Below are 57,671 nucleotides of genomic sequence, written 5' to 3'. Positions count from 1 at the left end.
ATTCATTCAGGGCTTCCTGCATGACAACGTTCACCACAGACCGGTTGCCTACTGCTACTTCCTGCGTATTAAGCCCAATAGAGCTCAGCACCAGCGTAGCGTTGCCAGTAGGTACAACGATGCTGTAATTCCCATTTGCATCGGTGCTAACTCCATTTGTTGTCCCCTTTACAACAATGTTTACGCCCGGTAAGGTCTGCCCATCTTGGGCAGATGTAACTCTACCGGTTATACGCTGCCCCTGAGCCAATAGATAGCCGGGCAACATAATCAGGAGAGCTGACCAGAGAATACTATAAAATTTTCTCATGTATAGGTTATACTCCAAGTAAAAGCATTTAAGGTTGAGACAATCTTAACGGGAAAACAAGATACTGATTAGCTGTTGCAAACTACTATTTTTTCAAACGAAAAATATATCCACATCGTATAAATCCACTGATTGGCGAATCCTGCCTTTGGGGTTCTTTTTTCAATGGTTCTTCAACGTAATGCAATTGAAATAAGCCCTTGTTCTGACTTTTCAGCAAATTATTACCCATCACCTATACGCCATTTGTTCGCCATCCGATGCACGGTGTATCACAAATTCAATCAAGCCAGTTAATCGTCAGGCATTTACACTAAAAAAAGGCTCCCCGCTAAAAGCAGGGAGCCTTGGACGCTAGCATTTATTCTCTATTAACTTACTTTGGATTCTTCACTGGAGCACTTCCCGAAGCGGCAGGATTATAAGCTAATTCGTTGTCGGGGACATCCCAATAATCAAGGAAATTGTAGGTGATCGTGGCATTGGTGTTAACCTTACCCGCTTTATCAACAACAACAGCCCCTGTCCGACCTTTGGTAATTACTTCCCAACGACGGGCATCGTAGAACGATAGGCCACGGAAAACCAGACCCACCCGACGCTCTTTGCGCAGTTCTTCTTTCGCTCCAGCCAGATCCAACCCGCTTAAGGTAGCCAAACCGGCGCCCTGGAATGTACGAACGGCATCAATTGAGGTCAAACCGCCAGCAATATCGCCGGTATAGATTTTCGCTTCGGCCTTCATCAATTCGTTTTCTTCATACGTGCTGGCCAGGGTTAGCTCGTAAGCGCCCACGTTCAGGTTGCTTAACACAACCACACCAGACTGACCTTTACCACCACTCACTAACTGCCAACGGGTGTTAAACGAGTTACCTCGGTCGGAGTTGAACAGCGCAGGAGCCGCCAGTTGGGTAAAGTTATTCGTCAACCGTTTGTCGCCTGTCGGGAAATCCTGAATCAGGCGCTCGCTAATTTTATAGGTAACAGTACCTGGCGTACCCGTCGATTTGGCAGCCATGCTACCATTGACAGCCGAGATGAAATCGGCGTTGTCGGTCGAGCGGCCGGTGAAGATATTGTCCGTCGATTTTACGCCATCGTTGGTCAATGTCAGTATCTGTCCCCACTGCGCTGCCGTCATCGTAGCGGCTGTAGTATTAACCAAAATGTTGCGGGCTTTGAGCGTATTGATGCTCCGTTTCCACATATCGGTTGTTGGCGGAAGACCTTTGCCCACCTGATTGAACGTTGGGATCAATGAGGTAAGTGTCGGTATATAATTTGCATCGGAACCAATCGTGGTTAACAGCGCAGCTGCCTTATCGAGGTTCTTCGTTGCTTCGTCAATGATTTTCTCTTTCGCTACGTAGTTTGCATTGGTAGCACCCGTTTTGTCATTGATAATACCTGCATAATACATCGAGCCAATCCGCGAATAGGCGAAGCCTTTCCACCAGTAAGCCCAGGCCAAAATCGTATTCTTTTTAGCGCCAGAAGCATCATTGGTGAACGTCGTTGAATTCGTAATATCAATTACGTTATTCATCGAATTGTTCAGGTTGTACATGTACCCCCACTCGTAAAACAGTGGGTTGGCACCCGCATTGGCATTCGTGTTGATTGTACGGATCAGCGCAATCTGTGTATTAATCGAGCTTGGGTTCAGAACTTTCGAGCCATCATCCAGCGTAACGGCGTCTGGCATACCAATCTGGTTACCATACACGTTAGCGGCTTCTTCGCCCACTACGTCGGCCATTAATTCGTGGAACCCAACGGCACCGGTCCAGAAATAACCGGGGATACCGTCACTGTATTTGATACCATCCCGGAATCCATTAATGTAAACACTACCCTGAGCCAGTGCAATTACGCCAGTTTCTGTAGACGCGCTGGATGGCGTGGGTTGGTTCGGATTTTTGACATCCAGTTGTTCCTTACAGGCTCCCAGTAAACTAACCAGAGCGAAGGACAGAACTGTTGTTCTTATTATATATCGTTTCATGAAGTTGTTCTTGCTGGTAAAAAATTAGAAACCAAAGTTGAGGGATACCTGATAGGAACGGTTGTTCGGAGTTGTATTGTGATCTGTACCCCGATCCCATGCAGAGTTTTCGCCACCGCCACTAGCTAAATTCGAGCCCGTTGTCTGGCCTGAATTGATCTCAGGATCGAATCCCGTATACTTAGTGAATGTCAACAGGTTACGACCACTAAACACAACTTGCAGGCGGTTCATTGGCAACTTGATCAGTTTCGTTAGCTCGATACCCAGGGCTACGTTACGCAGGCGAACAAAGGAAGCGTCTTCGTAGAAGTAATCTTTTGTGCCGTTGTTGGCACCAGCCTGATAAACACCCCGATAGAAAGCGGTCCATGCACCCGTTGCGCCATTGATGGTGATCGGATTCACGTAGTCCTTGTGAATACCATCGCGATACATCCACTCTTTGGTTTGGTTATACAAGTGGCTTCCTGATGTCCAGTCGAACTGGAAGTTCAGGGTTACGATGTCGCGGAACGAAACATCGTTGATGAACGACGAAACAAACGTTGGGTTTGGATCGCCAAAGCTGTATTGAGCTGAGCTGAAGAGCGGCTGTTTAGTCGTTTTGTTCACCACGAATCCGTTGCTGGCTACTTCGTAGTTACCCTTGGCACTTTCCGCAATAGCAGCCGTTCCGTCGGGCAGAACCTGATCGAGGCTGTGAATGGCTACATAACCAAACAACTGACCGATTTTCTGTCCTGCTTTCAAAACGTAGTTAGTGCTACCCGCACTTGACGTTACAACAATCTGCTGATTTCCTTTTACAGCATCGATCTGGGATGATTGATGGCCGAAGTTAGTCGTCAAGTTCCAGGTGAAGCTTTTACCACGATATACGGTAGCGTTCAATGAGAACTGTGTACCATTCGACGACAGCGAGAAGGCATTGTCTTTAACCGTACCAATACCACTCGTTGGCGCTGAGTTTACGTTGAAGATAGCGTTATCCGTCGAGCGCTTCCAGTAGCTGAACGAGAAGTTCAGTTTCTTGAGCCAATCGCCGTTACCACCTTTCACCGAGAAGTCGGTACCCAGTTCAATTTCTTTCGATACCTCTACCCCCAAATCCGGGTTACTTTGCGTAACCGTGTTATAGAATACGTTGTTGGCACCAAATGTACGGGTACCCAGCGTTACATAACGGTCGAATGGCTTAGGCTGAATACCGGCTTCGCCATAAGCAGCGCGCAGTTTGAATTCAGGTACATAGGTACCCAGTGCGCTATTCTGCCAGAACGAAAGCGACGAAGGACGAACATAACCATCAGCATGCGGGAACGTAAATGGCGTTGAACCACGACCGAAAGCTGACGAATAATCGGAGCGAAAACCACCCGTAACCCCCAACAGTTCACCATATTCGATGTGCTGGTTGATCAGGTATCCGTAAGTTACGAACGGTGTCGTATTATCAGCGATAATCCGGTAGGTACTTCCCTGGGCAGCAGTGTATGGTGTGTAGGTAGGCACGCCAAGCGCATAGGCATCAAACTCGGTATAATTGTTTTTCCGATAATCGAACGAAATCTGCGTTGATGTCCGGATTGGTACATTCAGTTTGAAGTCTTCCTGGAAATCGGTCTTGATAAACGCACTAGCCAGGAAATTCTGGAACGTCGTTTTGTATTCGTAGTTAGATACTTCCCCTTTGGCATCGCTGGCATTCAGCGAGGTAGCATAACCCGCTCCGTTGGCAATGATATTCCGGTTCAACGTCTGGTTGCCATACGAATATCGGTCTGTTTCCTGCGTGTAGTTCAAGCCATAACGGGCGTTCAAATCCAGGTACTTGATGGGCTTATAGTCCAATTCAAGGCTCTGAATAACGTCTATTTTGTTATCCTTATGGTTCCGATACTGTAGGCGATAATTAGGATTGTAGCCGTTTACACCCGAAGCGCTACCATAATAGGCGGCATAATTTCCATCTGGATCTACATAATCGTAGTTGTTGAATGGACGAGTATTGTTAATGTCGTACCATACAGCCCGGTCATAGGTATTGATCGTGTTTTGGGTATAGACTAACTGGCTAATGCTACGTAGCGTCAAGTTCTTAGCCAGCGTCATCCCGATATTGCTTACCAGGTTACTCCGATCATACGCACCATTGTTTTTCAGGATCGTAGTTTGGTAGCTGTTCGAAGCAGTAATGCTATAATCGGCTTTTGAGCTTCCGCCTGAGATGTTGAGCGAGTTATTGATCGTTTCGGAAGCTTGGAAAAACATTTTGTAGTAATCGTAGAACTTCAGATTCTGATCGTATGCTTTGCTAGCTGTGCTGTTCACGTCCAATGCATTATACTGAACGTTTTCACTCCAGGTACTGGTCGCCTGATCGAAAGTAAGCGGCTTACCCGATACGCCAATAACATTGTTGCTGGCATCGGTTACGAACGCGTGTTTGTCGGCCTGTGCTACACCACCCGCATTGATGTACGAGTTGGTCGCGTACGAGTTACTGAAACTAATGCGAGCGGGGCCATCTTTACCTTTTTTACTGAACAACTGAATTACCCCATTGGCACCCTGAGCACCATACAGTGTACCAGCAGCCGCACCCTGAATAACCTCAACGCGGTCAATCGTATTCAAATCAAGGCTGTTCAAATCGGTAGAACCCACTTGAACGCCATCCATCAGAATAATAGGAGCCGTACCACGGTTAATAGTGTTAATACCACGAAGCAGAATGTTTGCTTTCGAACCCGGTGTACCGTTGGCACTCACGATCTGTGCCCCAGCGATCTTACCCACCAAAGCCTGGTCGATAGAAGCCGTTGGCGCTGGCGGGAGGTCTTTTGATGAAACCGACTCTACCGCAATACCCAACTTAGCTTTTGAGGTAGCTACCCCAACCCCCGTTACAACAACTTCGGAAAGTTGACGAGAGTCTGATACTAAGCTCACATTCACTTCCGACTCGCCACCGACTTTAATTTCCTGGGTTGTAACCCCTACGAAGCTAAATACCAGAATAGTCCCTTTGGCACTCGGGACTGAAATAGAATAAACCCCACCTGCATCGGTGTTTGCACCTTTGGTTGTCCCTTTAACAACAACCGAAACACCCGGCAAGGGCGAACCATCTTCCGCTGACGTCACCTTGCCAACGATTCTGCGTTCCTGCGCCCACGCCGTGGACCAGATTGAGCTTACCAACAGGAAACTCACCAATAGAATTCTACTCATTTACGTTTTTAGTTAGGTCAAGTAAAATGTAACTACACGCAAAAGTAGTATCAAAAATATTCAATACAAATATTTTTTCATTCACACCATTTAACCAACATAAATTCGCCTTTAAGCCTATATTTAGAATATTATTCCGAATACAATTTTTTCGTCTTTTAATTATAGTTGCAGAATATACTTAATTTTTAAAAAACGCATATAATTACCTACGAGCAATAACGATGAGTAATACTTACTACAGTATATAGCTGATTCTAAGCCACATTTCATTATTTACCTTTAGGTAATTAAAGCTTTTCGTTTATCTATAAATTCTCTGGGCTTATTTGGTGAGTTGCTTGCCGTTTGTGGCGAACTATAGTAGGTCCATTTAGTTAAATTTAATCTCGTATTAATCCGTCGACTAGTCAATAAGCACTATTCAGGAGCAGGTTAGGCTAACTAATTCAGAGCAGAGTGAAGTGGAGATATTTCGGAACTAAGAGTAGAACTATAATGGCTATAATCGTGTACAAACATCCCTGATGCCAGCGGAGTAGCCCCGTTAGGAGTAACCTGTCAATAGTTCTCGTACCATACAATCAGCCTTAAGCGCCGTAGGTGCGACCTAAATAAAAAATAGGTCGCACCTACGGCGCTTAAGGATTGGAATAAGTCTATTTTTCTATTAACAGGTCGCACCTACGGTGCTTGGCAGATAGGTTAAAAGATGCGTATATACTCTAGATTTATATACGATTATAAGGAAGAGATACTTAATGATGCTCTGCCGCTGACCGATTAAGGGATTTTTCAATATCAGCAGCCATTGATCGGGTGTATTGATAGCCTATACGAAACAATTCGCGGGCTTTTTTAACATCGGCAGGGCTATAGTTTGCTAGCTCAGCAGGTTCCAGAAGCACATCACAACGCGAAAATTTGGCTCTTGTTTTTGTCTGAACGGCCAGAATGATACTTCGTTCAATTACCCCGCGCATGGAGCGTATGGGTTTGGTCATGCCAAACGGATTGCAATGTGAGCCGATCAGGAAGTCTACTTTATCTTCAATTACCTCAACGGGCAAATTATTCAGAACACCCCCGTCTACAAACTGACGCTTATTAATAAGGAGAGGCTCAAAAATTCCTGGCAGGCAACACGACGCCAAAATGGGCCGAATAAGCTCCCCTTTTTCGAACACCACCTGCTCACCGGCATTCAGATCAACGGCCACAACATGCAATGGAATCTTTAACCCCTCAAAAGAATCGTGTGGGATATATTTTTTATAGAGTTCACTAGCCGTATCGATCCGTAGAAGCCCCATGCGATTCCAGGCTGGGCGCAGGTGGCGCATAAACGATGATGATTCAATAATTTTCAGACTTTCGTCGGGCGTGTAGCCTTGCGAAATTAGTGCGCCAACAATAGCCCCAGCGCTGGTTCCAACAATCTGGTCGAACCCGATACCCATTTCCTGCAACGCTTTTATAACACCTAGGTGCGCAATTCCACGTGCTCCCCCACCCGATAATACCAAACCAATTTTCATACGTCTAAGCTTATTGACTTTGTAGCGTGGACATCCTGTCCGCATAGCCACTTAACTTTCTTTGCTCTACAACTTAGCCTTTGGCTACGCGGGTGGAAACCTGCGCTACAGCAACTCCTTTAATTTTCCGCTCTCTTTGATTCGAGCCCCTCGTTCTGTTAACTCAACCGTGGCCGCTTCAATTGTAGGGTCGTGCTCAAAAACCAGAATCCAGTTTTCCTGGGCCGCCTGCTGAAGCAATTGCGTTTTTTCATCCATCGTCAGCAGCGGGCGGACATCATAACTCATAACATACGGCAATGGAATATGGGCCGACGAGGGAATCAAATCGGCCATGTAGGCCACTGTCCGGCCATTGATCCGAAACAGTGGTAAAGCCATTTTCTCCGTATGCCCATCTACATAATGTAGATCGACATCCGTAAACGGGAATGGGTTTTCTTCTAGAAAAGTCAATTGTCCGCTTTCTTGCAAAGGCATAATATTTTCGCGAAGAAACGACGCTTTTTCGCGCGGATTCGGGTTGGTTGCCCATTTCCAGTGTGCGGGGTGTGTCCAGTAAACTGCGTTCTGAAAAACGGGCGTTAACTGTTCCCCATCCCGCCGGACGGCTCCTCCCACGTGATCGAAGTGCAGGTGGGTGAGAAGCACATCGGTAATGTCGGCTTCTGAATAACCTGCTTTATGAATAGAGTCGAGCAAACTGGCATCGCCATGAAGATCATAGTGCCCAAAGAATTTAGCATCCTGTTTATTGCCAATACCTGTATCGACTAACAAGAGCCGGTCACCTTGCTCATATAATAGGCATCGCATGGCCCAGGTACAGCGATTTTGTTCATCGGCCGGGTTGAGTCTTTGCCAGAGCGGTTTCGGAACAACGCCAAACATCGCGCCACCATCAAGTTTAAAAAGGCCAGTATCGAGGGTTTGGAGAGACATAATAAGTTTTTTGGCAAGTTAGGATTTTATGCCTATCGCCGAAAAATCTTGGTATCAAGGGCTGCCCTATCCGGATACCGATAGTACTATATTATCCGGCAGAATGGATAAGAAAGCCAACGATCAATGCAATAAAATGTACATTCATGGCTAGATCAATTAAGCTCTCATTAGTAATTGATTAGTTAAGCTGCTTACTATAAGCCAGTAAAAGCTTTTCAAAAACAGGCGAAGGCAATTTGCCTCTAAAGACCAATTAGTAAACGGTTATTATTTATGGCAAAAAAATAGTCGGGCCATACCGATACACCTCTATATGCTCTACTCTTATTGTGATCCTAAAACCAAGGGTGTTCTAAATTTAACTTGCCATGAATCAAATTTCGAACGTCAGTTCGCGCAGGCGAATTATAGCCGACTGTTGACAATGGCCTGGAACACAGGCCCCGATCAGTCAATTATCATTGACAACAGTACCTATCTGTTTCCGAATCAATCGATCGTACCTCTCGTTTTTAATCAGTCTTTCTCGTTTGAGCGACCCGAAACGATTGTGGCCTGGCAATTTGACCGGGAATTTTACTGTATCATCGATCATGACCAGGAAGTTTCCTGCGCTGGCTTGTTGTTTTATGGCATAAAAACGCCCCTTTTTCTAGATATAGATACGTTGGAGCAACGTAAGTTCGAAGCATTGTTGACGGTCTTTTACGATGAATTCTCGACACACGATACTATTCAGGGAGAGATGTTACGCATGCTACTTAAGCGTCTAATTATCAAACTAACTCGCTTAGCCAAAGATCAACACATCGATAAAGCCTTAACCCAAAAAGATCTCGACCTTGTCCGACGATTCAATTTATTGGTCGAAATCAATTATCGAAAACTCCATACTGTAAGCGAATATGCCAACCTGCTAAACAAATCGCCTAAAACCCTTTCTAATCTGTTTGCACTTTACAATCACCGGAGTCCACTCCAGATTATCCACGCCCGCATTATACTGGAAGCCAGGCGATTACTTTTATATACTGATCAGTCAACTAAAGAAGTGGCGTTTGCTTTAGGCTTTGAGGAGGTGTCGCACTTCAGCCGTTTTTTCAAGAAGCAAACAGGCTATCCACCATCGGAATTTAAAGAAGCACTTACGGCTTTCGGGAAGGATTGATAACAGAATGGGCAGTACGGCTATGGTAAGGCGACAAAAAAGACCTCAGTTTTGTGTCAGTTAACTAGCTGCTATAAAACGGATAATCCAGCTTCGTTCAGCTATCAATCGTACAGCTATCATGAACCGTATTCTTTCTATCAGCCTGATTTCGTTGTTATTTGCGTTTACAACGAGCATCGATATTCCACAAAAGCCGGAAGATATCAGCCCTCTCTTAATTGGGGAAACCATTCCAGATACTCATCCAAAATCGCTTGATGGTAAACCGATTTCATTACTCAATAAAGTTGCGGAAAAACCAACCATTCTGGTGTTTTACCGGGGCGGTTGGTGCCCTTATTGCAGCCGTCAATTAGCCGAGCTCCGTATGCTCGAACCTGATCTGGAAAGAATGGGCTACCAACTCATTGCCATCAGCACCGATAGTCCCGAAAACCTAAAGAACACTCTCGACAAAAATCAACTCAAGTACACGCTTCTCTCCGATGCTGACGTAACCGTGGCCAAAGCTTTTGGTCTGGCCTTTAAAGCCCATGCCGCCTACGATGCAACACTGGAGAAAGGCAGTAATGGCAAAAACACCGAAAAGCTACTGCCTGTACCGGCCGTTTTTCTGCTCAACCAACAGGGCGTTATTAAATTTGAATACATTAATCCTAATTTTAAGGAGCGCCTGTCGGGTAAGTTGTTAAAAGCAGCCGCTGAAAATACGCTCTGACTTTTTTATGTAAACACCTGTAATTGAGTACTGAACTAAGAACATCCCCCAAACAAAACCGGAATCAGCAATCTAATACACCTAGTTCTTCGTTATTTCACCAGTACAACGCTTCCCCCTTTTAACACTCAGTAATCTCACTACATGAAACAAATCGTTCACAAGCATCCTTTGGCTATCCGGTGGTTTCACTGGATCAACTTTCCGGTTCTGTTCGTTATGATCTGGAGCGGATTGCTGATTTATTGGGCCTATGATCCTTATAAAATTCAGATTGGCGATTATACGCTGGTCTCGTTTTTTCCTGACGGTTTCTACAAATTCCTCAATGTTCCTCGCCGACTAGCCGAAGGAATGGCCTGGCACTGGGTGTTTATGTGGTTATTCATGCTCAATGGTCTGTGCTATGTTAGCTACACGTTCATCTCGGGCGAGTGGCGTCATCTGGTCCCTAACCGTCACTCGTTTCGGGAAGCGATTCAGGTAACGCTTTACGATTTGGGCCTTCGTAAGACACAACCGCCTTTTATCAAATACAATGGCGCCCAGAAGATTGCTTACTTTTCGATTATGCTCATGGGAGTTGGTTCGGTATTAACGGGATTTGCCATCTACAAACCCACCCAATTTTCATGGTTAACGAGCTTACTGGGAGGCTATAAAGCTGCCCGACTTGAACACTTCATTCTTACACTAGGCTACGTATTGTTTTTCTTTATCCATATCGGTCAAGTCATTCGAGCTGGCTGGCAAAACTTCCAGTCGATGGTAACGGGATTTGAGGTAATCAAGCCACGGGGTGCTGAACCTCCCCACAAGCCGGAGCCACAAGATAGCCAACCTATTGACCCACAGCCGATCGAACCAGTACCAAGCCCTACTCCTGCCCTATCATGAGTCAGCCTAAAGAACCTCAACTTCCAGAAAGTGAAATTCCCGAATCGGTCGCACGTCGGCAATTGATCAAATCGTTTGGCTGGTTTGCGCTGGCCAGTGCCGTGCCGTTTGGTGTTTATGAATGGATCACCAAAAGTCCCGGTGCTCAGGGCATTAAACGACCCCTCCGAAAGGTGCTGGAGGCCAACGAACAAGTTGCCAGAACCTATTTTAGCAATACGCATTTAGTGCCTACATTTTCGGTAAGTGAAGCGGCAAAAAAAGCGCGCGTCAATGGCTATGATGGTCTGAAAAGCCCCATTCCTGATGACTGGCAATTGCAGATCGACCATCCATCAGGGTCAGGCCAACCGCTTATGCTACCTATTGATGCCATTAAAGCGCTGCCCAAACATGAAATGGTGTATGAGTTCAAGTGCATTGAGGGTTGGAGTCAGGTGCAACACTGGGGAGGAGCCCGCTTGTCTGATTTTTTGGCTACGTATAAGCTCGGCACCAAAAGTGGTAATGGCCCAAATCCCGACAATCCAGCCGATTTTTATAAATACATTGGTCTGGAAACCCCCGATAAAGGCTATTACGTGGGCATCGATATAGAAAGTGCCATGCACCCTCAGACGCTATTAGCGTATGAATTAAACGGACAACCTATTACAGCTCCCCACGGCGCTCCACTTCGTTTGATTATTCCAGTCAAGTACGGCGTTAAAAACCTGAAACGCATTGGTCGGATGTTCTTCTCCGACGAACGCCCACGCGATTTCTGGGCTGAGCGCGGCTATGATTATTATGTAGGTTTATAAATGGATGGAACCACACTGGCGGACCAGCTGACTTTTATAACGATTAAGATGCAGTATGATTTTTATCGTTTTACTGAAATTCATCCCATTTAAATCTGCGGCCTATCATGAACTACATACTCATTCTCCTAACTACGTTCGTCATAACGGCATCACGACCTGCCGACACACCAACAAAACCGGTAGCCCAGCCTGTTGTGGTGCTGGAATTATTCACCTCGCAGGGTTGTTCGAGCTGCCCACCTGCCGACAAAGCGTTGCAGGATATAACCCAGCAGGCGGCCCGTTCTGGCCAAACAGTCTACGGGTTGTCGTTTCATGTCGACTACTGGAATCGCCTGGGTTGGCAAGACCCATTTAGTGCCAAACAATTTACCGATCGCCAACGCCAGTACGACAAATCGCTGAATTCTCAAATCTATACCCCTCAATTAGTAATCAATGGGCGACAGCAGGTAGTTGGTGGGCAACGCGGGCAAATTGAACAGGCAATCCAAACGATTCAGAAACAATCGGCTTCCGACTTTGTGGGCGTAGATGGCAGTGTTCGTCGCGATGCAAAGCAGGTAAACGTCTCTTACAGTCTATCTTCCTCAGGACCGTATCGGGTAAACGTGGCCTTAGTCCAGAAAGAAGCCCATACAGCGGTAAAGAACGGCGAAAACGGTGGCCGCACCTTAGTTAATATGAACGTTGTTCGAGAATTTAAAAGCATTGACGAAGCCAAAACATCGGGTAACACGACGCTCACGTTGCCTGCCGGCTTACCTGCCGATCAAACTGCTGTGCTGGTGTATGTACAGCGAATTGACAACGGTCAGATCGTTGGTGCGAAACAGTTATGAGTTTGACGTGGTTTAGTTATTGTAGAACCACTCCATACTCATGTTATGAAAAAGCTAATTGGCCTATTATCATTGCTGCTTCTTGGAAGAGTAGCAACTGCCCAGACCCAGCCCGCACCACCTACGCCACCAGCTGTTATTTCGGTGATTGAAAGTGTTAGCGGAAAACATTTCCAGCCTGATACGGCATTAGCAGCTCTATCGGAGGAAGACGAGACGCTATTAACTAAGGAACCGATTGCCAATTGGGGAATACTACAGGACTCAAGCCCTACAATGGCTTATTCTAATCTGGTTATTGGCACCCGTTCTTACCAGTTGGTCATCACCAGGCCGCCCAAATCATCGTTCCCGACGGCTATGTTACTACGCTTCTCGACCCCAAAATCGAAGCCCGAACTTATTGCACGAGGCACGCTTAAGCCTAAAGCGGAAGAAAAACCAAAATGAACGACTCCATCACTTGTTAAGAGCGCGGACATCCGCGCTCTTTTTTTATGGCTACGTTTTTCTGCTTCAAACTAAGCCATTTTACTCAGGCCCAAGGGACCAAAATGCTTTTCTGTAAGAATTAAGCTTGATCAGTACTAAACGGTGATTCAGAAAATACTTGTATTATTTTAATACTGATGCTCACCTATAAGCACAAATACCTACAATATAGTATAAAGTAGATAATTTGTAAGTAATTCAAGGCAATCCATAAAAAGTGTATAATTCAATATAAGCAAAATAATATTCCGAAAACATTCATTTGAATAGAATTAATGACTAGCAGATTAAAATTTGATGAAAACACATACTGTCTTTTCATTATTCTGTAGCTTTAGAAAAAAGTAGCATTTTTCTTAACTTAACAACTAACAACTTATGATGAAATCTCTATTAGTGGGTATGCTGTTAGCATGCTCACTCTGGACAACTGCTTGGGCCCAGGAACGGAGGATAATCGGCAAAGTAACGTCGGCAGAAGATGGATCTCCTTTACCAGGCGTATCGGTTATCGTAAAGGGTACTAGTAAAGGAGCATCAACCGATGCAGGTGGTATTTATGACCTCTCCGTTCCCGCCAAAGGCACTACACTGATATTTAGCTTTGTAGGCACCGTAACTCAGGAAATTAAACTCGGTAATGAATCCGAAGTAAACGTCAGCTTAGTCTCCGATTCACGCCTACTTACCGAAGTTGTTGTAACCGGTAGCGGGGTAGCTACCAGCAAGGCGAAGTTAGGGATTGCGGTAGAATCAGTTTCATCGAAAGATCTGCCCCAAACGCCAACAGCCTCTATTGATCAGGCCTTAATTGGTAAAATTCCGGGCGCACAAATTTCATCAACCAGCGGTAACCCCGGCGACCCCGTCAACATTCTGCTTCGTGGTATCAACAGTGTACAGGGCGGTACAAAGCCCCTCATCATGGTTGACGGCGTACAGGTGGCTTCGACCGACATTAACTCGCTCGATTTGAGCAATATTGATCGGGTAGAGGTTGTTCAGGGAGCGGCTTCGGCTTCTATTTATGGTGCGCAGGGAGCAAACGGCGTAATTCAGGTATTTACCAAAAAGGGTAAAAAAGGCCGTACGGCAGTTAATTTTTCATCCAGCTATTCGGCCAACGAATTCCTAAATACCGGTAATGTACACAAAGCCGAATTGCACCCCTATCTGACCGATGCCAGTGGAAACATTGTCGATGTAAATGGGAAGGTATTAGACTATACTGAATACGGCGCCATTACTGGTATTTCGTATAAATATGGGGGCGCTACTCGTTATGCCATTCAGGATATCCGCAACGATGCCAATACCCCCTATAATGGAAATCTGAAATACTACGATCACTTCAAACAAGTATTTAATACGGGAGCCACAACAAACAATACCATCAATATTTCGGGCGCTTCCGAAAAAAGTGACTTCAATATAGCGGCTGCGAATAACCATACGACTTCGCCTATCCTTACGAAGCAAAACGGCTATATCGACAGAAGCAACCTCTCGGCTAACGTAGGTACTGAGCTATTCAAAGGCTTTACAATTCGGTCGACTACCCAGCTGGTTTATACCAAAAATACGATGAAGCCAGGTCTGGGAGCTATTTATTCACCATTTAATGGTGGTAATGGTAATGTTGGTTCGGTTTATACCTTTTTAAATACATCGCCTTTCTTCGATCTGACTCGCAAACTAGCCGATGGTACGTATCCGGTTTATCCAACTGCCGACTTCCTGAGCGTCAACGCGGGGAACCCCTTTTATCAGGCGACCTATACCGATGCGATCAACAACAAAATCGATGTTGTTCAGAACTTCAACGCAAACTACAAAGTCAACAAATTTGTCGAACTGGATGCGAAATATGGTATCAACTACCGGAACGAAACGGCTCGTTGGACTTATTTCAACCAGTCTCAGAATACCAGCTCGGAATATTATCAGTCTTGGGCGTCTAATTATGCGCCAGATAATAAAGGAGAAATCGACAATTATCAGTACAACAACACGTTCCAGAACTTTCTGGGAACGGCCTACATCCGAACGGACTTCCAGGACGATTTCCATTTGAAAGTGCCTATTCAAACCAGCACCCAGATTTCGTTTGACTATCGAAAAAACAAGTCTACGCAATATGATACGTATGGTTTGGGTTTAAGTACAGCGCCACCGTACAATATTGCAGCAACGTCATCGCAGGCAGTAGCGAATGACATCGTAACTCCCTTTATCACGTATGGTTATCTGATCAACCAGAAAGTAGATTTTGGTGATTACGGCGGTGTTACGGCCGGTTTCCGTAGTGACTGGTCTTCAGCGTTTGGTGGCGGTTCTACACCGTTCACATTCCCGCACTTTGATGGCCATATTGCTCCATTATCGTTCTTCAAAAACAGCCCTATATCGAATACGCTATCGTACTTCAAACTGAGAGCTGCTTATGGTGAAGCGGGTATTCAGCCAACGGCATTTGACCGTTACCCTGTGTTGAGTCAGCAAAACCTGGGACCAGGTCTGGTTTATACAGTTCCAACCACCACCAAGAATGCCAACTTACAGGTAGAGGTGTCGAAAGAACTGGAAATTGGTACTGATTTCACCATTGGTGGCAACTCGAACCGCGCGTGGCTGAACTCGATTTCAGGTGCTTTCACTTACTGGAAGCGTACGAGCGAAAACGTAATTTACACGGTTAGCGTACCACCTTCCCTTGGTTCAACGGGTCAGTTGACAAACGCGATCAATATGTCGTCCAACGGGGTTCAGTTCTCGTTAACCATTCCTGTATATAAATCGCCAGGTCTGAAATGGGACTTCACGACGAACTTTGGTCATCAGATTTCTAAAATTGATGCCATTTCCGGTGGTGCCGACATTATCTTAACCTCAAATGCAGGTAGCACAGCATTGGTATTAACTCCAGGTCAGCCAATTGGCCAGGTATATGGCTATAAGGCGTTAACTAGCCTCGACTATACCCGCCATGACGGAACAAAGTACATCAGCGAAGCCGATCGGAATAACTACACCATTGTTGATGGTCGTGTCGTGAAAAAGTCGGATTACCAGATTCAGTTTACGGATGAAACCTATCCGCTGATGAACCCGAATCCAAAGTTTAACATGTCGTTTATCAATGGTGTAAGTTTCAAAAACTTCCTGACGTTAAACTTCCAGTTCGACTGGGTATATGGCAGCCATTTGTATAACCAAACCAAAGAATGGATGTATCGGGATGGCATCAGTGGGGACTTTTCGAAACAGGTTACCATCGATGGCAAAACGGGTGCTTTCCCTGCTTATTGGTCAAGTGCCTATTACAACCTGTGGGGCAGCACACGGGGCGCTGGTAACAACGCCACCAAAGATTTCTTCGTAGAAGATGCCTCGTTCGTACGGCTTCGTAACATCTCGCTTGCCTTCGATCTGGCCAAAGTTGTCAAATTACCGTATCTCAATAAAGCTCAGATCGTATTTACTGGCCGGAACCTGGTGACCTTCACCAAATACAGTGGTTACGATCCAGAAGTAAGCTCGGGTAGCTCGAACTCTTCGTTCGACCGTGGGGTGGACCACAGTACACTCCCTAATACCAAATCATATCAGGTTGGTCTGAATATTGGGTTCTAATTTTAAACGTCTTTGTCTATGAAACTCATTAATAAAAATAAATTCTTTGCCACCGTTTGTTTTACGACCCTTATGCTTGCAGGAGTGTCGTGTAAAGACCAATTGGATGTAGGTAACCCAAACGCGCCTACAGTAGCGGCCAATGTCAACACAGAAACCGGGCTTATATCATTTGCCCAGGGTGGCGTATACATCAATGGTTTCTATAACGGTGATGGCTGGCTGGGAAATAGCTACTTTTCATTGCCCCTCGGTTATAGTGAACTAATGGCCGACAATGTAGGAGCCGACGCGTCTAATAACCAGGTTACAACAATCGGCGTACCCGATTATATCATCCTCGATGATGGTACTAAAGTAACCAATCCGGCTCCGCAAATAGGCATCATTCGGTCATACAATAGCCGTGCGGCAACGGGTGCAGGTAACAATGCCATTTACTATCAGTGGCTAAATATGTATGCGCTGAACAATGTCTGTAATCAGATATTAGATCTGTCGGGTACCATTAAGTTTTCGGGTGATGCCACTAGCCGGGCGAACACCATGAAAGCCTGGGCTTACTGGTGGAAAGGCTTTGCCTATGCTTCTATCGGGTCTATGTATTATGCTGGTCTTATTGACGATAAGTCAGTTACGACAGATGGCAATTATGTGCTCCACGATGCCATTATTAGCAAGTCGAACGACTATTTTAATCTGGCTGCCACCACATTAAGCTCGGTTACCAGCACAACCGATTATCAGGCCGTTATTTCTCAGCTTATTCCATCGTTTACACAAGTAGGTAATGGCGGTGTTCCTACTATCGATATGTGGAAACGGAATATCAACACGATGCTGGCCCGCAATATTCTGGTTAACAAGCTGGCTCCTTTCGTAAATGGAAATCCAGATGCTAAGATCACGAAATCGTCTACCACAGCGATGACTACTGCCGATTGGAATAGTGTATTGACTCTGGCTAAGAGTGGTATTCAGAAAGGAGACGTGGTCTTTACTGGACGTAGCACAGCGTCTAACTATTTCTTCTCGGCTTCGGGCGGTACAGTTGCTGCGCTGACAACGGGTGTAAATACGGCGACGACGTTCAAAATCAGCGAGCGTTTTATGCAGTCCTTTAACACGGGCGACAAACGGGTTACCAACAATTTCAATACCGCTACGACTTACAAAAACAACTATACGTTCACGACCCGCTACAGCTTAACCGCAAATGGTAACGGGGCGCCTGGCGTGTATGTATATGGTACGAAGGACGTTGGCGCTTACGAGGTTTACATTGCTGGCAGCTACGAAGAAAACGCGCTGATGCTGGCTGAAGCAAACATGCGTCTGGGCAACATCGAAACCGGACTGGGCTTTGTTGATGCAGTAAGAACCTATCAGGGAGCCGGTGTTGCCGCTGTAGCTGGCACGGGCCTAACTCTCTCGAAAGCACTGACCGAACTAACGAAGGAACGAAGAGTATCGCTATTTGGCCGTGGCTTATCGTATTACGACAACCGTCGTTGGGGCTGGACTTATGATATCAGCAATGGTGGTGGCAGTTATGGAAACACGGTAGTGACTACCGCTGGTGTGGTTAACAAAAACGTGACCATTAACTATAACTTCATGGATTACTGGGATGTCCCTGCCGATGAATCGGTGCTGAATCCGACAACAACCAGCGTTGCGACCAAGAATCCAAATTTCTAGTTCGTATTCATTTCTTAGCTTAAAAATAAAAAGAGGGCTGCCTGGGCAGCCCTCTTTTTGGTAGAAGTAGCGCGGACATCCTGTCCGCATAGATAAAGTTTAATTTTACAGCTATGCGGACAGGATGTCCGCGTTACATCACAAACTCACTGTTTGTTTCCCCGCCTTCAGCGGCATCGTTTTTCCTTTCCAGCGCAAGGTGCCGCTTAGGTTAGTCGGCAGCGTAACGCTACCAGTCAACGCCCCCGTTGGTGATTTCTGAAACTGCACAGCAATCTCGCCCGAAGGGTGCGGCATCTTTCCTTCAACACTCGTCAAGTCGCCCATAAACGGTTCGATACGCACCGATTTGAAGCCGGGTTCGGCGGTTCGGATGCCGCAGGTAGTAGAAAGGAATTCGTACAAAGGTGACGCACTCCAGGCATGACAATCTGAACGAGTCGGTTCGGGATTTTCGGCAAAGGTTGTTAAGCCAATGGCCAACATATCACGCCAGGGTTTTAGTTGAGCAATAAACTGATCGCCCAGGCCCGTTTTTTTAAGGGCTTCGAACAGATAGAATTTAAAATAGAACGTGGCCTGCGTCAGCGATGTGTCTGCCATCGTTTTCTGCAACAGAGCAGCCTGTTGCGTAGCAGGGACGGCATTCGTCAGTACAGCCAGGATATTGGCGTGCTGACTAAATGAATTCTTATCGGGCGTATCAGCAAATAAATTACGACCGGCATCCCAGCACTGCTCGTAAACTGCTTTATTCAAGCGTCGGGCGAGTTCTCGATAATGTTCGGCCAGTTCATTTTTCCCATAATGTGCCAGTAAATCGGCAGCACGGGTATACGTATAAGCCTGTTGCAGAGACAGAATACTGGAGCCTCCTTTGCGGGCGCCATTCGGAATACCCCCCGAAATTTCATCCTTCGCGTTTTTCCACTTCGACCAGTCTACAAAGTTCCACCACTCTAATGGGCCGTTCAGGCCCGTTTTGGCAATACGCTGTTCGTGCCAGTTCAATACACCCAGAATTCCGGGCAACATCGATTTCACAAAGGCATCGTCCTGCCGATGCATCCAATAGTCATGCACCATGCAGACCCAGTAGAGTGAAAACGTAGGAATCACCTGAAAATCAGCCGATGGATAGCGGCTTTGTGTGAGACCATCGTTGAAACGGCTGTGCTCGTAATCGGTGATTGCTTTCCGCATCAGTCGGTCGTCTCCCGTTACGTAGAGCGAAATCATGGCCTGAATCCGGGTGTCGCCCGTGTATTGCAATTGTTCGTAATAGGGACAGTCGTAGTAGGTTTCACCCGCACAAAGTCGGGCGGTTCGCCAGCCAACGTTCCAGAGCGCTTTCAAGGTAGTATCGCTGGCCGCAAATTTTGCTTTCTCTTCAAATGGATACCCGGTGAATTTTCCAACCAGATCATCCAGAACCAGCGGTTCGTCTTTCGTTTCAACCGTCAGCTGGAGGTAACGATACGTACGAAACCAGAGCGGTCGGAAGATTCGTTTGTCGCTGCCATCAGCCACAAGCTGATCGTCGAACCCACGCATTGTTCGCCCTTCTACGTCATTCCGGTTTCCTTTCTGTCCTTTGGCATCAATCAGCGCTTCGGCATACGAGAGTGTTACGAGGGCTCCTTTGCCTTTGCTAACCGTTAGTTCAGGATAGGCATTGGTCAGATAACTCTGATCGAGCATAAACACCGCTTTTGTGTTAGCCGGAACCGTTACGGGTGCTTTCCCCTGCAAAAAAGCGGTATCCATCTTCCCATTTTCGCTCCGTCGAACCACTGCCAGTCGAATGACGGTTTCCTCCATCATCGGAATGGTTCGAGGCACCAGCGCCCAGTTGCCGTCGGTGCCTAACCCACGCGGTTTCGTTGGAAAGCCAAATGGTTTGGCAGTTGCCCAGGCTTTATCGTCAAAATTGGTCTGCTCCCAGCCCCAGGGATACTTAGCCGCATCTATATGATCACCATCGCCCATAACAATGTACGTACGTAGTTTTGGAATATCGTTTTTGACGGGCGAGTAGGCCGGATTCTGAAACACCTTCCAACTGGCATCGGTATTCGCCATCTTTTCCGCTTCACCATCACCTTGTAGCAGAAATCCGAACTGATAGCTCATCTGCGCAAAAGGCGCACTCTCTCCCATGTACCACACTTGCGCAGCCAGCACATTATGACCCGCTTGCAGGAAAGGAGCCAGATCGAGTGTTTCATAGTTCCAGTTCTGGGTATCACTACGAGCGGGGCCCAGCGCTACCGATTTCCCATTGACGAACAATCGGTAGCGGTTGTCGGCAGAGAGATGAATCACAAAACGTGTGGGCTTTTGAGCCAGATCAATGGCTTTCCGAAAGTGGTAGATACCATATTGGCGAGTTGGGGCTGTTGGGTGTACAATCCAGCGGGCAGGCCAGTATTGGTTTGTCCAGTCGGGCGTGGGTGCCTGCGCAAAACCAGCCGATTTTATAAATAAGCCAAGAGCGACAAAGAGTAGAAATCGTTTCATAGAAGCCAAATAATGTGCAAGATAAGAGACATTTTTGCTGTACTTACTGATTATCCTTGTCTCGTTGTACTTTAGCAACAGATTTCCTAACTCCGGTACCCGCATGTATTTTCTTGGATTCGATCTTGGCAGTTCGTCCGTTAAAGCCAGTCTATTAGATGCCGATAGTGGCAAAGTCGTCGCATCGGCTTTCTTTCCTCAACCCGAAATGGTCATTCAGGCTCCGCAACCAGGATTCGCGGAGCAACAGCCCGAAATCTGGTGGCAGAATGCCTGTCTGGCCAGCAAGGCCGTGATGCAACAGACCAACATCAACCCCAGTGATGTAAAGGCAATTGGTATTTCATACCAGATGCATGGGCTTGTGGTAGTCGACAAGGAGTTCAATGTATTACGCCCCTCTATTATCTGGTGCGATAGCCGGGCCGTTCCTTACGGAAATCAGGCGTTTGATACACTCGGCCATGACCGTACGCTGCATCACCTGCTTAACTCGCCCGGTAATTTCACCGCAGCAAAACTAGCCTGGGTTAAAGCCAACGAACCCGATGTGTATGCTCAAGTAGATAAATTCATGCTTCCCGGCGATTATCTGGCCGCCCGCATGACAGGCGACCTTGTGACGACCGCGTCGGGACTTTCAGAAGGGGCTTTCTGGGATTTTCAGGCCAATCAACCGGCCCAATTCCTGCTCGATTATTTTGGTTTTGATGCCTCTTTAATTCCGACGATCAAGCCAACCTTTGCCCCACAAGGTGAAATAACGGCAACTGCTGCCGCCGAACTGGGTCTTGCTGCTGGCACGCCCGTTACCTACCGCGCTGGCGATCAGCCAAATAATGCTTTTTCATTGAATGTACTGGAGCCTGGTCAGATTGCGGCAACGGCTGGTACATCGGGCGTTGTATACGGGGTGAGTGATCAGGCCAAATACGACCCAAAATCGCGGGTAAATACGTTTCTGCATGTTAACAGCCAGGTTGAGACGCCACGTTATGGTGTTTTGTTATGCGTAAACGGAACAGGTATTTTAAACAGCTGGCTTCGAAATCAGGTACTAGGGCGATCGATTGGTTATGACGATATGAATCGACTGGCGCACGAGTCGCCTATTGGAGCCGATGGCCTGGTGTGTTTACCCTTTGGCAATGGGGCCGAGCGCATGCTGGAAAATGCTGATCTAGGCGCTTCCTTTCATGGTCTGCAGCTAACCCGCCACGGCCTGCCACACATAATTCGGGCTGCACAGGAAGGTATTGTATTTGCGCTTTACTATGGCATTCAGATTATGGAAAGCGTGGGCGTAGGTTTACAAACCATCCGGGCGGGCGAAGCCAATATGTTCCTCAGCCCCCTCTTCCGCGACACAATGGCCAACTTAACTGGCGCTACCATTGAGCTATACAATACCGATGGCGCACAGGGCGCTGCTCGTGGAGCTGGCTTAGGATTAGGCTTCTACAAAACAGCCCAGGAAGCCTTCACCGGATTACACGTAACCAAGACAATCGAACCCGATATGCGGGCGCAGGAAGCGTATCGGGATGCTTATGGGCGGTGGTTGTCAAAATTAAGAAACCTTTAATATATGCGATCAAACCAGTAGTTTACTTTATCAAAAAAAGGATATGAAACGCCTGGCTCTACTATTACTCTTTTCGGTGATTTTCTTAGGCTGTATGCCTACTGTACAGGTAATTACCTTGCGGGGGTCAAACGTCAATCCAGTTAGTGAAGGGCTGGTATTAGACAATGATACCCTTACACTTCGCTACAATTTCGCCAGTGAACGGGGCGAAATGCTGGTTTCTGTAGTTAATAAACTTAACAAGCCACTCTATATTGACTGGAAACGATCATCGTTTATTATTGGGCAAAAAACGTTCGACTATTGGTATGATGTAGCTAATGTAAACCTGTCGAGTTCGGGGTATATCTATCGATATGGAAAATCTAATTTTTCGTCAATAAATTCTTCTACAGAAGGCACTATTTCAAAAGATAATCCTGTCTCTTTTATTCCGCCACATACCAAAGCGATTAAGCGACAATTTATCGTATTCCCGACTGGAACAGTGCCCATGCCTGGTATGCCGATTGTTAGTCAGGAACAGGCCCGGTGGGTGGCTAATTCAAAAAAGACAATAACTGTTCGTGCCTATACCTATCTGCCCGAACAGTCACCTCTCCAGTTCCGCAACTACTTAACTCTATCGGTGGATAAGGATTTTAAAACGGAGTTTTATATCGATACGCAATTCTGGGCATCGGCCATACGAGTTGAACCGAAACCACAAGTAGCGGGTGTTGAAGTTAGACAAGCCAATGGCTTATACGTTAATACAAAGCCGTTTGCCCAGAAAGACGGGTTCTTCGTTATTTTGCCGAGAAGACAATAATGGTCAGCGTTTAATCACCCTTTTCCTATGAACCCAATCTTCGCAAAACTTAATTATAAATCTCAGCCCGAAATTGCGGTTATTAACTCGCCCGCAGAGTTTGCGCCTGTTGTCGATGAGATGCGGCACCTGGCTACGATTGTTACTGATCCTCAACAAATTCAGGTCGGTGAGTTTGCTATTGCCTTCGTAAAAACGCAGCAGGAAGTTGATTCGTTAACCCCAATTCTGGCCGACAAACTGAAAGGCGATTGCATCCTTTGGATGACATACCCAAAAGGCAGTTCTAAAAAGCACAGATGTGATTTCAATCGCGATACCGGCTGGGCAGTTTTGGGAACACTAGGCTTTGAACCCGTCAGGATGGTCGCTATCGACGAAGATTGGAGTGCGTTGCGATTTCGGCGAGTTGAGTACGTCAAAAAAATGACCCGCCAGGAAAGTAGTGCCTTAACCAAAGAAGGTAAAACAAAAACTACCTCGAAGGCGATCTGAACGATACGTTAGTTTCGACTTTAGCGAAGCCCAGCAAATTAGTGGGAAGTAGAATCTGTATAAAATGATTGTAAATCAGTATATTTAACCCTTCAGACCTTATAGGTTTTTAAAACCTATAAGGTCTTTTTACGCTACTTATTTACTGGACCAAACTAACTCATGAAACTTGTATTCGTATTGATCGGCTTCGTTTTGGCCATTCCAACCTTTGCTCAATCTGGCGAAGAAGCCGCCGTAAAAGCCACTGTAAACCGACTTTTTGAGGGAATGCAGAAAGCAGATTCAACCATCTTAAAACCGCTGTTTACGCCAACTGCCCGGTTACAGACAGTGGCGAACAAACAAGGTGATATCTCGGTACGAGACGACGCCATTTCACTGTTTATCAATTCGATAGGCAAAGCAACAGCAGGAACACTAGATGAGCGCCTAGCCAGCATAGAGGTAAAAATTGATGCAGAACTAGCCACCGCCTGGACACCCTACGTTTTTTACCGGAACGACACCAAAAGCCACTGTGGTGTCAATGCGTTTACGCTTGTAAAGATGAATGGCAGTTGGAAAATCCAGACAATCATCGACACCCGTCGAAAGGAAAATTGCCCAGATTTACCAAAGAAATAGTTCTATTAATGGATAACGTAAAATGAATAATGAATAACGTTATTAACTGATTAATAAGGAGTTCGCATATTCATTATTCATTATTCATTAACCCACCGCCCCACTTCGGTTTACGCTTTTCCAAAAAAGCGGCCATACCTTCTTTTGCGTCGGGAGTTTGCTGAAGTTGCACAAACTGTTCATACAAAAACGCCTGTTGTTCTTCGGATGGCAGGCGTTTTAACTGCTGGTAAGTCCCTAATCCAGCCTGCATAGCTGTAGGTGAAAATTGCTTTAACTCGTTAGCTAGACTTGTGACCGTATAATCTAATTCATCAGCGGGCACAACATTCGTTACTAACCCAATAGACTGAGCTTCTGTGGCCGAAAGCACACGGGCGCGCAGACAGAGGTCGAGAGCTGTACGGGCAGGCATAATGTCGAGCAGAACAGCCAGCACCTGAAACGGAAACAACCCGCGCTTTACTTCAGGCAAACTGAACATTGCTGAGTCAGCCGCCACAACGTAGGTGCTCCCCCCTACCAGCAAAAATCCACCGGCGTATACTGCCCCCTGCACCCGTGCAATACATGGTTTGTGTAATCCCGCCATCAACTCCCCCAACCGAACCGGCCCCGATGGTTCTGGTACAGTAGCTATTTCTGCATCACCCAATGATAAGCTTTTCAGATCCATGCCCGCACAGAACGTATCGCCCGCAGCGGCTAGCACAACCAGCCAGACATCGGCGGAGTGATGGGCAAAGGCCAGCGCAAAAGCCAGCTCGGCCAGCATTGGCGGGTTCAACGCATTCTTCTTTTCTGGACGGTTCAGGTTAATGGTCAACACATGGTCGTTGAGCACTACCCGTAAATACCGGAAGCCTTCCGAGGGTAGTTGAGCAGTTTGGGTAGCGGTGTACAGCATGCCAGAAAGGTACGGAAATACCGTTTAAAAAATCTTTAGAAACAAGTATATGGCTATGTAGCCATATGCAGTTATCAAGAAACCACGTCCTTCTCTTTCTCCTATCTAGTATGAAAACGTTTTTATTTCTGTTTCTGGCATTTCTGAGCGTACAGGTAGCCCAGGCTACACATTTAATTGGCGGCTACATTCAGGTAAAGCCTGTAGCAGGATCAGGGCTTACATATGAAGTAATAGCTACTATATACTCGTATGCGGGTTCCGCAACCTCAGAAGCTTCTTCGTTAAGTATTTGCTTTGGTGATGGTAATACAAGAGAAGTTCCTCGTTCAAGCCTGCTATATGTTACGCTCGGCAGTAATACCATTAGTTCAAAAATTGGCATCAATACGTATCGGATTAACCATACTTACAGTGGACCCGGTACATACACACTAACGACATCGCTAGCTAACCGAACTCCGGCGCTTAATATCCCAAACAGCAGTACACAACAGGAACCACTGGCACTCACGACAACCTTCATAACGGGCTCCCTGTCGAACCAAACGCCTGAACTAGCTAGTCCGACAATCGGGTTTTCTGTTGGGCTTGGCCAAAAAACCACCCTGGCATTCCGGGCGACCGATGCCGATGGCGATAGTCTGGCTTATGGATTAGTTAAGCCGTTGACGAACACAACGACCGACTTTTGTAGCTATCGGTCAATGACCGCTTACCAATTTCCAAACGACGTTACGCATCAGGGAACCTATAAACTCAATAATCGAACGGGCGATTTGACCTGGGATGCGCCCACTCAACAGGGAAATTATAGCGTCGTTATTTCAGTAAGCGAATACCGGAATGGTATTTTAATTAGCCAAACCATTCAGGAAATCGCGCTCATTGTCACAGACCAGCCCGGCACACCCAATACGATTCCAGCTTACGAGCCTGCCATCGAAGGAAATGGTATTGTCACGGCACTCCCCAATTATCTCGACTCCGATTTTACGCTGACTACCTTTCCAAGTCCCGTAGATGATCAGCTACAGGTCATCGTCCAAACCAGTACCCTAACGAACGCAACCATCCAACTCGTCGATGTAGGTGGCCGCAAACTCTACGAGTCAGACTCGGCCAAGTCCGCCCGTCAACATGAGCAAGTTATCAGTATGGGGAGTTTAACGCCGGGAGTTTACATAATCCGGGCAGTCACTGGCAATCGGTCTTTGTCGAGAAAAATCGTGAAGCGATAGTCAGAACAACTGTTTCCAGGTACCTTTCATCCAATTGTATTTCAGCGTGCTGGGTAAAGCTCGCCAGAAATATTTAGTTACCTCAACGGCAAATGAGGGCTGCATGTAGCAGTTTATGGCACAGCCTTCGCAAGCAGGCAAGCGACCCTCCAAAGCCACTAGTTTCTGGACTTCGTCGGAGCGGTAGAGGTCGTACAAATGGTTGTCAATAGGGAAATCTTTCAGCCCTAAGTGATAGCAGGGTAAGATTAATTTATTTTCTGGGGAGATGACAATGGTTGTACTGGCTGCCCGGCAAATTGGGTCTTCGACATGGTTGCCACCATCGCGCCGAAGCTGGATAAAGCCATCGTTAATATAAACGTTTTTCTGTTTCCCCCACCACGCCATCTGTTGAAGCGCCTTCTCTGAAAAGCGATCTCCGGTGTCAACGGCGTTGTATTCGAATACAGGATTCAGGATCAGCACCAAGTTGTTAGGCAGACAAATCTCTTCATACAGCTGCCTGATCTGATGAACGTTATGCTCAAATACCGTAAACAGAATATCAGGCCGTTCGCCTAGCTGTTTGGCAATGGCAATGGACTCGATGACCTTATCGAAGCACTTTACGCCCCGCGATTGGTCATGTTCCTCGGCTATCGGCGAATCGAGCGAGAAATGAAGCATATCGACCAATCCACGCAGTTTTTCGGCCTGTTTGGGATACAGGAGCGCATTGGTCGTAACAGTGGTGATCAAGCCGAGTTGTTTGGCTTCCTGCAGTAATTCGGGGAGTTGGCGATGCAGCAAAGGCTCGCCCCCGGTAAAATCAACAACCCGGACGCCTAGTTTTTTGAGATCCCGCAGATTCTGGCGCGCATTCTCAAGCGTAATATAGGGAGAAGGGCGCTCCCAAATGTCGCAAAAACTACAGCTCGCATTACAGCGATAGGTTAGGTAGTAATTGCAAAGAACAGGATGGGAAACGAGGAGCATAATAAAGGAGTAAAGGGAGGAGGGGGAATAAAGGGAGGAAGGACTTTCCCTCTCCTCCCTTTATTCCCCCTCCTCCCTTTACTCCTTTTAAATTAACATCTTAAACAACGTTACTACTTTGTCTTTCAGGTCTTTCCGGTCGACGATGAAGTCGAGGAAACCGTGCTCGAGTACGAATTCCGCACTTTGAAAGCCTTTCGGGAGGTCTTTACCGATGGTTTCCCGGATAACGCGCGGGCCAGCAAAGCCGATCAGCGATTCTGGTTCTGAAATATTGAAATCGCCCAGCATGGCATAGGAGGCCGTCACACCACCCGTTGTCGGATCGGTCAGGAGCGAGACGTAAGGCAATTTAGCCCGATCTAACAAGGCTAATTTAGCGGAGGTTTTAGCCATCTGCATGAGCGAAAAACCAGCCTCCATCATCCGCGCACCACCCGACTTGGAAATCATCAGGAAAGGCGTCTTATTCTTGATGGCATGGTCGATAGCACGAGCAATTTTTTCACCCACCACCGAGCCCATCGAGCCGCCGATAAAGTTGAAGTCCATAACAGCCATCGTTACGGTCAGTCCGTTCATTGGGCCGTAAGCCGTCCGAACTGCATCTTTCAAACCTGTTTTTTCGATGGTTGCCTTAACTCGGGCTGGGTAAGGTTTTGTATCCACGAAATTCAGGGGGTCAGCCGATTGCATGTTCGCATCGAGTTCGGTGAACTCATTATCATCGAACAGAATCGAAAAATAGGCCTCTGAACCGATTTTTTCGTGATAGTTGCAATGAATACAGGTATACGCATTGAGTTTGTGCTCCCGCGTCTGCATTGCTTTTTTACAGTTCGGACATTGATACCACAACCCATCGGGAGCCTCCCGTTTCATTTCGGTTGGGGTCTGAATACCTTTATCTTTTCGGACGAACCAGGACATTTTCAGTAAATAGTTAGCAACAAAGGATTGTAAAGGTACAAAGAAAACCAGACCAACGAGTAGAAGTTAACCGTATAGCCAATCATTCGACAACTAACGCTAGTGCTGTAGAGCGTAACCTTATCCTAAAAACCGGACAGTCGTTTTAGCGTTCATTCGGTTTTTTTATGCCTGATAAAGTTGTTGATTTGCTTTATGAAACACGCATTGACTATTTTTTTGCTAGGCATCACCCTATCTGCTTTTGGCCAGGCATCAGTGGCTTATTATCCATTCAACAGTCTTGTTACCGTCAGTTCCAATTCTGACCGCGCCTTTTGGTTCGACGGTCGTCTGCAAACAAACACCGTTTTCGGATCGCTCAGTACCACATTGTGCCCCATGGTGAATGTCTCCCGGAAGAGTCAGGTAAATATCTATACGGGTCTGGGCGTACGGTTCAATGCACTGAATGGAGTCGATGATCGCGATATTCTGGAGGGTTACTCGCTACACATAGGCGCCCGAATAAAGCCGCTAACCTTCATGCCGAATCTACGCGTTGCCTTTGAACTTGCCCCTTATGCTCGTAAAGACTTCAAGACCGGAAACCTGCAATCATTCCTGGGTTTGGCGTATCAGTTTAGCAAAAGGAATAAATAGTTTACAGTTTTTGGTATTCGGTTTAAGGTAGCTGACGCACAAACAAAAGACGCGTTAGCCCACCTTAAACCGAATACCAAAAACTGTAAACGCTACTTATTATTGTACGACATCGTGCCGTGTTCGAGTTTATCGGCCCGGTCGAAAAGTTGAAGCGCCTTCTGGAACGTATCGTCGCTGTTACTGATAACCCGGAAGAACTCGTTATTCTGACCAGCTTTGTTATTCTTCTGATAAACCGAACGGGCTACCAAGGCCTTTATCTGATTACGGATGTAGTTTTTCGAGCGATTGAACTCTTTCTCGTTAAACTTTATGCCTTCGTTAGTCGCAATTTTCACCAACTTGTTCATCTGCTCATCGTTCATGTTAACGGTGCGATTGAACTCATCGAACGGCATTTTCTCCAGTTTCTTCTGATTATCATTCGCATATTCCATCGCAAACTCACGGATAATGTTCTTCCCGTACAGTTGCACTAAATACGCCGTTTGCCAGGTCGAATCGCGCGGAATGAAATAATCTGGGGTGATACCGCCACCACCATACACAACCCGGCCACCATCAGTCTTGAACTTCAGCTTAGGATCGTTTTTGATGGAATCGGCAACGTAGTATTCGCCCCGTTTCGAGCGCTGTTCAAGGTCTTTTTCATAATCACCTTCGTGGCCCGGCACATACGGTTTCTGAATACTCCGGCCACTAGGCGTATAGTATCGCGAGATCGTTAACCGAAGCTCAGAACCATCGGAAAGTGTCACCGGCATTTGCACCAGTCCTTTGCCAAACGAACGACGACCCGCAATCAGCGCCCGATCGTGATCCTGCAAAGCCCCCGATACGATTTCAGAAGCGGATGCGCTCCCCTCATCGACCAGCACGACTAACGGGCCTTCTTCAAACTGGCCTGCAATGTGTGCGTACGTTTTTCGGTCGTAGCGATTGTCTTTACCATCCGTATAAACCAAGAGTTTATTACCCGAAATGAATTCGTCGGCAATGTTCGTTGCCCGATCCATATAGCCACCGGGATTGTTCCGTAAGTCCATCATCAACTGCGTCATGCCTTTTGCTTTAAGCGAGGCCAGCGCAGATTTAAACTCGTCGTACGTTGTTTCGGAGAAACGATTGATCTTGATGTAACCCGTCTTGGCATCGATCATATAAGCCGCATCGACCGAGTATGTCGGAATCCGGTCGCGGGTGATGGTAAAGTCTTTGGGTTGCTTATCGCCTTTCCGTAAGATCGTCAGTTTAACATCGGTACCACGTTTGCCACGCAATGCCTTGAACACGGCACTGTTTTCAATCTTGGTACCCGCCAGCGGCTTGTCATCGACCTTGATGATCTTATCGCCACTTAAAATGCCAGCAGACTCCGAGGGGCCACCCGCTAAGGGCGTCACAACATAAACGGTGTCCTTATAGATATTGAATTCAACCCCAATTCCATCGAAACCACCTTCCAGCTGCGACCGGGCAGCCACGGCATCCTGCGGGTTCATGTAAGCAGTGTGTGGGTCGAGTTTTTCGAGCATTTTCGTGATCGAATAATCCACCAGCTCGTCTGTATTAACCGTATCGACATAGTTATTTTCAATCAGTTGCAGAATTTCCCGGTACTTCGCGTAACCATGGCCGATGCTGTTCATGCTTTTCGAACCACCGAAAAAAGTGGCTCCAATGAGCATACCACCAGCCAGCGTAATACCCAAAATCATCGGCAATCGAACTGTGGCGCTGTCGTTTTGAATCCCATTTTTAGGGCTGTTGCGTTCACGCCCCGACGGCTCATTCGTAGTATTCGTTGTGTCTTCCATTCGTTGCTTTCTTAACGGGTGTCGTGTATACTCACATAACGTTTTGAAGATAGCGAAATGTTTGCCAGAAATGGGATATGCTCTTAAAAATTCATAAAACCGATTACTCATCGGCCCCATACCCTTACGATAGGATATAAGGCCGATGAATAACTACCTCTGATGGGTTCAGGGCTGATACTCGTTCAGGGTATACACCGTTACGCCGGGCATCTCCTTTAACAGCTTCACCATCAACTCCCTATGCGAAGCGCCTACGCCAACCACAACGCGCTTTGCCCCAATTTTCCGAGCACGATCAACAATATTCTGGCACATTCCTTCATTCCGAAGCGTCCAGTATTTCAGCATGTCCCGAACGCCCTCTTCAGGAAAGTTTTTCAGCCCAAATAGATAGCGATTTCCATAAAAATTGCCAAAGTCTGTGTATTTGTCCCAATCGGCGGTGTTCAGAAACGCAGTCGACTTACCGGCCTGATTAGCCTTATTTAGCAAGCGCTGAAGTTCATTGTTTTCAGTATTCAATCGTAGGTATGTTTTATAATCGGCGGAGTTCGTATCGGCTTCAATTCCCTTTTCGAAGAGCTTATACAGTGAGTCCGTTTTCTCCCAGGCCGCACTCCAGGGCGTGTTGTACTTCTGACAGTCCATCGGCATAATTTTATCCAGTTTCAGTGACTGCGCTATTGGGTGGAAGATGTTATAATATTCGTTTGAGCGTCGGAAACCAACATTTTTGAGCGAATCAACCGGGCCGAGTATCTGGGTAAACGCGGCTATTTCCTCGGCACCAAAAGCTGGACGTAGCTTATCGAGCAGGTAAAACTGATAAGATGCGTTCCCAAAATCATGGGTCAGGTATAAAGCATGCGCTAGTTTCATACGCTCCTGATGATAGTACGGGTATTTACGGAGCAACTTATACTGACGGGCAATGAACGCCTGCGGGTGTTTGGGTAACGGATAGCCGATTTTGGTCAGATAAGCCAGTCGCTTATCAATGGCTTCTTTATTCCAGTGTCGGTCCAGTGCATCGTAGTCTTCGGGCGAGAGATTCTCACCAAATACGGCATCTGGTTTAAACGCAAGCGCTTTATTGATCGGATACGAAAAGTCTTCAATCGGTTTGGCACCGTAGTCGTGAGCTGCTGCAATAAACAGGATTTCAAGTGGCTGGCTATTCTTATTCGATTGAGCCGAAGCCAGGAACGAGATGATTATCAGGAAAAAAGAAATAAGTAATTTCATGGTGTTTGTAAATGCGTTTGTGAATTGATGACCCAAAAGTGTGGCTTCGCTGCTACCCCAGCCAACTCTATTCGACCAACGCCATCGTTGACTCGGCTAACCGTTTTATCAATCGACCAACGGGCATTTAGCGCCCAAACTGGGTTGGTCGATCAAAATCAGGCGTTGGTCGATTGGACTTGTAGCTTCCGTCCCGACTTCAGTATTTAGCACTCGTAATAGGCTATGTCATGACGCTTCACCTACCTGCTTTTTTTAACAACCGTACCCATATTCGGAATCTGCTCTACCTTACCCTTTGGGCAACGATGGTGCTGTTGAATGCCGATGACCCTAAAAAGCATGCGTTGGTTTTTGATCCACTGGAGATTTCATTCAGTCTGTCCTTCTGGCTGGCGGCCTGGTTCGAACACGCCATTGTGCTCACTCACTTGCTTAATCGGCAGCGGCTCGGATGGGCACTTTTGGGCTCAGTGGGGGCTATGGGAGGATTTATTCTTACCCGTTATTTGCTGGAACAAGTTTTTTACTGGCATTTATTTGGCTTCACCAACTACGATCCCGACGTTTCTAAACTCGCTTATGCCTGGGATAATCGGTTTTATGCCATCTATGCCATTGGCCTTGGGCTGGCGTTTAAGGTTATTGAAGATTGGTTTGTTCACCAACAGGAACGTATCGAACTTGTCAGCGAGCGCAACACCGCTGAGTTAGCCTTTCTGAAATCGCAGGTGAACCCACACTTTCTGTTCAACACGCTGAATAACATTTATTCGCTCGCCTACACCAAATCGGATGATGCGCCGGGGGCCATTCTGAAACTGTCGGAATTGATGCGCTATATGCTCTACGACAGCAACGAACATAATGGAGGAACGGGGCGGGTACCGTTATCGAAAGAAGTGGACTACCTGAAAAACTACGTCGAACTCGAAAAGCTTCGGGTTGCCAATGCCAACGTTTTATTTAGCGTGGAGGGTAATACCGATCTGTTCCGAATTGAACCGTTGTTGCTGGTTTCCTTTGTTGAAAATGCCTTTAAACACGGCGACCTGACGGACCCGAACCAACCGCTGGTGCTTGATTTAAGCGTCCGAAACGGTAGATTGCGTTTCGACACGCTCAACAAAAAAATGAACCGACAGACCGATTCGGCGGGTGGTATTGGCCTGACGAATGTAAAACGGCGGCTGGCGTTGCTCTATCCCGACCAACATACGCTACATGTTACGAATGATCAGGATAGTTACGCCTGTTCGCTGGAGTTAAGTTTATAATCGCCCTGCTATGCGCTGCCTTATTGTTGACGACGAACCGCTCGCCCACGCTGTTTTAAGCGACTACATTCGGAAAGTACCTTTTCTGGAACTGGTTGGCGCCACGACCAGCCCAATCGACGCCTTGACGCGGGTACAACAGGGCGAGGTAGACCTGGTTTTTCTGGATATTCAGATGCCCGAACTCACAGGAATGCAATTCCTAAAATTGGTAGAACGAGCCGTTAGTGACCATAAGTGCCGGGTTATTCTGACCACCGCCTATTCAACCTACGCGCTGGAAGGCTACGAACACAATGTGGTGGATTATCTGCTCAAGCCCGTCTCGTTCGAACGGTTCTATAAAGCGGTGCAAAAACTGCTACCGCCCATTCAGTCGGCAGTACCTGCTAGTAATCTGGTGCCCGATACTACCCAGAATAGTCTGATTGAACCGGCCCCCAAGGATTTCATTTTCGTCAAGACAGAATACCGCTTGCAACGCGTTAGTTTGAGCGACATTTTGTATTGCGAAGGACTAAAAGATTATGTCTCGCTTTATACGCCAGCCGAGCGGATTCTGGCGCTCCAAACCATGAAAAGTCTGGAAGAAAAGCTGCTGCCCCATCAGTTTGCCCGAGTTCACAAATCCTATATTGTGGCACTCAACCGAATTGAATCCATTGAACGAAACCGCATATACATTAATCATCCAGGCCACTCTCAGGCGATTGTCCCCATTGGTGAAACGTACCGAGATGCTTTCTATCGACTGATTGAGGACTAGTTGAATTCTCTAAACGACCTCGGTCTGCTGCTGCCAGAACTGCGAATAAGCCTTTCCATTTTTGATCAGCTCAACGTGTTTTCCTTCTTCAATAACTCGCCCATGTTCCAATACAACTATTTTATCCGCCTTCCGAACAGTGCTGAGCCGGTGGGCAATGATGATAATCGTTTTGCCCTCTTTCCGTAACTGCTGTACAGTGCGTTGTACAAATTGTTCCGACAACGAGTCCAAGGCGGAGGTTGCTTCGTCCAGAATCAGGACTTCGGGTTGTCGATAAAGGGCACGGGCAATGGCTAGCCGCTGCTTTTGTCCACCAGATAGCGTCGCTCCATTTTCGCCCAAATAGGTTTTAAATCCGTTCGGCATTCGTTCGATGAAATCGGTGATACCTAGCTGATCACAAATAATGAGAAGACGCTGCATATCAGGTTCATCTTCCCCGATGGCAATATTTTCAATGACATTGCCCGCAAATAGATCAATTTTCTGCGGCACCACACTGACGACCTGCCGCAGACTATCAGGATGCAGGTGTTTTATGTCGTAGTCACCAATGAAAATAGTGCCGCTTTGCAGCGGATACAACCCCTGTACCAGTGACATCAACGTTGATTTTCCCGATCCACTTTCCCCGACCACAGCTGTAATTTTTCCTTTCGGCATGGTCAGCACTAAATCCTCGAAAACAGTAGCTCGTGTACCGTAGCGAAAGGTCACGTTCTGGAATCGAATCGGACCAACCATAGCAGGCTGTAACTGAACTTTGTTCTCATTCGATTCGCGATCGAGATCCATAATTTCAAACAAACGGTCGGCGGCAATCAGGGCTTCCTGAATACTCCGGTTTGAGCCAATCAAACTGGCAGCAGGGCCCGTGAAATAGCCAATAAGCGCATAAAACGAAAGTAGTTCTCCCGGTGTCAAGTCATTCTGAAGTACGTAGCCAGCACCCGTCCAGAGTAAAATAATGGTGAACAGTCGGGTCACAAACTCCGATGCATTGCCCGCATAGATACCCGCGCTGCCCGTTTGAAAAATCGTTTGCAGGAGAGCCACAAAGCGGGTTTCTGTTTTTTGGCTCGCAAACTGTTCCAGGCCGAACCGTTTAATGGTTGGCATGGCATTCAACGATTCAACCAGTTGCGCTTCGAGGTCGGCGGAGTTCTCCATCAGCTTCCGTTGGTATCGCTGGTTGAATCGGTTCATGGCCCAGTAAATAGCGGCATAAAATGGCACCACCAACACCAGAATCAGGGCGAGTTTCCAGTAATAGGTAAACATCAGCCCAAACGAAAAGAACACGATCAGCACATTAACGAGCAGCCCAAGCGCAATGTCATTAACAAACGACCGGATTTTAACGGCATCATTTACCCGCGAAATCACCTCCCCCCACCCGCATCGTGTCGAAAAACGATTGCGGCAATGTCATGAGGTGTTTGTAATAGCCTAAAATCAGCGCGGCATCAATTCGCTGGCCGGTTTTCAGATTGAAAAAGCTCTTGGTGGCATTGATGAAAATTTGCAGAATCAATAGACCAATCATCACCACGCTGAGCAGATTCAGCAGGTTACGATTCCCGTTGACCAGTACATTATCGACAATTTTCTGAATATAAATGGCCGAAGACAAGCCTAAAATTGTGTAGATCAACGCGCCAAACAGAGCTTGAAACAAAACGGCCCGGTGAGGCTGCATCAGTTGCCAGAATCGTTGCAACACAGGCACTTTCTGATCACCAACCTTAAATGTTTCGTCGGGTATCAATAAGACCAATAGGCCCGTCCAAACCTCTTTGAACTCGGTGGGCGATAGGTGATGCATTTTCCCATCGGCGGGGTCCATGACCGTAATCCTCTGGTCGGTAATCCGGTAAATGACCACATAGTGTTGCAATTGACTGTTGCGGATCGTGACGTGGGCAATCGTCGGCTGAGGGATTTTCGATAGACTTTCAAATGGCGCTTTTACACCTTTCGCCTGAAATCCCAGCTTCTGAGCCGCTTCGACCATCCCCAATACAGTGGTCCCTTTCTGGTCGGTGGCAGCCAGTTGGCGAATTCTCGCAACTGGCAATAACAATCGGTAATAAGCCGCTACCGATGCCAGACAAGCCGCTCCACAATCGGTGATGTCGCGTTGTTTGACTTTTGTTCGGGCACTAATACTCTTCATAGCGAACCACTCCCGAACGCGTTCCAACAGTCCAACGCTGTTGTTTTTTTTCTCTTCAGTTACTGAATTCATATGGAGCTGCCGCCCTCCTTCTGCGAGCTTGCTGTAGCCGTTTTGGGATTACTCACAGCCGGGTTTAGCCAATCATCGGCTTTGTCGTAAAGCAACTGAAACAACGAACGACGGGCAACCTGAAAGCGAGTCTGAACCGTCATTCCTTTCTTCAAACGACCCTGATAACCGTTTTGTAAACTCAGGTATGGCTTATCCAGCTGGCACCGAACTTTAAAAACTGGCTCGCCATTCGTCGTTGTAAAGTCATTCGCAATATCCATTACACGCCCCGTCAGCAAACCCCATTGGTTATAATTGAACGCGTCGACCTGTAATCGTACTGGCTGACCGGGCTTTAGCAAACCAATATCTTTCGAGGGAACGTAGGCTTCGACGATTAGAGTAGAGTCTGGAGAAACAACGGCCAGCACATCGCCCGGTTGCACATAACTACCCGCATATCGTCCAGCTAACTGACTAGCCGTACCACCAGTCGGGGCTTTTAGTATGTACAATTCCTGCTCTTCATGCAGTTGTTTGGCATCCGATTCCAAGTTGGCTAAATCACGCCGAACCTGTGTCAGATCGGTCTGCCAGTCACTTCGTTGTTGTTCAACGAGCGTGTTATATCGTGCCAGAGAAGCCTTGTGCGCATAAAGCGCATCTTCGTATTCAAGTCGTGCAATTGCTTTTTGCGAGTAGAGTAGTTGTGCCGTTTGAAGTTCCCGTTTTCGCTTTTCCTGCAAATTCCAACTTTCTTCGACAATAGCCCGAAACTGGTTATACTCCTGTCGATAAAGGGGAGCGGCTAATCCATTGACGACTTTCCAGGATTTAGTCGTTAACTGGTCCAGATCACGAACAAATGCGGCTTTTTCGGCAATTTGATTATCTACCAGCTGCTTTTTGGTATCTAATGCATCGGACCGCAATTGAAAAAGCGGCTGTCCTTTGCGAACAGGCTCCCATTCCCGCACCATTACTTTCTCAACGACTGCCCCGGCTGTGGCTTTCACTTCGCTACGTTCCGCAACAGGCCGAACTAGCCCATTTGCCTGCACCGACACATCAACATATATAAACGGTAAGGCCAGTACCGTAAGCAGGATAACGCCCAGAACCGTTGTATAAATAATCTGGCTCCGCACACTAACCCTGGGCAGGTAAGTGACTAGGCCATAGGAGAATTCAGATTCGTTCATCGTTGCGTTGAGTGTATTGAATACTATCTACGTATAACCCAAAAACAGGGATTTCGCCCCTGAGACAGAAAAAAAGAAATGGCTTTCTGTTCCAACGGGCAAAATCCCTGCTACTTATTCTTCCTGATTGAGCCTGTTGATTTCGCTCAATTCAAACGTCTATGAACTGAGCGAACTGAAGTTAAACAGCGTGCTCGTTACAGGATTGGCACTGGTGCTGTTACCACTGAACAGGGCACTGTCACCATTAAACAAACTATTTCCACTCACATCGACCAGATCAGCGATGAGTATTGAACCTATATTTCCAATGCTGGTGCTATCGCCACCACCATGATTATTAATCATTTCCTGACTGGTTAGCTCCTCAACACCGAGGGTAGCAAAATCGAACGTTTTCATAACGATATTAAAATTTAAGTGAACAATTACCGATTCGATTACGAACAAAATCGGCTTACTTCAATCAATTTACCCGATTATGACTGGCTTGAACTAAAGCCTATACTTGTTCCTGTGCTTGGACTGACATCAGTCCCGTTTCCGCTGAACAACGCATAATTACCATCGAAGAGGCTATTTCCATTAACATTAACCAGATTACCGATTGTAATCGCGCCAATGTTTAATAATGTGAAACTATCGCCACCACCGTGGTTACTGCTCATTTCCTGACTGGTTAGCTCCTCAACACCGAGAGTAGCAAGATCGAACGTTTTCATAACGATATTAAAATTTAAGTGAACGATTACCGACTTGAACGTTAATTCTTTCGGCTTACTTCGACTAAATTTATTGGTTATGAGCGGCTTGTACTAAAGCTAAAACCAGTTCCCGTACTTGGGCTTACGTCAGTGCTGTTGCCACTGAACAAAGCATAGTTACCATTAAATAAACTATTACCGCTGAGATCCACCAGATCGCCAATCGCAATTGATCCGATGTTTAACAAACTGGTACTGTCGCCACCACCATGATTGTTGATCATTTCCTGATTCGTCAATTCTTCAACTCCGAGGTTAACAAAATCTAAGGTTTTCATAACGATATATAAGTTAATAATGCCTACTCTGTTAGCTTTTCGGCGACCGCTAAACAAAGGGAATACAGCTTGTCTTTATGACCTGCCAAACGTATTGCCGTTTGCTTGGGACAAAGTTGGGGGACGGGAGCGCCCGACCTGATAACCGATTATTATAAAAATATAGCTACCGGTTATAATCTAATAACCAGGGATTTGTAAAACAATAATTGCCGAATACAGGATTATTTTAAGAAATAGACACAAAAAATAAATCTAAACTTATAGTAGTAGCCGTAAGTTTATCTACCGACCAACAATAGAATACCCTTTGCTTATGATGAGATCCGTTACTCTTTTAGTATAAGTTGATCCATAAATTAGTGAACTATGCCAGTACTATCGGAAAAGCTTCGTCGGTTACGTCAGTTGTTTGGGTATTCGCAGGAGTATATTGCGTTTAACATCGGAATGACCCAACCTGCTTATTGCAAATGGGAAAGTGGGCAAACTCAACCTTCTATTAATAAATTGGAAGAGCTCGCTAATATATACCAACTAAGCCTTGGCGATCTACTGAACGATGACGATATCGACATCATCCGAAAGCTGATAGCGGGTGAGCATTTTGCCGAAAAATTACTGGGGCGTGGCGATGTGAGCTAGCAGATAAGGAGCGAATGACCTCCTCGTTTAGGGTTACCGGAAAGTATGCTTACTTTTACGGCTCAGTTTAAAAACCCTATCAACCGATATTATGTTTGTTCATACCGTTTTTTTCTGGCTTCATCATCCCGAAAGTCAGGACGACCATACGGCACTTCGTGCCGGTCTCGAAACACTGAAAGCCGTAACCGAAATCACGACCGTTTACATCGGCACGCCTGCCGAAACGCGTCGGCCGGTTATTGACCACAGCTATGATTTTGCGCTAACATTGGTTTTCGCCGACCAGGCCGCTCATGATGTTTATCAGACACATCCTGTTCATCTGGCCTTCGTTGATAAATGTGCTCACCTCTGGCAGCGTGTGCAGATTTACGATGCGGTGAGTTAGACAGACAGTATTAGGAGCGAGAATGGCTGACGCTTAAAAACTAGATGCGTCAGCCATTCTCTCCGCTCCGGCGGCCCGGTCCTAACTCCTCGCTTCTAGTACTACCTATCTACACCAGCACCTCAATCTTCATATCCATATTTCCCTTCACGGCTTTCGAGTAAGGGCAGACGATATGGGCTGATTCGGCTAGTTGTTGTAGTTGGTCATGGTCCATACCCGGTGCTTTCACCACAATCTTTCCCGATAGAAACATATTGTTGCCGTCTTTATTGAGCGAAATGCTCACCTCCACGGCATGCTCGGGCAGAATAATTTTTCGACGGTCGGCTACGGCCATCAGTGCCCCATTATAGCAGGAGCTATAAGCAGCGGCAAACAACATTTCAGGATTGGGCTTTCCTCCTTCGCCATGCATTTCAACAGGGCGTTTAATATCCAGTTCTAAAATACCATCAAGTGATTTTACATCACCTTCGCGCCCGCCGACATTACTTACGGTGGCAGTATACAGGGTTTCCATGTGTACGATTTTTGATTTTTTAACAGTGCTACTAGCCAGTTGATAACTCGCCCCTCCTTGAAAAGTTATCAATTACGTAAGGCTTTCTTCTAGTATATTTAGCAAGTCTTACTCGATTAAGGCAAAGTATTTGCAGGAAGTAAGGGGAAAGGAGCTCGGAGCAGGGCGCTAGAAAGCCCATTCTTTACTCCGCGCCCCACGCTCTGAGCTCCTTGTTAATCATTCCGTCATTTTGAACTACCTTTGTCTAAGGGGCTTACTTCAACCAAAGCCGCAATAGAACGGGATAGGCCGCGTTTTGGTAAGTAAGTTCGTCTATTCGCAGACCAGCATGAAAACGTTATACAAATTTTTCTCTAACCAGTTCCTGATCGTGTGGATTGGTACTCTTGGGCTGGTTATTTGGCTGACGCTGACACCAGCGTCAGCGCAGCGTCGACGTGAAAAAGCCGTTCCTGACACATCGCTTGCAAAGGTTGGATCGACAACCACAACCCGCATAGAAGCCGAAACTCAGTTTACGGAGGGAATGCGCTATCTGATGACCGACGAACCGACAAAGGCCATCACGCAGTTTACAAAAGTACTTCAGAAAGACCCTGCCAATGCGGCTGCCCAGTATTCGATGGCCAACGCATACTTAAAGGCCGGAAAAGTTACGGAAGCCATTCCTCATGCTACAAAAGCGTATACGATCGATAATCAAAACAAGTTTTACTCCCTTTTGCTTGCCGAATTATACGTCAAGCAAAAACGATACGTAGAAGCCGAAGAACTTTACGAAAAACTCCTGAAAAAAGGACCAGAAAACGCTGAATATGGCGTAGAGCTAGCCGCGATCTACTTATTCAACGATAAACCTGATAAGGCGCTGGATGCCTACAATAAAGTAAAGCGAGAGTTGGGACTAAATGAGGAAATCGTTCGTCAGAAACAACGGATTTATTTAAAGCAGAACAAGATTGATAAGGCTGTTGAAGAAGCCGAAAAATTAGTGGCCTCGGAACCTTCCGATCCTGATTACCTCCTCGAAGGGGCCGAGCTACTTATTGCCAACGATCGGGGCGATCAGGCTATTGGCTGGATTGATCGAGCCCTTAAACTAAACGCTGACCTTCCTCAGGCACACGTGCTATTGGCCGATATTTATCGCAAGAAAGGCGATATGGATCGCGTAACGAAAGAGCTGAATCAGGTGTTGGCCAACCCAAATCTTGAAGCGGGTTTGAAAGCCCGGATTCTATCAAGTTACGTGGGCATGACGGGTGAAAACACGACCGCTCGGCAGGATGCGCTGGCTATGGTACAGAACTTGGCCAAAACCTCGCCCAACGACCCCAAAACTCAAGTCATGCTCGCCAATTTATTGACACAGCAAGGCAAGAAAGCAGAAGCCCGCGACGCCTACGCCAAAGCGGCCCGACTCGATGGCTCGGTGTATGAAGTATGGGGCGCTTTGATCCAATTAGACGGCGAATTGCAACAGGTAGATAGCTTATTGGCACACACCGAAAAAGCGCTTGAGGTATTCCCCACACAAGGATTGTTCTGGTATTCCAATGGAACGGCCAATCTGTATAAACGAAAATATCAGCAAGCCGTCGACGCACTCGAAGAGAGCCGAAAGCTCCTGGCAGCTACCTCTAACAATGATCTCCGAAAAGAAATCGACGCCCAGTTAGGCGATGCTTACAACGGGATTGGCGATCACGCCAAGTCCGACGAGTCGTACGAAGCGGTTCTGAAAGTAGACCCTATCAACGATCACGTTCTCAATAACTACAGCTATTTTTTATCCTTACGGAAAGAGAATCTGCCTCGCGCCTTGCAGTTGGCCCAAAAGCTCATTGAACGGCACCCGACCAACGCGACCTATCTGGACACCTACGCCTGGATACTCTATGTGTCAAAGGATTACGCTAAAGCCAAGCAATACCTGGAGAAAGCTCTCGCCGATCCGGCCAACGTTAGTGGTACAATTATTGAACACTATGGCGATGTTCTTTACCAGCTTGGCCAACCCGACAAGGCGGTCGAACAGTGGAAACAGGCGAAAGCAAAAGGTGGAGCGGGTCCTGATTTAGACAAAAAGATAACTACTGGCAAGTTGTAAACTGGCTTATGGTTTACGGTGGGCAAATACGTAAACCATAGACTGTAAACCGAAAGCCGAAATTTTCCCAAATGAATAAATACCTGTGTGTAATTGGATTGCTGGTCACGCTGTTGAGTTCGGAAGGTTGCCGACGTCGTCATATGTCGCATTCGACGGGCTCAGCTGTTGTTCCATCGCCTACACCAGACTCCACTATTGCCACTCGGCCTACTGCAACTATTCCTGCCACTACACCCACGGTTGTTCGCCCGGATATTGAGGAAGCACGTACGCGTGTTGCCGAAATTGATTTTCAGTACCTCACGACTAAATCCAAACTTTCGTTCAAAAGTCCTTCGCAGGATATTGATAATGCGAATGTTAGTATACGCGTTCAAAAAGACAGTCTGATCTGGTTATCAGTATCGAAGTTGGGTATCGAAGCGGTTCGGGGACTCATTACACCGGATTCAATCACCATCATTGACAAGATTCACAAGGAGTATACCGTTTATGATTTTCCAACACTGAGCAAACAGTTCAATTTTCAGATGAGCTTTCAGCTGCTACAGGCCTTAATCGTCGGAAATTTACCCTTTCCCAAACGCCCTGCTCAACTAATTAAAAATGAGGGCAATGAGTTGTTATTACGACAAACCGAAGGGCAGGCATTAGTTGAAAATTATATTGGTGAACAGGATCGGAAATTAAAAAAACTGGCCATAACGGAGCAGCCTACCAAAAATACACTTCGGCTGGATTACGAAGATTTTACCGCCCTAACTAACTTTCTGGTTCCATATACGAGCCTTTTAACGCTCGATTATCAGTCGAAAACGGATGGCCAGTCTCGCCAAACCCAGCTTCGTCTAAAACATACTAAAGTTGAACTGGTCTCGACCAGTCCGGGCTTTCCTTTCACTCTTCCGACTAATTACGAGCGTCGACCATAAGTACATTCGTTGGTCCTGAAATCCATGCACCCCACTCCCATATCCACTTGCCGAATCGTTTTCTGGTCAGCTATCAAGTTGATAGCGCTCGGTTTTTTATGGTTTACCGAGCCAGTACAAGCGCAGGTGCAACCGTCAAACTCGATTCCACAAACCCAGCGGAATCGACAGGTTCTGGAAAAAGAAAAAAAGCAGAATCTGGAAAAAATGAGTCAGATTCGAACGATTTTGAAACAAACAGCCACAGAAAAGCAAGCTAGTTTAGGACAACTCAAAGCGCTCGATCAACAGATTCAGACCCAGTCGAAACAGATTAACCTGCTTAATAAGGATCTCCGATTGACCGACGCTGAAATTGCTGAACTACGACAGGCTAGCACGAAGCTCACACTGGATCTGAATAAACTAAAATCGGAGTACGGCTCCATGATTTATGCCGCCGACAAGCGCCGGCAGCAGGTAAATCCATTGGGGTTTCTCTTCGCATCGGATAACTTCAACCAACTCGTTGCCCGTTATCGCTACTTACGCCAATATTCTGATGCCCGCCAAAGCCAGGTGCGACAAATGAACAACGTACAGGTTATGCTACAGGGGAAACAAAAAGCGACCCAGCATAAACGCCTGGAACAGAAAAATACCATTGGCGCTAAGGTAAACGAGACTAAAAAGCTTGAGACATTAAAGGTTGAGAAAAACGATGTAGTTAAAGAATTAAGTAAGAAGGAGTTCGAACTTCAGACTGAACTGGCCGAGAGCCGCCGGGCCATTAACCGACTCGAAGCCATGATTACGCGCATCATTGCTCGCGAAGCCAAAGAACGCGCCGATCGTGAGGCCCGCGAACGAGCAGAGCGAGAGCGGTTGGCCCGAGCTGAAGCCGCCCGTAAAGCTGCAGAACGCAAACGGGCTGAAGATGCCATTGCTGCGGCCGAAAAAGCGGGCGAAAAACCGGCACCAGCCGATGTTGCCAAAGTGGAGCGACCAGCCGAGCCCGAACCTACGGCTAAGAAGCCCGATGAACGACGAGACAATAACCTTAATGATGAGGAAACGGCGCTGGCATCGTCTTTCACGGCATCACGAGCACACCTCCCCTGGCCCGTTACAAAAGGATTTATCTCGGATCATTTTGGCCGAAAACCTCATCCGGTTTTGAAAGGTATATTCGTTGAAAACCAGGGAATTGATATCCAGACAAATGCGGGAGAAAACGTGCGAACCGTTTACGATGGTGTTGTGCAGGACATTACAAATATTCCTGGCATGAACAATGTCGTTGCCATTCAGCATGGCGACTATTTTACGCTTTACGCCAAACTAAAGAGTGTATCGGTCCGTGTGGGCCAACGTGTGAAAGCCCGCGAATCCATTGGAACGGTAGCCACTGATAAAGACGGAGTCTCTGAAATCCAGTTCCAAATCTGGAAGGAGTTTACCAAACTCAACCCCGAATCATGGCTGACACCAAGGTAGACGTTATAAGCTTGTAAAGTTATAGAGTTGTAAAGTTGTAATGCCGTACCTATATCACTTTACAACTCTATAACTTTACGACTTCATAACTTTACAACTGGTCTAATGTCTGTTCATAATCCCGACATCAAGCGCGTTACCACGCATACTATACAGGAACTAAAAAATAAAGGCGAAAAAATTTCGGCCCTCACTGCTTACGATTATTCGATGGCGCGAGTAGTTGATGGAGCTGGCGTTGAACTGATCCTGGTGGGCGACTCAGCCTCGAACGTTATGGCTGGTCATGAGACTACACTACCAATCACACTCGATCAAATGATTTATCACGCCAGTTCGGTGGTGCGTGGAGTGAAACGGGCTTTAGTTGTTGTCGACTTACCGTTTGGCTCGTATCAGGGTAACTCGTCGGTAGCTCTGCAATCGGCCATTCGAATCATGAAAGAGTCAGGTGCTCATGCGGTTAAGATGGAAGGCGGTCTTGAAATCAAGGAATCCATCGTCCGAATCCTGAGCGCGGGTGTTCCTGTAATGGGCCATTTAGGCTTGACCCCTCAATCTATTTACAAATTTGGCACTTATGCCGTACGAGCAAAAGAAGAGGCCGAAGCGGAGAAACTAATGGCCGATGCACATATGCTCGAAGATATTGGCTGCTTTGGTGTAGTGCTCGAAAAAATCCCGGCTGCTCTCACCAAAAAGGTATCGGCAAGCCTGAACATTCCTACCATTGGAATCGGAGCTGGGCCTGATGCCGACGGTCAGATTCTGGTTTTTCACGACTTACTGGGGATAAACAACGAGTTTAAGCCCCGCTTTCTGCGCCGATACGCCGAACTACATACCGTTATGACACAGGCTATTGCTCATTATGTAGATGATGTAAAAGCCAACGACTTTCCGAACGAGAAAGAAGCATATTGAGTTAGAGAATAAATGAATAATGGAAAATGGAAAATGAAGTTCGTCTTTTCATTTTCCATTTTCCATTACACATTATCCATTATGAAGAAGAAACCATACCAGGTCGTTTACGAAGATAACCACCTGCTAATTGTCAATAAAGAACCGGGCATTCTAGTCCAGGGCGATCGAACAGGCGACACCACCTTACTCGATGTTCTGAAGGATTACGTCAAGGAAAAGTACAACAAGCCGGGCGAGGTGTTCCTGGGCTTGGTACATCGGCTCGACCGCCCCGTAAGTGGTTTGGTTGTATTTGCCCGTACATCAAAGGCACTAGAGCGCATGAACGAGATTTTCCGTAAGCGACAGGTTCAGAAAACGTACTGGGCCGTGGTGCGCCATAAGCCGCCTAAAGATGCGGATAAGCTGGTCAATTGGTTGATAAAGGACGAGCAGAAGAATCAGGTTACGGTCTACGATTATGAGGTACCTGGTTCACAGAAAGCCGAATTATCCTACCGGATATTGGGCAAAATCAATGAGCACTATTTGTTGGAAGTAAATCCAATTACGGGTCGACCACACCAAATTCGCTCTCAGTTAGCACACATGGGTTCTCCGATTCGCGGAGATGTCAAGTATGGTTATGACCGAGCTGTGGCCGATAAAAAGATTTACCTGCATGCTCGCCGTCTTTATTTCATTCATCCGGTAAAGCAAGCCGGAGCGCCAGACCGACCCATCATTTGCAAAGCTGGACTACCCAACGATCCGTTTTGGGAGGAATTTCTGGAGCTGGACGATGAAAACTATAAAGACAAGAATATGGACTTCATTTATGAATAGTAGTTCAGGGCTTTGAGCAAAGCCCTAAATTCATTCTATAATTTACGAAACACAAAGAGCCGCATTTTCTGGAAATCAGAAAATGCGGCTCTTTAGTTGGATAAACCCAAAAAATCAGGCTATCCACGGCATATATAGTATACTAAAATCAGGATTCTGTCACCTGCGTTGACGATGCCGGATCTGACGGAGCGATATCCAATATCATTTGCTCCATCACTCGTTCAATCATCTGCACAATTCCACGCAACGCTCCGAAGATGATACACATCGGAAGGATAATGGGCAAGAAAAAAACCCATTGAAAAATCATGTACAAGCGGAAATTTCTCATCGGTTTCCAGTAGTAATTATTAAAGATTAAGGTTACGGTTTTACAAATAAGACAACTTAAAAAGTCAGTGCTTGATACATAATTCTATTCTTATTCAAAATTAACCTTGACTTAATACAAAAACAAGCGTAGTCTCTAAATTTTTGAAACAAAATGTTGACTTTATCTTGCCCTGCTGGTTAATATGTTGTCACTTGTCTAACCTGAATAGATTCTTCTCAATTATAATGCCAAAAAATATTTATGTCCTCCTAAGTTAACTATTTCAAAATTAACATTCCTACTGTATTTAATCTTTTTCGAATACGTCACCTTAAATACTAGCTATCAGGCACTTTGGTTTATGGCTTTAGTTACGCCAGAGGTCTCAATATCGTGGCTCTTCCTTCGTGACGATAAACCATTTTGTATTCGTTAGCTTCTTTCCGATTACTACTAGGCTTATCTACAATTGTACTATTTAACGTGAATAATGGATAGAATCTAAATTTATCAACTGATTGTCAGTCATTTATAGTATTATTTTCTATCATCCCGACGTCAGGAGGGATCTTCGGCAACTGATTATTTACCGAAGATCCCTCCTGACGTCGGGATGACAGAAAACTAGTATAATTCTATTCGTAAATCCTCCATAATTCACGTTATTTAGCAAGCAGGAAATTTCTAGATCAGAACTACCCAAACAAAAAATGTCGTCAGGATGGCTATATTTCAGCCATCCTGACGACATTCATTTACCTTATTTTATCGAGCTTCTATTTCAAAGTCGCCACAGCATCTTTAATCCGTTGGACGGCTTCAACAAGGGATTCATCGGAAGCCGCCGTTGAGATACGCAGGCAATCAGGAGCACCGAAGCCCGAACCGGCAACCGTTGCCACATAGGCGGTATTCAATAACCAGCCAGCAAAATCATCAGAATTTTCGATAGTGGTTGTACCGTCCGATTTGCCGTAGTAATAGCTAATATCAGGGAAAGCGTAGAACGCACCTTCAGGGACGTTCGTGCGGAAATGAGGTACTTCTTTCAGCAATTTCACTACTAAATCACGACGACGATGATAAGCCTTCGCCATCTCCATGGATGGTTCCATAGGACCATTCAAGGCAGCTACAGTTGCTTTCTGTGCAATCGAGTTTGTACCCGACGTTACCTGCCCTTGTAACTTCTCAACACCGTCGGCAATCCATTTCGCAGCGCCAATATAACCAATACGCCAGCCGGTCATGGCATAGCCTTTAGCTACTCCATTCACCGTGATTACACGTTCAGCAATTTCAGGGATTGAGCCTATGCTGAAATGACCTTCTGGCGTGAAGTTGATATATTCATAAATTTCATCAGCCAGTACATGAACGTTTTCATGACGAGCGACAACATCGGCAATAGCCCGCAACTCAGCTTCAGAATAAATTGAACCTGTTGGGTTGTTTGGCGACGCATACATCACAATTTTGGTCCGATCGGTAATGGCGGCTTCAAACTGTTCTGGCGTTACTTTAAAATTATTCTCAAACGATCCGTCGATGACAACGGCCTTTCCTTCGGCCAATTTCACCATTTCGGAATAGCTAACCCAGTAGGGAGAGAAAATGATTACCTCGTCTCCGGGGTTCACAAGCACCTGAATTACGTTGGCGAGCGAGTGTTTAGCACCCGTCGAGACAACGATGTTTTCGGGTTTCCAATCAATATTATTGTCGCGCTTAAACTTATCAGCAATGGCTTTGCGGAGATCAGGATAACCCGCAACAGGCGAATAGCCGTGGAAGCCGTCGTCGATGGCTTTTTTAGCGGCTTCGCAGATGTGTTGGGGCGTTTTAAAATCCGGCTCTCCAACGCTCAGGCTAATTACTTTGTGGCCCTGAGCAGCCAATTCACGGGCTTTTTTGGTCATCGCCAGCGTGGACGATTCCTCCAGCGCGTTGATGCGGTCGGCTAATAAACTCACGGTGTCAAGCGTGGCAGACATAATCGGTGCTATTTTTTTGAGAAAATGATAACAAACTGACCGCAAAGGTACAATGTTTTCAGCCGAAGGGCGAAGTTTTTGGTGAATTAAAAAATATGACCTCACCTTTATCTTCACATTCTTCCAGCAATTCAAGCGTTGTTTTTTTCAGAACTGGATGAACAAACGTGGGTGCAATCTCAGCAAGAGGCACAAGCGTAAACCGTCGCTGATGCAAATACGGATGCGGGATAATTAGTCTGGGCGTTTGCAGAATGAGTTGGTTGTAGTACAGGATATCAATATCAATGACACGGGCACCCCACTTCTCAAGTCGAACGCGCCCCAACTCCTGCTCAATTACCTGCGTCTGGTTTAAAACCGCTTCAGGTGTCAAAACCGTCTCAACAACCAATACCTGATTTAAATAAGCTGGCTGATCCGCCACCCCCCAAGGCGCTGTTTCATACAAACCCGACTGCTTTACAATAGACCCAACGCGCTCGACGATCAGATCAACAGCTCGCTGTAAGATTGTCGTACGATCGCCAAGGTTAGCACCAAGAAGAAGGATGATCATGATGTAGGATGTAGGCTGTATGATATAGGCTGTCATTCACACATCCTATATCATACAGCCTACATCAATTAATAATCTTTAATTGGCTTGATTCCGTAGTACGTTTTAATTTCCTCCTCGCTGGGTGCTTTGGCTGGCCGAACAATCCGGAAACCAACAAACGAAGCCGAGGTTAACCACCAGTCCGATTTTGGGCTTTGTGGATCAAGTACTTTCCAGGCAGGAGCCGAAGGCGTACGAGCCGCCGAACGTAATACTTCGGGTTCATCATCCCAGGAACCACCTCGTACAGAATTCGGGTAGAGTGTTGTTGTGGGAGCAAATGGTTCTTTCACTTTGCCGCTAGCCACTTGCTTGTAATAATCCTCAATGTACTGATCCTTCGTCCATTCCATTACGTTGCCATGCATGTCGTACAGCCCAAACGAGTTCGGCTTTTTTGTACCAACTTTCTTGTATCCGCCACCACTATTGCCTGCAAATACAGCATAGTCGCCTAATTGCTTCACATCATTTCCGAACGAATAGGCCAGCGTCGCGTTCTTATCATTTCCCCGGCAAGCGTATTCCCACTCGGCTTCGGTAGGTAACCGATAGAAAACGCCTGTTTTGGCATAAAGCCAGGCGCAGAATTTAATGGCAGCATACTGGGTCATGTTGATGGCTGGGTAACCCGCCCGGCCCATACCAAATGACATGTCTACATAAGGTGGACTAGGCCGGGTAGTAGCATCGGTTTTGGCAAGGTTCGCATCTGTTGCGGTATATTTTGCGGCCATCTCTTTCTCCATGTTCGTGAAGGCAAACAGGTCGTAAAAATCCCAGGTGATTTCGTATTTACCCATATAAAAGGGCTCGATCGTTACACTATGTATAGGCTCCTCATCAGGCTTATGCCCTTTTTCACTGGGGGCACTACCCATCAGAAATTTACCTCCGGGAATAGCCACCATCGCGTAGGTCTGGTTTGTGCCCGGAATGGTTTGGGTGTACGATTTAATAGGCGTTGAGGTCTGGGCGATAGCACTAACGATGGCTCCAGTCGTTAGTAAGGTTGTTATCAGGAGATATTTCAGGCGCATTGTTTGTTAGGAATATAGAAACAGCAATCGATGGTAAAAGTACGAACGATTTTCTTTGTTGTACCTTTGTGCTTTTAAACCTATTAGGTTTTCAAAACCGTGTGGGTTATTCAGACTTATGAACTATCTCTCAGCCGAAAATTTAACGAAGTCCTACGGCGACCGTACATTATTCAAAAACCTCACATTTGGTGTCAATCGGGGCGATAAAGTCGCGATTGTTGGAGCCAATGGCTCAGGTAAAACCACCTTACTGTCTATTCTGGCCGGGGCCATGCCACCCGATGCAGGCATTGTCAGCCATCGGAAAGACATTACGATTGGCTACCTCGACCAGCAGCCTGATTTGAACGATTCCTTAAGTGTGATGGATGTTGTTCTGGCGGGCGAAAGTGCGCAGCTCGAAGCGGTTCGGGCTTATGAACACGCCCTGGCCATTGACGACCATGCTGCTCTCGAAAAGGCTATGATCGACATGGAAAAACTAGAAGCCTGGGATTACGAATCCCAAATTCGGCAGATTCTGGGTGAGCTGGGTATCCAGAATGTAGATCAACTGGCGGGTTCGTTGTCGGGTGGTCAGCGGAAACGGGTTGCTCTGGCGCGGGTGCTTATCCAAAATCCTGATTTGCTGATTCTTGACGAGCCGACCAACCACCTCGATCTTGAAGCGATTGAATACCTCGAAAACTTCCTGAATACCAATAATGGTACGTTGCTGATGGTCTCCCACGATCGGTATTTTCTGGATCGGGTCTGTAATCAGATTGCCGAATTGGACAATGGACAGATATATTCTTACAAGGGGAATTACGCTTATTTCCTCGAGAAAAAGAAGAACGTGAACTGGCGGCAGCGTCTGAGTTAGCTAAAGATCGCAACACGTTTCGGCGAGAGTTGGAATGGATGCGTCGCCAACCCAAAGCGCGGGGAACAAAAGCGCAATACCGGATTGATGCCTTTGAAGATTTGAAAGACAAAACAAGTGGCAAACGTAACGACGGCGAACTGGACCTGAACTTGCGAATGACCCGGCTAGGCAGCAAAATTCTGGAAGTTGAAAACCTGAGCAAACGATTTGGCGATAAAGTCCTGCTCGATCATTTCAACTACACCTTTAAACGGCCCGACCGAGTGGGATTGATTGGCAAAAACGGCATGGGTAAAACCACGCTGATGAATATGCTAACCGGTCAGCTTCGCCCCGATTCGGGTAAGATTACGACGGGCGGCACCGTAAAGTTTGGTTATTACACGCAAACAGAGCTTGATTTACCCGAAAACCAACGCGTAATTGATGTGGTGCAGGACGTGGCCGAAGTTATGAAATTGGCTAACGGCGACACTGTTACAGCAACGCAACTACTCAGCCGGTTTCTGTTTGATCGTTCCAAACAGTATGATTATGTAGCGAAACTGAGCGGGGGCGAAAAACGACGATTACAGTTGCTGCTGGTGCTGGTTCAAAACCCAAACTTCCTGATTCTGGATGAGCCAACCAACGACCTCGACATCATGACGCTGAATGTACTCGAGGACTTTCTGCTTAATTTTTCGGGTTGTGTACTCATTGTAACCCACGATCGGTACTTCATGGATCGGCTGGTAGAGCACGTTTTTGTGCTGGAAGGCGAAGGGAAAGTCCGCGATTTTCCGGGCAACTACACCGACTACCGCGACTGGCGAGATTCCGGGCCGCGTTCGGCGCAGCCCAAAAAATCGACTTCACAAATTGATAAACCAGCAACCCCGGCTCCCAAGAACCAAACGCCTGAACCTATAGTTTCATCGGCAGCGAGTACGGTAAATGGTGCGAAGAAAAAGCTTTCATTCAAAGAAATCCGCGAATACGAAACGCTCGAAAAAGAAATTGAATCGTTGGAGCAACGCAAAATCGAAGTTGTGGATCTGCTTAATTCAGGTGGACCGCATGAGCAATTAATCGCCTGGTCGCGTGAAATTGAGCAAATCGAGCACAGTATCGCTGAAAAATCGGACCGTTGGCTTGAGCTGGCGGAGCATATTTAATTTTGAATGATTGAGTGATTGAATAGTTACCACAGAGGTTATTCAATCATTCAATCACCGCGCGGCGGCCCCGTCTATCATTAATCATGAACCAGATTATCGACTTTTTCCAGTACCTGCTTAATTCCGAAGAAATCATTCGGACGGGCGGCCTGGTGTTGATTACCCTCATCATTTTTGTTGAGAACGGAATTTTCTTCGGTTTCTTCCTGCCGGGCGATTATCTGCTGTTTTTATCGGGCGTCTTTGCGGGTACAAAACTGTTGAATGTACCGCTTTGGTTATTATTGAGCTGCATTTTTGGCGCGGCTGTATTAGGCTCGGCAACGGGTTATCTAACGGGCTATTATTTTGGCGCACGCATCAAAAATCGCCCCGACTCACTGTTTTTTAAACAGAAATACATCGATAATACGCGAGACGCCTTTTTACGATATGGTAATAGTGCTCTGATTATCTCACGCTTTTTACCCATTGTCCGCACATTTGCCCCGTTGCTGGCTGGTCTTATTCATATGCCAGCGCCATTTTTCATGTTGTACAATGTCATTGGTGGGGCTATCTGGGTATTAACGTTGGTAGGTGGAGGGTTCTATTTCGGCGAGAAGTTCCCCTGGATTGTCGATTACGTTCAGTACATTATCCTGTTCTTCCTGGCCATCACGACCTTCACGGTTATCAAAGGCTATCTGAACGCACGGAAGCAAAAACCTGCCGAGAAAGTCAGCGAATAATAATCAACAAAGCTTCTTTCCGTTCTCCCCTATTGCTGAGCGAGACCGGAAAGATAACCTATGAAGGTTGATTAGCTTTGACCTTAGAGCAGTAAGTCTCATTATTGGACATTTCCAAACCCTCTAATAACATGCCCCCTGCGTTGTCAGAACACAAGGGCTGGATCGAACTCTATCCTGGGTATAAAAAACCCATTTTTTACCTCCATCAGAGGCATCAAATGCATACAGGCCATTATCGGTGCTACCCACATAAACCACTCCATTGGCAACCGTAGGACTGGAAAAAACAGCACCCCCTACATTAGTTGACCAGGCTGTCGTGCCTTTCTGTACATCTACCGCATAAAGGTTTCCATCCATACTCCCAACATATACCATGTTGTTAGCTACGGTAGGGCTGGAAAAAATAGGGCTCTTGGTAGCATAGCGCCAGAGGAGTTTCCCTGTTTGTTCATCCAGGGCGTATAACTGATCATCATAACATCCAAAATATACCCGACCATTGGCTACAGTCGGGCTACCTACAATTGCTGCTGAAGCCCGAAAAGACCATTTCGACTTGCCGTTTGCAGCTCCCAGCGCGTACAGAATGGTATCGTTGCTGCCTATAAAAACAACCCCGTTTGACACAACAGGTACAGTCTGAATATTATTATCGGTGATAAAGGACCACAGTCGGCTACCACTGATAGCATCATAGGCGATTAGAGTTTCTGATTCAGCCATAAATAAGCTCGTTCCATCTTTAACCACCGAAGACCCTGGTTCTGAACCACCTCGAAACGTTCCCCAGATAGGGTTTCCTGTTTTGGCATCATATGCATATACGTCTTGCCCTCTGAGGTAAATTCGTCCGTCAGCCGCAATGGGGCTCGTCGCCATACTATACTGGGTAGCTACACTCCATTGCAGGTTTCCTCGTTGGACGTCAACGGCAAAAAAACGACCCAGGTCACTACCAGCGTACACCCAACCGTCGAACACGATGGGGCTGGACGAAACATCACCATTGGTAGCAAAAGCCCATTTTTTTTGGCCCGTCTGGGCATCGATAGCGTACAGATGGGCATCATCACTACCCACAAAGACCAGCGCATTCGTATCTGGAGAAGGTGTACTCTCACTAGAGCAAGCCACCAATAAACATGTACAAAGAAAAAGAACTAGGCAGTAACTGAAAGAAAAAAGTGGTTCATCAAATAAGAATAGAGATTACGATTTTAAATCATTTCTCACTTTGACGAACTAGGGACGGCATGGTATCAAAATAATTGCAGCAGTGACATTACTTTGCTACCATACAAACTTGATCTAGTGGCTTTTACGACTTCTCAATCCACACAGTTTTCACGTTTACAAACTCTTTGATGCCAACTTCCGAGAGTTCGCGCCCGAAACCGGATGTCTTGATGCCACCAAACGGAACCCGCGCATCGGAACGCATTAGGCCATTCACAAACACAGACCCGGCCTGAATTTGACGTACCAGTCGGTCAGCCTTGTCCAGATCCTGCGTCCATAGTGCAGAACCAAGTCCAAAATTAGATTGATTGGCTAGCCGAATGGCATCGGCTTCATCTTTGGCTTCGATCAAAACGGCTAATGGCCCAAATGTTTCTTCGTCGAAAGCCGCCATACCAGGTTTTACTTTATCCAACAGGATTGGGGCAACGTTGCAGCCAGATCGCTGGAAACCGGTCCCCTTTCCACCAGCTACTAATTTGGCGCCTTTAGCGATAGATTCACGAGCTTGTCGCTCAATATCGTCGGCCAGATTAAGACGCGCCATTGGTCCCATAGTCGTAGTTTCATCAGTCGGATCGCCTTGTTTGATCTTGCTGATTTGATTTATCACCAGTTCTGTAAACTGCTTTTTCACCGATTTTTCAATAATAAATCGTTTCGCAGCAATACAGCTCTGTCCGGCGTTTTGCATTCGGGATTTCACGGCTATTTCGGCCGCCTTTTCCAGATCGGCATCGGCCAATACGATTAGCGCATCGGAACCGCCCAATTCCAGTACTGATTTTTTGATCTGACTACCCGCAATACTCGCCACCGACGCTCCTGCCCGTTCGCTACCAGTGAGCGTAACGGCTTTCACCCGCCGATCTTTCAAAGTGCCTTCAATTGCCGATGAGTCGACTAGAAGTGAGCTAAATACGCCCTCGGGCAAACCAGACTCCCGAAAGATTTCTTCAATGGCCAGCGCAGAACCAAACACGTTGGATGCGTGCTTGAGTAAGCCGACATTTCCCGCAATAAGGCCCGGAATCGCAAACCGCATAACCTGCCAGAAAGGGAAATTCCAGGGCATAATGGCCAGTACCGGCCCCAGCGGCTGATACGTTATAAAACTATGTTTGGCGTCGGTTTCAATAGATTGGTCCGCCAGAAAGGCTTCGGCATGATCAGCATAATAGGTACAGGTAGCCGCGCATTTCTCAACTTCAGCAACAGCCTCTTTGAGCGTTTTGCCCATTTCGGCCGTCATCAGTTCGGCATAGCGCTGCTTGTGCATAGACAGATAGACACCTACTTTACGAAGATAGTCCGTACGCTCCCGAATAGACAAAGCCGACCAGTCGGCAAAGGCCCGGTCGGCTTGTTTCAGTTTACGCTCAATAGTTTGAGAGCTATCAGCGCGATAGGTTTTCAGCTTCTGCTGATTATAGGGGTTGATGGAGGAAAACATTAGCTATATAGGATGTATGATGTAGGGTATATGATATAGTTAATAAGTATATCATATACCCTACATCATACATCCTATATCCCTTTATTGTTCTTCGCTTTCTAATTTATTGGTTAATTCAACCAGGGTATCAAGCACCAGTTCCATCCGGTCGTGGCCAACGATCACATCAAATTTATCGCGAGCCTCTTCCATACATCCTTTAAGACTTATGAATAACTCCTTCCCCTCTATCATTCAGAAAAATAATGTTCGACCGAGAGTCAGTCGGATTTTGCTGAATATAGATATATCCTCGCTTTCGAGCAAGCCAACAATTTTACTCATCATTTGCTTCCGTAACGCAGGCACGTTTTGCTAACTCATTATTTGTTGTCCCTCCCTCTTCAATGTTCGAGAGAAACATCAAATAACTCATTTTGAAATCTTTATATCCAAGTGCGTGCAGTTTAGGCTCAATAAGGTTACTCGTATATCGTTTGAGCCGCCAGAATAAGCGACCTAGAGATCGCTCCCGAATGACCCGATATTGGTCAAAATCAAAGGAATTTTTGTCTGTTTCCACGAACATATTGGCAAAATGAAAAACGCTGAACCATTTAAGGCCAAAAGATATTACAAATATAGTCAACCTACTTGACTTCATAGTCAACCTGGTTTACTTTTTTTTTTTGTCCCACATTAGTCAAACAGTTTCGACTATAGAATAGGTTCTTTACCAACAGGGCTTGCCTAAAACCAAATAAAAAATGGCAACCACAACACAGCAAATGGCAACCACAGAAGAGAAAAGCGGCCTCAGCGCATATTTACCCCGCATTATTATTGGACTAGTAGTACTTGTAGGTGGTTATTTCGGCTATCAGGCGTTCCGCCACAGCCAGCAGTACGAAACAACAGACAACGCCCAAAATGAAGGAAACTCAGCGCCAGTACTCGCTCGGGTAGCGGGTTACCTAACCTCGGTGTAAGTTGACGATTACGCCACGGTAAAACAAGGCCAACAACTCGTAACCATCGATCCTCAGGAATACGATGTGGCCCTGGCACAAGCTGAAGCCGATTATCAGCAGTCATTGGCCGACCTGGAAAATGCCCGTGCCGACCTGCAAAATGCGCAGGCAACTTCGCGCAACGTAGTCCAAAACGCGCGTGTAGCTCAATCGAACGCCCAGGTACAGGCTATTCCCCACGCAACAAAGCCCAACAGGATTTGCAACGCCGATCAGAATCTATACAAAGAACAATCGCTGACCAAAAAGCAACTGGAAGACTCGCAGAATAACGTAGAAGTACAATCGGGACTGTACAACCCAAATATTGAGCAGGTCAATCTGGCTAAAACATCGGAAACCGTAGCACAGGCTGGTATTGCTAAAGCGCAAGCCAACATTCAGAAAATCCAGGCGGTCTTGAAAGTGAAACAGGCAGCTATCGACAACGCCAAACTGAAAGTCGGCTAATGCTCGGCTTGCCGCTCCAATTGCCGGTAAGATTGGTCGTAAAAACGTAGTCGTTGGTCAATATGTACAACCTGGCCAGAACCTGTTCACGATCGTTGCCGATTCGACCTTCTGGGTAGTTGCCAACTTCAAAGAAACGCAGCTGGAGAAAATGAGTCCTGGGTCAGGAAGTTGACATCAAACTGGATGCGTATCCTGACCTCGACACAAAGGTCGCGTATCGTCTTTGTCGGATGCTACCGGAGCCCGGTTTGCGCTACTACCTGCCGATAACGCATCTGGGAACTTCGTAAAAATCACGCAATGGTAACCGGCTAAATTGAATCCTCAATCCAGA

At 46.6% G+C, this 57,671-nt stretch carries 51 protein-coding genes and 2 pseudogenes (1 of these 53 running past the window's edge); 29 read left to right on the top strand and 24 right to left on the bottom strand.

Features of this window, described 5'->3' with window-relative positions:
* From H3H32_RS00255 to H3H32_RS00235, 5 genes are all read right to left on the bottom strand, one after another.
* Window positions 1-310, bottom strand: the 5' end (the start) of a protein-coding gene (locus H3H32_RS00255; protein WP_182460697.1) for a SusC/RagA family TonB-linked outer membrane protein. It extends 2,729 nt beyond the left edge of the window; only the first 310 of its 3,039 coding nucleotides appear in the window; its start codon is at window positions 308-310; its stop codon lies off the left edge, out of view.
* Between the two features lie 376 nt (window positions 311-686).
* Window positions 687-2,318, bottom strand: a complete 1,632-nt coding sequence (locus tag H3H32_RS00250) for a RagB/SusD family nutrient uptake outer membrane protein (RefSeq protein WP_182460696.1) — start codon at window positions 2,316-2,318, stop codon at window positions 687-689.
* Between the two features lie 24 nt (window positions 2,319-2,342).
* Window positions 2,343-5,555 carry a SusC/RagA family TonB-linked outer membrane protein gene (locus H3H32_RS00245; protein ID WP_182460695.1) on the bottom strand — a complete coding sequence of 1,071 codons (3,213 nt, stop codon included), beginning with the start codon at window positions 5,553-5,555 and terminating at the stop codon, window positions 2,343-2,345.
* Between the two features lie 758 nt (window positions 5,556-6,313).
* On the bottom strand, window positions 6,314-7,093 hold the full coding sequence (locus H3H32_RS00240) for a patatin-like phospholipase family protein (protein WP_182460694.1): 780 nt from the start codon (window positions 7,091-7,093) through the stop codon (window positions 6,314-6,316).
* 105 nt (window positions 7,094-7,198) lie between these two features.
* Window positions 7,199-8,035, bottom strand: coding sequence for an MBL fold metallo-hydrolase (locus H3H32_RS00235; RefSeq protein ID WP_182460693.1), 837 nt, complete (start codon window positions 8,033-8,035; stop codon window positions 7,199-7,201).
* Between the two features lie 316 nt (window positions 8,036-8,351).
* Here H3H32_RS00235 and H3H32_RS00230 point away from each other — a divergent pair, with 316 nt between their 5' ends.
* The 8 genes from H3H32_RS00230 to H3H32_RS00195 all read left to right on the top strand — a co-directional run bounded on the left by H3H32_RS00230 (window position 8,352) and on the right by H3H32_RS00195 (window position 18,298).
* On the top strand, window positions 8,352-9,206 hold the full coding sequence (locus H3H32_RS00230; RefSeq protein ID WP_182460692.1) for an AraC family transcriptional regulator: 855 nt from the start codon (window positions 8,352-8,354) through the stop codon (window positions 9,204-9,206).
* A gap of 121 nt (window positions 9,207-9,327) precedes the next feature.
* Window positions 9,328-9,927, top strand: a complete 600-nt coding sequence (locus H3H32_RS00225) for a peroxiredoxin-like family protein (protein ID WP_182460691.1) — start codon at window positions 9,328-9,330, stop codon at window positions 9,925-9,927.
* Window positions 9,928-10,071: 144 nt separating this feature from the next.
* The gene (locus H3H32_RS00220) at window positions 10,072-10,824 is read left to right on the top strand and encodes a cytochrome b/b6 domain-containing protein (protein WP_182460690.1); all 753 of its coding nucleotides are present in this window, start codon (window positions 10,072-10,074) and stop codon (window positions 10,822-10,824) included.
* Window positions 10,821-11,627: a molybdopterin-dependent oxidoreductase gene (locus H3H32_RS00215; protein ID WP_182460689.1), complete on the top strand. Its 807-nt coding sequence runs from the start codon at window positions 10,821-10,823 to the stop codon at window positions 11,625-11,627. The genes H3H32_RS00220 and H3H32_RS00215 overlap by 4 nt, the downstream gene beginning before the upstream one ends.
* Window positions 11,628-11,734: 107 nt before the next feature.
* Entirely contained in the window at window positions 11,735-12,472 is a 738-nt protein-coding gene (locus tag H3H32_RS00210) for a DUF1223 domain-containing protein (RefSeq protein WP_182460688.1), read from the top strand.
* Between the two features lie 45 nt (window positions 12,473-12,517).
* The gene (locus H3H32_RS00205) at window positions 12,518-12,922 is read left to right on the top strand and encodes a hypothetical protein (protein ID WP_182460687.1); all 405 of its coding nucleotides are present in this window, start codon (window positions 12,518-12,520) and stop codon (window positions 12,920-12,922) included.
* Window positions 12,923-13,342: 420 nt separating this feature from the next.
* The gene (locus H3H32_RS00200; protein WP_182460686.1) at window positions 13,343-16,597 is read left to right on the top strand and encodes a SusC/RagA family TonB-linked outer membrane protein; all 3,255 of its coding nucleotides are present in this window, start codon (window positions 13,343-13,345) and stop codon (window positions 16,595-16,597) included.
* An 18-nt stretch (window positions 16,598-16,615) separates the two neighbouring features.
* A complete protein-coding gene (locus tag H3H32_RS00195; protein ID WP_182460685.1) occupies window positions 16,616-18,298 on the top strand; it encodes a RagB/SusD family nutrient uptake outer membrane protein in 1,683 nt (560 codons plus the stop codon).
* A 138-nt stretch (window positions 18,299-18,436) separates the two neighbouring features.
* Here the strand turns inward: H3H32_RS00195 and H3H32_RS00190 are convergent, their stop codons facing one another.
* Entirely contained in the window at window positions 18,437-20,818 is a 2,382-nt protein-coding gene (locus H3H32_RS00190; RefSeq protein ID WP_182460684.1) for an alpha-L-rhamnosidase-related protein, read from the bottom strand.
* A 103-nt stretch (window positions 20,819-20,921) separates the two neighbouring features.
* Here H3H32_RS00190 and H3H32_RS00185 point away from each other — a divergent pair, with 103 nt between their 5' ends.
* The 4 genes from H3H32_RS00185 to H3H32_RS00170 all read left to right on the top strand — a co-directional run bounded on the left by H3H32_RS00185 (window position 20,922) and on the right by H3H32_RS00170 (window position 24,339).
* Complete coding sequence (locus H3H32_RS00185; protein WP_182460683.1) at window positions 20,922-22,403, top strand: xylulokinase; 1,482 nt, start codon at window positions 20,922-20,924, stop codon at window positions 22,401-22,403.
* A gap of 43 nt (window positions 22,404-22,446) precedes the next feature.
* Window positions 22,447-23,217: a hypothetical protein gene (locus tag H3H32_RS00180; RefSeq protein WP_182460677.1), complete on the top strand. Its 771-nt coding sequence runs from the start codon at window positions 22,447-22,449 to the stop codon at window positions 23,215-23,217.
* Window positions 23,218-23,244: 27 nt separating this feature from the next.
* Window positions 23,245-23,712 carry a hypothetical protein gene (locus H3H32_RS00175; RefSeq protein ID WP_182460676.1) on the top strand — a complete coding sequence of 156 codons (468 nt, stop codon included), beginning with the start codon at window positions 23,245-23,247 and terminating at the stop codon, window positions 23,710-23,712.
* A 162-nt stretch (window positions 23,713-23,874) separates the two neighbouring features.
* On the top strand, window positions 23,875-24,339 hold the full coding sequence (locus H3H32_RS00170; protein WP_182460675.1) for a nuclear transport factor 2 family protein: 465 nt from the start codon (window positions 23,875-23,877) through the stop codon (window positions 24,337-24,339).
* A gap of 73 nt (window positions 24,340-24,412) precedes the next feature.
* Here H3H32_RS00170 and H3H32_RS00165 read toward each other — a convergent pair whose 3' ends face one another.
* Complete coding sequence (locus H3H32_RS00165) at window positions 24,413-25,246, bottom strand: enoyl-CoA hydratase-related protein (protein WP_182460674.1); 834 nt, start codon at window positions 25,244-25,246, stop codon at window positions 24,413-24,415.
* Window positions 25,247-25,356: 110 nt separating this feature from the next.
* Between H3H32_RS00165 and H3H32_RS00160 the strand changes: the two genes are divergently transcribed.
* On the top strand, window positions 25,357-26,487 hold the full coding sequence (locus tag H3H32_RS00160; RefSeq protein WP_182460673.1) for a T9SS type A sorting domain-containing protein: 1,131 nt from the start codon (window positions 25,357-25,359) through the stop codon (window positions 26,485-26,487).
* On the opposite strand, the gene H3H32_RS00155 is transcribed toward H3H32_RS00160, so the two are convergent.
* Entirely contained in the window at window positions 26,488-27,465 is a 978-nt protein-coding gene (locus tag H3H32_RS00155) for a radical SAM protein (RefSeq protein ID WP_182460672.1), read from the bottom strand.
* Between the two features lie 87 nt (window positions 27,466-27,552).
* Window positions 27,553-28,395, bottom strand: coding sequence for an acetyl-CoA carboxylase, carboxyltransferase subunit beta (gene accD / locus H3H32_RS00150; protein WP_182460671.1), 843 nt, complete (start codon window positions 28,393-28,395; stop codon window positions 27,553-27,555).
* Between the two features lie 195 nt (window positions 28,396-28,590).
* Here accD and H3H32_RS00145 point away from each other — a divergent pair, with 195 nt between their 5' ends.
* A complete protein-coding gene (locus H3H32_RS00145) occupies window positions 28,591-29,037 on the top strand; it encodes a hypothetical protein (protein ID WP_182460670.1) in 447 nt (148 codons plus the stop codon).
* A 92-nt stretch (window positions 29,038-29,129) separates the two neighbouring features.
* On the opposite strand, the gene H3H32_RS00140 is transcribed toward H3H32_RS00145, so the two are convergent.
* The gene (locus H3H32_RS00140; RefSeq protein WP_182460669.1) at window positions 29,130-30,857 is read right to left on the bottom strand and encodes a S41 family peptidase; all 1,728 of its coding nucleotides are present in this window, start codon (window positions 30,855-30,857) and stop codon (window positions 29,130-29,132) included.
* A 168-nt stretch (window positions 30,858-31,025) separates the two neighbouring features.
* On the bottom strand, window positions 31,026-32,105 hold the full coding sequence (locus H3H32_RS00135) for a DUF5694 domain-containing protein (protein ID WP_182460668.1): 1,080 nt from the start codon (window positions 32,103-32,105) through the stop codon (window positions 31,026-31,028).
* A 27-nt stretch (window positions 32,106-32,132) separates the two neighbouring features.
* Here H3H32_RS00135 and H3H32_RS00130 point away from each other — a divergent pair, with 27 nt between their 5' ends.
* Genes H3H32_RS00130 through H3H32_RS00120 form a run of 3 tightly spaced genes read left to right on the top strand, consistent with a single transcriptional unit; the run spans window position 32,133 to window position 34,148 of the window.
* Window positions 32,133-32,315, top strand: a complete 183-nt coding sequence (locus H3H32_RS00130; RefSeq protein WP_182460667.1) for a hypothetical protein — start codon at window positions 32,133-32,135, stop codon at window positions 32,313-32,315.
* 20 nt (window positions 32,316-32,335) lie between these two features.
* Complete coding sequence (locus H3H32_RS00125) at window positions 32,336-33,382, top strand: sensor histidine kinase (protein ID WP_182460666.1); 1,047 nt, start codon at window positions 32,336-32,338, stop codon at window positions 33,380-33,382.
* 10 nt (window positions 33,383-33,392) lie between these two features.
* Entirely contained in the window at window positions 33,393-34,148 is a 756-nt protein-coding gene (locus H3H32_RS00120; protein ID WP_182460665.1) for a LytR/AlgR family response regulator transcription factor, read from the top strand.
* 9 nt (window positions 34,149-34,157) lie between these two features.
* On the opposite strand, the pseudogene H3H32_RS00115 reads toward H3H32_RS00120, so the two are convergent.
* The 5 genes and pseudogenes from H3H32_RS00115 to H3H32_RS00095 all read right to left on the bottom strand — a co-directional run bounded on the left by H3H32_RS00115 (window position 34,158) and on the right by H3H32_RS00095 (window position 38,625).
* A pseudogene (locus H3H32_RS00115) lies at window positions 34,158-36,327 on the bottom strand (peptidase domain-containing ABC transporter).
* Window positions 36,328-36,395: 68 nt separating this feature from the next.
* Window positions 36,396-37,583 carry an HlyD family secretion protein gene (locus H3H32_RS00110; protein WP_182460664.1) on the bottom strand — a complete coding sequence of 396 codons (1,188 nt, stop codon included), beginning with the start codon at window positions 37,581-37,583 and terminating at the stop codon, window positions 36,396-36,398.
* A 159-nt stretch (window positions 37,584-37,742) separates the two neighbouring features.
* Complete coding sequence (locus H3H32_RS00105) at window positions 37,743-37,985, bottom strand: hypothetical protein (RefSeq protein ID WP_182460663.1); 243 nt, start codon at window positions 37,983-37,985, stop codon at window positions 37,743-37,745.
* A gap of 77 nt (window positions 37,986-38,062) precedes the next feature.
* Window positions 38,063-38,305: a hypothetical protein gene (locus tag H3H32_RS00100; RefSeq protein ID WP_182460662.1), complete on the bottom strand. Its 243-nt coding sequence runs from the start codon at window positions 38,303-38,305 to the stop codon at window positions 38,063-38,065.
* Window positions 38,306-38,382: 77 nt separating this feature from the next.
* On the bottom strand, window positions 38,383-38,625 hold the full coding sequence (locus tag H3H32_RS00095) for a hypothetical protein (RefSeq protein ID WP_182460661.1): 243 nt from the start codon (window positions 38,623-38,625) through the stop codon (window positions 38,383-38,385).
* Window positions 38,626-38,994: 369 nt separating this feature from the next.
* On the opposite strand from H3H32_RS00095, the gene H3H32_RS00090 reads away from it, so the two are divergent.
* Together H3H32_RS00090 and H3H32_RS00085 are read left to right on the top strand one after the other, a co-directional pair.
* Complete coding sequence (locus H3H32_RS00090) at window positions 38,995-39,270, top strand: helix-turn-helix domain-containing protein (RefSeq protein WP_182460660.1); 276 nt, start codon at window positions 38,995-38,997, stop codon at window positions 39,268-39,270.
* Window positions 39,271-39,361: 91 nt separating this feature from the next.
* A complete protein-coding gene (locus H3H32_RS00085) occupies window positions 39,362-39,661 on the top strand; it encodes a Dabb family protein (RefSeq protein WP_182460659.1) in 300 nt (99 codons plus the stop codon).
* A 109-nt stretch (window positions 39,662-39,770) separates the two neighbouring features.
* On the opposite strand, the gene H3H32_RS00080 is transcribed toward H3H32_RS00085, so the two are convergent.
* Window positions 39,771-40,184 (bottom strand): Ohr family peroxiredoxin, encoded by a 414-nt coding sequence (locus H3H32_RS00080; protein ID WP_182460658.1) that lies wholly within the window; start codon window positions 40,182-40,184, stop codon window positions 39,771-39,773.
* A gap of 331 nt (window positions 40,185-40,515) precedes the next feature.
* Between H3H32_RS00080 and H3H32_RS00075 the strand changes: the two genes are divergently transcribed.
* The 5 genes from H3H32_RS00075 (at window position 40,516) to H3H32_RS00055 (ending at window position 46,460) form a co-directional block, all read left to right on the top strand.
* Window positions 40,516-42,297 (top strand): tetratricopeptide repeat protein, encoded by a 1,782-nt coding sequence (locus H3H32_RS00075; RefSeq protein ID WP_182460682.1) that lies wholly within the window; start codon window positions 40,516-40,518, stop codon window positions 42,295-42,297.
* Between the two features lie 71 nt (window positions 42,298-42,368).
* Window positions 42,369-43,232, top strand: a complete 864-nt coding sequence (gene lolB1 / locus H3H32_RS00070; RefSeq protein WP_182460656.1) for a lipoprotein insertase outer membrane protein LolB1 — start codon at window positions 42,369-42,371, stop codon at window positions 43,230-43,232.
* Window positions 43,233-43,256: 24 nt separating this feature from the next.
* Window positions 43,257-44,708 carry a murein hydrolase activator EnvC family protein gene (locus H3H32_RS00065; protein ID WP_182460655.1) on the top strand — a complete coding sequence of 484 codons (1,452 nt, stop codon included), beginning with the start codon at window positions 43,257-43,259 and terminating at the stop codon, window positions 44,706-44,708.
* A 105-nt stretch (window positions 44,709-44,813) separates the two neighbouring features.
* Window positions 44,814-45,632, top strand: coding sequence for a 3-methyl-2-oxobutanoate hydroxymethyltransferase (gene panB / locus H3H32_RS00060; RefSeq protein ID WP_182460654.1), 819 nt, complete (start codon window positions 44,814-44,816; stop codon window positions 45,630-45,632).
* An 81-nt stretch (window positions 45,633-45,713) separates the two neighbouring features.
* The gene (locus tag H3H32_RS00055; protein WP_182460653.1) at window positions 45,714-46,460 is read left to right on the top strand and encodes an RluA family pseudouridine synthase; all 747 of its coding nucleotides are present in this window, start codon (window positions 45,714-45,716) and stop codon (window positions 46,458-46,460) included.
* A 148-nt stretch (window positions 46,461-46,608) separates the two neighbouring features.
* On the opposite strand, the gene H3H32_RS00050 is transcribed toward H3H32_RS00055, so the two are convergent.
* The 4 genes from H3H32_RS00050 to H3H32_RS00035 form a co-directional block, all read right to left on the bottom strand.
* Window positions 46,609-46,794 carry a hypothetical protein gene (locus H3H32_RS00050; RefSeq protein WP_182464606.1) on the bottom strand — a complete coding sequence of 62 codons (186 nt, stop codon included), beginning with the start codon at window positions 46,792-46,794 and terminating at the stop codon, window positions 46,609-46,611.
* Between the two features lie 758 nt (window positions 46,795-47,552).
* Window positions 47,553-48,770, bottom strand: a complete 1,218-nt coding sequence (locus H3H32_RS00045; RefSeq protein WP_182460652.1) for a pyridoxal phosphate-dependent aminotransferase — start codon at window positions 48,768-48,770, stop codon at window positions 47,553-47,555.
* 58 nt (window positions 48,771-48,828) lie between these two features.
* Window positions 48,829-49,329 carry a 2-amino-4-hydroxy-6-hydroxymethyldihydropteridine diphosphokinase gene (folK, locus tag H3H32_RS00040; RefSeq protein ID WP_240543604.1) on the bottom strand — a complete coding sequence of 167 codons (501 nt, stop codon included), beginning with the start codon at window positions 49,327-49,329 and terminating at the stop codon, window positions 48,829-48,831.
* Between the two features lie 68 nt (window positions 49,330-49,397).
* A complete protein-coding gene (locus tag H3H32_RS00035) occupies window positions 49,398-50,411 on the bottom strand; it encodes a formylglycine-generating enzyme family protein (protein ID WP_182460650.1) in 1,014 nt (337 codons plus the stop codon).
* Window positions 50,412-50,529: 118 nt separating this feature from the next.
* Here H3H32_RS00035 and H3H32_RS00030 point away from each other — a divergent pair.
* Window positions 50,530-52,439, top strand: a pseudogene (locus H3H32_RS00030) (ABC-F family ATP-binding cassette domain-containing protein).
* A gap of 86 nt (window positions 52,440-52,525) precedes the next feature.
* A complete protein-coding gene (locus H3H32_RS00025) occupies window positions 52,526-53,173 on the top strand; it encodes a DedA family protein (protein ID WP_182460648.1) in 648 nt (215 codons plus the stop codon).
* A gap of 123 nt (window positions 53,174-53,296) precedes the next feature.
* Here the strand turns inward: H3H32_RS00025 and H3H32_RS00020 are convergent, their stop codons facing one another.
* The 3 genes from H3H32_RS00020 to H3H32_RS37265 form a co-directional block, all read right to left on the bottom strand.
* On the bottom strand, window positions 53,297-54,313 hold the full coding sequence (locus H3H32_RS00020) for an outer membrane protein assembly factor BamB family protein (RefSeq protein ID WP_182460681.1): 1,017 nt from the start codon (window positions 54,311-54,313) through the stop codon (window positions 53,297-53,299).
* Between the two features lie 184 nt (window positions 54,314-54,497).
* Window positions 54,498-55,871 (bottom strand): NAD-dependent succinate-semialdehyde dehydrogenase, encoded by a 1,374-nt coding sequence (locus tag H3H32_RS00015; RefSeq protein ID WP_182460680.1) that lies wholly within the window; start codon window positions 55,869-55,871, stop codon window positions 54,498-54,500.
* 319 nt (window positions 55,872-56,190) lie between these two features.
* A complete protein-coding gene (locus H3H32_RS37265; protein ID WP_240543613.1) occupies window positions 56,191-56,436 on the bottom strand; it encodes a hypothetical protein in 246 nt (81 codons plus the stop codon).
* A 184-nt stretch (window positions 56,437-56,620) separates the two neighbouring features.
* On the opposite strand from H3H32_RS37265, the gene H3H32_RS37260 reads away from it, so the two are divergent.
* The 3 genes from H3H32_RS37260 (at window position 56,621) to H3H32_RS37245 (ending at window position 57,509) form a co-directional block, all read left to right on the top strand.
* Window positions 56,621-56,842 carry a hypothetical protein gene (locus tag H3H32_RS37260; protein WP_240543612.1) on the top strand — a complete coding sequence of 74 codons (222 nt, stop codon included), beginning with the start codon at window positions 56,621-56,623 and terminating at the stop codon, window positions 56,840-56,842.
* A gap of 66 nt (window positions 56,843-56,908) precedes the next feature.
* Window positions 56,909-57,334, top strand: coding sequence for an HlyD family secretion protein (locus tag H3H32_RS37250; protein WP_240543611.1), 426 nt, complete (start codon window positions 56,909-56,911; stop codon window positions 57,332-57,334).
* Between the two features lie 19 nt (window positions 57,335-57,353).
* Window positions 57,354-57,509, top strand: coding sequence for an efflux RND transporter periplasmic adaptor subunit (locus H3H32_RS37245; RefSeq protein ID WP_309547171.1), 156 nt, complete (start codon window positions 57,354-57,356; stop codon window positions 57,507-57,509).
* Window positions 57,510-57,671 lie beyond the last annotated feature (162 nt).

The sequence above is a fragment of the Spirosoma foliorum genome (assembly GCF_014117325.1).
GTDB classification, from domain to species: Bacteria; Bacteroidota; Bacteroidia; order Cytophagales; family Spirosomataceae; genus Spirosoma; species Spirosoma foliorum.
The sequence above is the reverse complement of the archived record's forward strand: the minus strand, read 5'-3'. Positions and strand labels throughout refer to the sequence as shown.

Bases quoted from the DNA above. Each gene is read 5' to 3' on its own strand.
- H3H32_RS00250 (WP_182460696.1), bottom strand. From the start codon at position 2,318: ATGAAACGATATATAATAAGAACAACAGTTCTGTCCTTCGCTCTGGTT.
- H3H32_RS00245 (WP_182460695.1), bottom strand. From the start codon at position 5,555: ATGAGTAGAATTCTATTGGTGAGTTTCCTGTTGGTAAGCTCAATCTGG.
- H3H32_RS00240 (WP_182460694.1), bottom strand. From the start codon at position 7,093: ATGAAAATTGGTTTGGTATTATCGGGTGGGGGAGCACGTGGAATTGCG.
- H3H32_RS00235 (WP_182460693.1), bottom strand. From the start codon at position 8,035: ATGTCTCTCCAAACCCTCGATACTGGCCTTTTTAAACTTGATGGTGGC.
- H3H32_RS00230 (WP_182460692.1), top strand. From the start codon at position 8,352: ATGCTCTACTCTTATTGTGATCCTAAAACCAAGGGTGTTCTAAATTTA.
- H3H32_RS00225 (WP_182460691.1), top strand. From the start codon at position 9,328: ATGAACCGTATTCTTTCTATCAGCCTGATTTCGTTGTTATTTGCGTTT.
- H3H32_RS00220 (WP_182460690.1), top strand. From the start codon at position 10,072: ATGAAACAAATCGTTCACAAGCATCCTTTGGCTATCCGGTGGTTTCAC.
- H3H32_RS00215 (WP_182460689.1), top strand. From the start codon at position 10,821: ATGAGTCAGCCTAAAGAACCTCAACTTCCAGAAAGTGAAATTCCCGAA.
- H3H32_RS00210 (WP_182460688.1), top strand. From the start codon at position 11,735: ATGAACTACATACTCATTCTCCTAACTACGTTCGTCATAACGGCATCA.
- H3H32_RS00205 (WP_182460687.1), top strand. From the start codon at position 12,518: ATGAAAAAGCTAATTGGCCTATTATCATTGCTGCTTCTTGGAAGAGTA.
- H3H32_RS00200 (WP_182460686.1), top strand. From the start codon at position 13,343: ATGATGAAATCTCTATTAGTGGGTATGCTGTTAGCATGCTCACTCTGG.
- H3H32_RS00195 (WP_182460685.1), top strand. From the start codon at position 16,616: ATGAAACTCATTAATAAAAATAAATTCTTTGCCACCGTTTGTTTTACG.
- H3H32_RS00190 (WP_182460684.1), bottom strand. From the start codon at position 20,818: ATGAAACGATTTCTACTCTTTGTCGCTCTTGGCTTATTTATAAAATCG.
- H3H32_RS00185 (WP_182460683.1), top strand. From the start codon at position 20,922: ATGTATTTTCTTGGATTCGATCTTGGCAGTTCGTCCGTTAAAGCCAGT.
- H3H32_RS00180 (WP_182460677.1), top strand. From the start codon at position 22,447: ATGAAACGCCTGGCTCTACTATTACTCTTTTCGGTGATTTTCTTAGGC.
- H3H32_RS00175 (WP_182460676.1), top strand. From the start codon at position 23,245: ATGAACCCAATCTTCGCAAAACTTAATTATAAATCTCAGCCCGAAATT.
- H3H32_RS00170 (WP_182460675.1), top strand. From the start codon at position 23,875: ATGAAACTTGTATTCGTATTGATCGGCTTCGTTTTGGCCATTCCAACC.
- H3H32_RS00165 (WP_182460674.1), bottom strand. From the start codon at position 25,246: ATGCTGTACACCGCTACCCAAACTGCTCAACTACCCTCGGAAGGCTTC.
- H3H32_RS00160 (WP_182460673.1), top strand. From the start codon at position 25,357: ATGAAAACGTTTTTATTTCTGTTTCTGGCATTTCTGAGCGTACAGGTA.
- H3H32_RS00155 (WP_182460672.1), bottom strand. From the start codon at position 27,465: ATGCTCCTCGTTTCCCATCCTGTTCTTTGCAATTACTACCTAACCTAT.
- accD (WP_182460671.1), bottom strand. From the start codon at position 28,395: ATGTCCTGGTTCGTCCGAAAAGATAAAGGTATTCAGACCCCAACCGAA.
- H3H32_RS00145 (WP_182460670.1), top strand. From the start codon at position 28,591: ATGAAACACGCATTGACTATTTTTTTGCTAGGCATCACCCTATCTGCT.
- H3H32_RS00140 (WP_182460669.1), bottom strand. From the start codon at position 30,857: ATGGAAGACACAACGAATACTACGAATGAGCCGTCGGGGCGTGAACGC.
- H3H32_RS00135 (WP_182460668.1), bottom strand. From the start codon at position 32,105: ATGAAATTACTTATTTCTTTTTTCCTGATAATCATCTCGTTCCTGGCT.
- H3H32_RS00130 (WP_182460667.1), top strand. From the start codon at position 32,133: ATGACCCAAAAGTGTGGCTTCGCTGCTACCCCAGCCAACTCTATTCGA.
- H3H32_RS00125 (WP_182460666.1), top strand. From the start codon at position 32,336: ATGACGCTTCACCTACCTGCTTTTTTTAACAACCGTACCCATATTCGG.
- H3H32_RS00120 (WP_182460665.1), top strand. From the start codon at position 33,393: ATGCGCTGCCTTATTGTTGACGACGAACCGCTCGCCCACGCTGTTTTA.
- H3H32_RS00110 (WP_182460664.1), bottom strand. From the start codon at position 37,583: ATGAACGAATCTGAATTCTCCTATGGCCTAGTCACTTACCTGCCCAGG.
- H3H32_RS00105 (WP_182460663.1), bottom strand. From the start codon at position 37,985: ATGAAAACGTTCGATTTTGCTACCCTCGGTGTTGAGGAGCTAACCAGT.
- H3H32_RS00100 (WP_182460662.1), bottom strand. From the start codon at position 38,305: ATGAAAACGTTCGATCTTGCTACTCTCGGTGTTGAGGAGCTAACCAGT.
- H3H32_RS00095 (WP_182460661.1), bottom strand. From the start codon at position 38,625: ATGAAAACCTTAGATTTTGTTAACCTCGGAGTTGAAGAATTGACGAAT.
- H3H32_RS00090 (WP_182460660.1), top strand. From the start codon at position 38,995: ATGCCAGTACTATCGGAAAAGCTTCGTCGGTTACGTCAGTTGTTTGGG.
- H3H32_RS00085 (WP_182460659.1), top strand. From the start codon at position 39,362: ATGTTTGTTCATACCGTTTTTTTCTGGCTTCATCATCCCGAAAGTCAG.
- H3H32_RS00080 (WP_182460658.1), bottom strand. From the start codon at position 40,184: ATGGAAACCCTGTATACTGCCACCGTAAGTAATGTCGGCGGGCGCGAA.
- H3H32_RS00075 (WP_182460682.1), top strand. From the start codon at position 40,516: ATGAAAACGTTATACAAATTTTTCTCTAACCAGTTCCTGATCGTGTGG.
- lolB1 (WP_182460656.1), top strand. From the start codon at position 42,369: ATGAATAAATACCTGTGTGTAATTGGATTGCTGGTCACGCTGTTGAGT.
- H3H32_RS00065 (WP_182460655.1), top strand. From the start codon at position 43,257: ATGCACCCCACTCCCATATCCACTTGCCGAATCGTTTTCTGGTCAGCT.
- panB (WP_182460654.1), top strand. From the start codon at position 44,814: ATGTCTGTTCATAATCCCGACATCAAGCGCGTTACCACGCATACTATA.
- H3H32_RS00055 (WP_182460653.1), top strand. From the start codon at position 45,714: ATGAAGAAGAAACCATACCAGGTCGTTTACGAAGATAACCACCTGCTA.
- H3H32_RS00050 (WP_182464606.1), bottom strand. From the start codon at position 46,794: ATGAGAAATTTCCGCTTGTACATGATTTTTCAATGGGTTTTTTTCTTG.
- H3H32_RS00045 (WP_182460652.1), bottom strand. From the start codon at position 48,770: ATGTCTGCCACGCTTGACACCGTGAGTTTATTAGCCGACCGCATCAAC.
- folK (WP_240543604.1), bottom strand. From the start codon at position 49,329: ATGATCATCCTTCTTCTTGGTGCTAACCTTGGCGATCGTACGACAATC.
- H3H32_RS00035 (WP_182460650.1), bottom strand. From the start codon at position 50,411: ATGCGCCTGAAATATCTCCTGATAACAACCTTACTAACGACTGGAGCC.
- H3H32_RS00025 (WP_182460648.1), top strand. From the start codon at position 52,526: ATGAACCAGATTATCGACTTTTTCCAGTACCTGCTTAATTCCGAAGAA.
- H3H32_RS00015 (WP_182460680.1), bottom strand. From the start codon at position 55,871: ATGTTTTCCTCCATCAACCCCTATAATCAGCAGAAGCTGAAAACCTAT.
- H3H32_RS37260 (WP_240543612.1), top strand. From the start codon at position 56,621: ATGGCAACCACAACACAGCAAATGGCAACCACAGAAGAGAAAAGCGGC.